46 protein-coding genes, 8 tRNA genes and 3 pseudogenes (1 of these 57 running past the window's edge) are annotated in these 57,671 nt (G+C 62.4%); 32 read left to right on the top strand and 25 right to left on the bottom strand.

The features are described from left to right. Positions 1–529: 529 nt before the first annotated feature. From KIH79_RS07110 to KIH79_RS07130, 6 genes are all read left to right on the top strand, one after another. Positions 530–1,633 (top strand): glycoside hydrolase family 43 protein, encoded by a 1,104-nt coding sequence (locus tag KIH79_RS07110; protein ID WP_219058787.1) that lies wholly within the window; start codon positions 530–532, stop codon positions 1,631–1,633. Positions 1,634–1,702: 69 nt separating this feature from the next. Continuing rightward, entirely contained in the window at positions 1,703–2,869 is a 1,167-nt protein-coding gene (locus KIH79_RS07115) for a glycoside hydrolase family 43 protein (RefSeq protein ID WP_219058788.1), read from the top strand. Positions 2,870–3,320: 451 nt separating this feature from the next. After that, a complete protein-coding gene (locus tag KIH79_RS12855; RefSeq protein WP_236023682.1) occupies positions 3,321–3,902 on the top strand; it encodes a hypothetical protein in 582 nt (193 codons plus the stop codon). A 75-nt stretch (positions 3,903–3,977) separates the two neighbouring features. Beyond that, the gene (locus KIH79_RS07120) at positions 3,978–5,546 is read left to right on the top strand and encodes a glycoside hydrolase family 31 protein (RefSeq protein ID WP_236023683.1); all 1,569 of its coding nucleotides are present in this window, start codon (positions 3,978–3,980) and stop codon (positions 5,544–5,546) included. Positions 5,547–5,632: 86 nt separating this feature from the next. Next, positions 5,633–6,694 carry a LacI family DNA-binding transcriptional regulator gene (locus tag KIH79_RS07125; protein ID WP_236023684.1) on the top strand — a complete coding sequence of 354 codons (1,062 nt, stop codon included), beginning with the start codon at positions 5,633–5,635 and terminating at the stop codon, positions 6,692–6,694. Between the two features lie 272 nt (positions 6,695–6,966). After that, a complete protein-coding gene (locus tag KIH79_RS07130; protein WP_219058821.1) occupies positions 6,967–9,408 on the top strand; it encodes a beta-L-arabinopyranosidase in 2,442 nt (813 codons plus the stop codon). Between the two features lie 647 nt (positions 9,409–10,055). Here the strand turns inward: KIH79_RS07130 and KIH79_RS07135 are convergent. From KIH79_RS07135 to KIH79_RS07165, 7 genes are all read right to left on the bottom strand, one after another. Beyond that, positions 10,056–11,015, bottom strand: coding sequence for an ADP-ribosylglycohydrolase family protein (locus KIH79_RS07135; protein ID WP_219058789.1), 960 nt, complete (start codon positions 11,013–11,015; stop codon positions 10,056–10,058). Positions 11,016–11,351: 336 nt separating this feature from the next. Beyond that, positions 11,352–11,425: transfer RNA gene (locus KIH79_RS07140), tRNA-Lys, on the bottom strand. A 266-nt stretch (positions 11,426–11,691) separates the two neighbouring features. Then, positions 11,692–11,763: transfer RNA gene (locus tag KIH79_RS07145), tRNA-Thr, on the bottom strand. 218 nt (positions 11,764–11,981) lie between these two features. Then, on the bottom strand, positions 11,982–15,308 hold the full coding sequence (locus KIH79_RS07150; RefSeq protein WP_219058790.1) for a DUF3427 domain-containing protein: 3,327 nt from the start codon (positions 15,306–15,308) through the stop codon (positions 11,982–11,984). Positions 15,309–15,491: 183 nt separating this feature from the next. Then, a complete protein-coding gene (locus tag KIH79_RS07155) occupies positions 15,492–15,914 on the bottom strand; it encodes a (deoxy)nucleoside triphosphate pyrophosphohydrolase (RefSeq protein ID WP_219058791.1) in 423 nt (140 codons plus the stop codon). 150 nt (positions 15,915–16,064) lie between these two features. Continuing rightward, entirely contained in the window at positions 16,065–16,424 is a 360-nt protein-coding gene (locus KIH79_RS07160; protein WP_219058792.1) for a DUF488 domain-containing protein, read from the bottom strand. A gap of 326 nt (positions 16,425–16,750) precedes the next feature. Beyond that, positions 16,751–17,110 (bottom strand): winged helix-turn-helix transcriptional regulator, encoded by a 360-nt coding sequence (locus KIH79_RS07165; protein ID WP_219058793.1) that lies wholly within the window; start codon positions 17,108–17,110, stop codon positions 16,751–16,753. 145 nt (positions 17,111–17,255) lie between these two features. Between KIH79_RS07165 and KIH79_RS07170 the strand changes: the two genes are divergently transcribed. Further along, entirely contained in the window at positions 17,256–17,900 is a 645-nt protein-coding gene (locus KIH79_RS07170) for an NAD(P)-dependent oxidoreductase (protein ID WP_219058794.1), read from the top strand. Positions 17,901–18,320: 420 nt separating this feature from the next. Here KIH79_RS07170 and KIH79_RS07175 read toward each other — a convergent pair whose 3' ends face one another. After that, positions 18,321–19,127, bottom strand: coding sequence for a hypothetical protein (locus tag KIH79_RS07175; protein WP_219058795.1), 807 nt, complete (start codon positions 19,125–19,127; stop codon positions 18,321–18,323). 438 nt (positions 19,128–19,565) lie between these two features. Here KIH79_RS07175 and KIH79_RS07180 point away from each other — a divergent pair, with 438 nt between their 5' ends. After that, the gene (locus KIH79_RS07180) at positions 19,566–20,303 is read left to right on the top strand and encodes a hypothetical protein (RefSeq protein ID WP_219058796.1); all 738 of its coding nucleotides are present in this window, start codon (positions 19,566–19,568) and stop codon (positions 20,301–20,303) included. Here KIH79_RS07180 and istB (KIH79_RS07185) read toward each other — a convergent pair. Then, on the bottom strand, positions 20,293–21,078 hold the full coding sequence (gene istB, locus KIH79_RS07185) for an IS21-like element helper ATPase IstB (protein WP_219058797.1): 786 nt from the start codon (positions 21,076–21,078) through the stop codon (positions 20,293–20,295). The two genes, KIH79_RS07180 and istB (KIH79_RS07185), sit on opposite strands and share 11 nt — an antisense overlap. 3 nt (positions 21,079–21,081) lie before the next feature. Beyond that, positions 21,082–22,564: pseudogene (istA, locus tag KIH79_RS07190) on the bottom strand (IS21 family transposase). A gap of 195 nt (positions 22,565–22,759) precedes the next feature. On the opposite strand from istA (KIH79_RS07190), the gene KIH79_RS07195 reads away from it, so the two are divergent. Beyond that, a complete protein-coding gene (locus KIH79_RS07195) occupies positions 22,760–23,476 on the top strand; it encodes a transposase (RefSeq protein WP_274607626.1) in 717 nt (238 codons plus the stop codon). 113 nt (positions 23,477–23,589) lie between these two features. Here KIH79_RS07195 and KIH79_RS07200 read toward each other — a convergent pair. Beyond that, positions 23,590–23,677 (bottom strand) — tRNA-Ser (locus tag KIH79_RS07200). 379 nt (positions 23,678–24,056) lie between these two features. Further along, positions 24,057–24,473: a glycerophosphodiester phosphodiesterase gene (locus KIH79_RS07205; protein ID WP_219058799.1), complete on the bottom strand. Its 417-nt coding sequence runs from the start codon at positions 24,471–24,473 to the stop codon at positions 24,057–24,059. A 576-nt stretch (positions 24,474–25,049) separates the two neighbouring features. On the opposite strand from KIH79_RS07205, the gene KIH79_RS07210 reads away from it, so the two are divergent. Beyond that, positions 25,050–25,694, top strand: a complete 645-nt coding sequence (locus tag KIH79_RS07210) for a hypothetical protein (RefSeq protein WP_219058800.1) — start codon at positions 25,050–25,052, stop codon at positions 25,692–25,694. 426 nt (positions 25,695–26,120) lie between these two features. Next, positions 26,121–27,740 (top strand): hypothetical protein, encoded by a 1,620-nt coding sequence (locus KIH79_RS07215; protein ID WP_219058801.1) that lies wholly within the window; start codon positions 26,121–26,123, stop codon positions 27,738–27,740. Positions 27,741–27,885: 145 nt separating this feature from the next. Here the strand turns inward: KIH79_RS07215 and rlmH (KIH79_RS07220) are convergent, their stop codons facing one another. From rlmH (KIH79_RS07220) to KIH79_RS07230, 3 genes are all read right to left on the bottom strand, one after another. Then, the gene (gene rlmH, locus KIH79_RS07220; RefSeq protein ID WP_219058802.1) at positions 27,886–28,365 is read right to left on the bottom strand and encodes a 23S rRNA (pseudouridine(1915)-N(3))-methyltransferase RlmH; all 480 of its coding nucleotides are present in this window, start codon (positions 28,363–28,365) and stop codon (positions 27,886–27,888) included. 12 nt (positions 28,366–28,377) lie between these two features. Then, positions 28,378–29,556 (bottom strand): UDP-galactopyranose mutase, encoded by a 1,179-nt coding sequence (gene glf, locus KIH79_RS07225; protein ID WP_219058803.1) that lies wholly within the window; start codon positions 29,554–29,556, stop codon positions 28,378–28,380. A gap of 217 nt (positions 29,557–29,773) precedes the next feature. Next, complete coding sequence (locus tag KIH79_RS07230) at positions 29,774–30,787, bottom strand: ribose-phosphate diphosphokinase (RefSeq protein ID WP_219058804.1); 1,014 nt, start codon at positions 30,785–30,787, stop codon at positions 29,774–29,776. A 199-nt stretch (positions 30,788–30,986) separates the two neighbouring features. Between KIH79_RS07230 and rpsF (KIH79_RS07235) the strand changes: the two genes are divergently transcribed. The 6 genes from rpsF (KIH79_RS07235) (at position 30,987) to KIH79_RS07260 (ending at position 34,292) form a co-directional block, all read left to right on the top strand. Continuing rightward, complete coding sequence (gene rpsF, locus KIH79_RS07235; RefSeq protein ID WP_033496384.1) at positions 30,987–31,283, top strand: 30S ribosomal protein S6; 297 nt, start codon at positions 30,987–30,989, stop codon at positions 31,281–31,283. A gap of 48 nt (positions 31,284–31,331) precedes the next feature. Further along, complete coding sequence (locus tag KIH79_RS07240) at positions 31,332–32,030, top strand: single-stranded DNA-binding protein (RefSeq protein WP_219058805.1); 699 nt, start codon at positions 31,332–31,334, stop codon at positions 32,028–32,030. A 95-nt stretch (positions 32,031–32,125) separates the two neighbouring features. Next, entirely contained in the window at positions 32,126–32,374 is a 249-nt protein-coding gene (gene rpsR / locus KIH79_RS07245) for a 30S ribosomal protein S18 (protein ID WP_219058806.1), read from the top strand. A gap of 18 nt (positions 32,375–32,392) precedes the next feature. Continuing rightward, positions 32,393–32,839: a 50S ribosomal protein L9 gene (gene rplI, locus KIH79_RS07250; RefSeq protein ID WP_219058807.1), complete on the top strand. Its 447-nt coding sequence runs from the start codon at positions 32,393–32,395 to the stop codon at positions 32,837–32,839. 462 nt (positions 32,840–33,301) lie between these two features. Then, a tRNA-Lys gene (locus KIH79_RS07255) sits at positions 33,302–33,375 on the top strand. Between the two features lie 554 nt (positions 33,376–33,929). Next, positions 33,930–34,292 carry an endonuclease domain-containing protein gene (locus KIH79_RS07260; protein ID WP_219058808.1) on the top strand — a complete coding sequence of 121 codons (363 nt, stop codon included), beginning with the start codon at positions 33,930–33,932 and terminating at the stop codon, positions 34,290–34,292. Positions 34,293–34,835: 543 nt separating this feature from the next. Here KIH79_RS07260 and KIH79_RS07265 read toward each other — a convergent pair. The 5 genes from KIH79_RS07265 to rpsF (KIH79_RS07285) form a co-directional block, all read right to left on the bottom strand. Further along, positions 34,836–34,909, bottom strand: a tRNA-Lys gene (locus KIH79_RS07265). Between the two features lie 462 nt (positions 34,910–35,371). Beyond that, positions 35,372–35,818, bottom strand: coding sequence for a 50S ribosomal protein L9 (rplI, locus tag KIH79_RS07270; protein WP_219058807.1), 447 nt, complete (start codon positions 35,816–35,818; stop codon positions 35,372–35,374). 18 nt (positions 35,819–35,836) lie between these two features. Then, on the bottom strand, positions 35,837–36,085 hold the full coding sequence (rpsR, locus tag KIH79_RS07275; protein ID WP_033496388.1) for a 30S ribosomal protein S18: 249 nt from the start codon (positions 36,083–36,085) through the stop codon (positions 35,837–35,839). A gap of 95 nt (positions 36,086–36,180) precedes the next feature. Further along, positions 36,181–36,879, bottom strand: coding sequence for a single-stranded DNA-binding protein (locus KIH79_RS07280; protein ID WP_219058809.1), 699 nt, complete (start codon positions 36,877–36,879; stop codon positions 36,181–36,183). 48 nt (positions 36,880–36,927) lie between these two features. Next, positions 36,928–37,224 carry a 30S ribosomal protein S6 gene (rpsF, locus tag KIH79_RS07285; RefSeq protein WP_033496384.1) on the bottom strand — a complete coding sequence of 99 codons (297 nt, stop codon included), beginning with the start codon at positions 37,222–37,224 and terminating at the stop codon, positions 36,928–36,930. Positions 37,225–37,423: 199 nt separating this feature from the next. Here rpsF (KIH79_RS07285) and KIH79_RS07290 point away from each other — a divergent pair, with 199 nt between their 5' ends. The 3 genes and pseudogenes from KIH79_RS07290 (at position 37,424) to rlmH (KIH79_RS07300) (ending at position 40,325) form a co-directional block, all read left to right on the top strand. Beyond that, a complete protein-coding gene (locus tag KIH79_RS07290; RefSeq protein ID WP_219058810.1) occupies positions 37,424–38,437 on the top strand; it encodes a ribose-phosphate diphosphokinase in 1,014 nt (337 codons plus the stop codon). Between the two features lie 217 nt (positions 38,438–38,654). Then, positions 38,655–39,833 (top strand): annotated as a pseudogene (gene glf, locus KIH79_RS07295) (UDP-galactopyranose mutase). A 12-nt stretch (positions 39,834–39,845) separates the two neighbouring features. Next, entirely contained in the window at positions 39,846–40,325 is a 480-nt protein-coding gene (rlmH, locus tag KIH79_RS07300) for a 23S rRNA (pseudouridine(1915)-N(3))-methyltransferase RlmH (RefSeq protein WP_219058802.1), read from the top strand. A gap of 145 nt (positions 40,326–40,470) precedes the next feature. Here rlmH (KIH79_RS07300) and KIH79_RS07305 read toward each other — a convergent pair whose 3' ends face one another. Beyond that, a complete protein-coding gene (locus KIH79_RS07305; RefSeq protein WP_219058801.1) occupies positions 40,471–42,090 on the bottom strand; it encodes a hypothetical protein in 1,620 nt (539 codons plus the stop codon). Positions 42,091–42,516: 426 nt separating this feature from the next. Continuing rightward, a complete protein-coding gene (locus KIH79_RS07310; protein ID WP_219058811.1) occupies positions 42,517–43,161 on the bottom strand; it encodes a hypothetical protein in 645 nt (214 codons plus the stop codon). 576 nt (positions 43,162–43,737) lie between these two features. Here KIH79_RS07310 and KIH79_RS07315 point away from each other — a divergent pair. Continuing rightward, positions 43,738–44,154, top strand: a complete 417-nt coding sequence (locus tag KIH79_RS07315; RefSeq protein WP_219058799.1) for a glycerophosphodiester phosphodiesterase — start codon at positions 43,738–43,740, stop codon at positions 44,152–44,154. 379 nt (positions 44,155–44,533) lie between these two features. Further along, positions 44,534–44,621, top strand: a tRNA-Ser gene (locus KIH79_RS07320). 113 nt (positions 44,622–44,734) lie between these two features. Here the strand turns inward: KIH79_RS07320 and KIH79_RS07325 are convergent. Beyond that, positions 44,735–45,538 carry an ISL3 family transposase gene (locus KIH79_RS07325; protein ID WP_274607627.1) on the bottom strand — a complete coding sequence of 268 codons (804 nt, stop codon included), beginning with the start codon at positions 45,536–45,538 and terminating at the stop codon, positions 44,735–44,737. A 108-nt stretch (positions 45,539–45,646) separates the two neighbouring features. Here KIH79_RS07325 and istA (KIH79_RS07330) point away from each other — a divergent pair. Both istA (KIH79_RS07330) and istB (KIH79_RS07335) read left to right on the top strand, forming a co-directional pair. Next, positions 45,647–47,129: pseudogene (gene istA, locus KIH79_RS07330) on the top strand (IS21 family transposase). 3 nt (positions 47,130–47,132) lie between these two features. After that, positions 47,133–47,918: an IS21-like element helper ATPase IstB gene (gene istB, locus KIH79_RS07335; protein WP_219058813.1), complete on the top strand. Its 786-nt coding sequence runs from the start codon at positions 47,133–47,135 to the stop codon at positions 47,916–47,918. Here istB (KIH79_RS07335) and KIH79_RS13220 read toward each other — a convergent pair. Next, positions 47,908–48,444 carry a hypothetical protein gene (locus tag KIH79_RS13220; protein WP_219058814.1) on the bottom strand — a complete coding sequence of 179 codons (537 nt, stop codon included), beginning with the start codon at positions 48,442–48,444 and terminating at the stop codon, positions 47,908–47,910. The two genes, istB (KIH79_RS07335) and KIH79_RS13220, sit on opposite strands and share 11 nt — an antisense overlap. Positions 48,445–49,083: 639 nt before the next feature. Here KIH79_RS13220 and KIH79_RS07345 point away from each other — a divergent pair. Beyond that, positions 49,084–49,890, top strand: coding sequence for a hypothetical protein (locus tag KIH79_RS07345; protein WP_219058795.1), 807 nt, complete (start codon positions 49,084–49,086; stop codon positions 49,888–49,890). Between the two features lie 420 nt (positions 49,891–50,310). Here the strand turns inward: KIH79_RS07345 and KIH79_RS07350 are convergent, their stop codons facing one another. Then, positions 50,311–50,955, bottom strand: a complete 645-nt coding sequence (locus KIH79_RS07350) for an NAD(P)-dependent oxidoreductase (protein WP_219058815.1) — start codon at positions 50,953–50,955, stop codon at positions 50,311–50,313. Positions 50,956–51,100: 145 nt separating this feature from the next. Here KIH79_RS07350 and KIH79_RS07355 point away from each other — a divergent pair, with 145 nt between their 5' ends. From KIH79_RS07355 to KIH79_RS07385, 7 genes are all read left to right on the top strand, one after another. Further along, entirely contained in the window at positions 51,101–51,460 is a 360-nt protein-coding gene (locus KIH79_RS07355) for a winged helix-turn-helix transcriptional regulator (protein ID WP_219058793.1), read from the top strand. A 326-nt stretch (positions 51,461–51,786) separates the two neighbouring features. Next, positions 51,787–52,146 carry a DUF488 domain-containing protein gene (locus KIH79_RS07360; RefSeq protein WP_219058816.1) on the top strand — a complete coding sequence of 120 codons (360 nt, stop codon included), beginning with the start codon at positions 51,787–51,789 and terminating at the stop codon, positions 52,144–52,146. A gap of 150 nt (positions 52,147–52,296) precedes the next feature. Further along, positions 52,297–52,719, top strand: coding sequence for a (deoxy)nucleoside triphosphate pyrophosphohydrolase (locus tag KIH79_RS07365; protein WP_219058791.1), 423 nt, complete (start codon positions 52,297–52,299; stop codon positions 52,717–52,719). A 183-nt stretch (positions 52,720–52,902) separates the two neighbouring features. After that, positions 52,903–56,229 (top strand): DUF3427 domain-containing protein, encoded by a 3,327-nt coding sequence (locus KIH79_RS07370; RefSeq protein ID WP_219058790.1) that lies wholly within the window; start codon positions 52,903–52,905, stop codon positions 56,227–56,229. 218 nt (positions 56,230–56,447) lie between these two features. After that, positions 56,448–56,519: transfer RNA gene (locus tag KIH79_RS07375), tRNA-Thr, on the top strand. Between the two features lie 266 nt (positions 56,520–56,785). Next, positions 56,786–56,859 (top strand) — tRNA-Lys (locus tag KIH79_RS07380). Positions 56,860–57,195: 336 nt separating this feature from the next. Beyond that, on the top strand, positions 57,196–57,671 hold the 5' portion of the coding sequence (locus tag KIH79_RS07385) for an ADP-ribosylglycohydrolase family protein (protein ID WP_219058789.1). It continues 484 nt past the right edge of the window; the window shows 476 of its 960 coding nt (coding positions 1–476); the start codon lies at positions 57,196–57,198; its stop codon lies beyond the right edge, outside the window.

Consider the following 57,671-nt stretch of genomic DNA (forward strand, 5'->3'; position numbering starts at 1 on the left):
ACCCGGCTTCGCCGGGAGCATTCAGCAATTAAGGACGGCCTGACGGCCGCGTTTTGCTGGCTCGCTGTCGCTCGCTCCTCGCCTAAAAACGCCTCCGGCGTTTTCTTCACGGCTCGGCCTAGCCGAGGGGGCCCGCAAGGCGTGTCAAGGCCGGTAGTTTCATGACCGTAGTCACGAAGGAAGCTGGCGGGAGTCTCGGCGCCATCGGCTGAGGGAGCTGTCACGCGAAGCGTGACTGAGGGAGCGTCGCGAGCGACAGCGAGCCAAACAACACCTCTCGCGCAGCGAGTCCGTGCTTACGGCCGCCGGTTGCCACAAGCCGACCGCAGAAAGCGTCGCGAGCCGCAAGGCGAGCCAACAACACAGCATCGTGCCAAGCGCGATGCCGCACAAATCCTTCGGGGATGGAACGTGAGGCGAGGAGGTTTCTCCTTCTCCTTCCCGCTTGCTCGCCAAGCGTTCCATCCCCGGTTTTTATATCTGCCATACTATTTGTATCGTTACATATAACGAAAGGAAGCAACGCATCATGGCTACTACCAAGCGCGTCCCGCAACCCCAGCCGCCGGCCGACCCGTACGGCTACCTGCTTGTCCATTTCATCGAGGATCCGGACGGCTACGCGGAGCGCATCTATCTTGACCTGTCCGACGGCGACAATCCGGAGGTCTGGCATGCGATCAACGTCGGCAAGCCAATCCCCGCGTCACCGCTCGGAACTACCTGCGGGAGCGACCCGTGGCTGACGCGCAAGGCGGAAACCGGTCGCGTGTACGTCATCGCCACCGACCTGCGCGTGTGCGATCCAAATGCGGACCAGTCGAAGCAGATCTGGACCGAGTGGTCGCATAATGTCAGCACGAATCGCATCATCGGGCATTCCGACGATCTGGTGCACTGGAGCGAGCCGCACGAGCTCAACGTCGCGCGCCGCCCCGACGGCACCGATGCGCAGCTCGGCATGGCGTGGGCGCCCGAGGCCCTGTGGGTGCCGGACTATTATCCGGAAGGCTCCGAGGCCGAGCACAACGGCAGCCGTGGCGCGTTCGTGCTGTACTGGTCGAGCAAGACGTTCGCCGACTCCGACACCGAACATGCGGATCCGAATTCCTACGACCGCATCATGTGGGGCGCGACAAGCGACTTCACGAACGACACGTATGAATACGGCGGCGTGTTCATCGACGCCGGCCATGCCACGATCGACACGACCATGCTCCAGCGCGAACTGCCGGACGGCGCGATCCGCACCTACCGCGCGACCAAGGACAACGGCCCGCACCCGGGCATCTGGGTCGATCGCACCGACGCGCCGTGCTGGTGGGAGCCGGGCGTGCTGTGGACGCCCGTCCAGTACGAGATCGGCAAGGACTGGACCGAGAACGGCGCGCCCGGCGGCGTGGAGGGCCCCGCGTTCTTCGCCTCGCACTCCGACGACCGCGTATACCTGTATGTGGACGTGATCCCGTCCATCGGCTATCGCCCGATGGTCACGACCGATCTCGACAAGGGTCTCGATTATCTGCGCTCCGACGGTTTCTATATGGCCCCGCACACCAAGCACGGCGGCGTCATGTCCCTGTCCCATGCCGAATATGATCGTCTGCGCGCGGCGGACGGCACGATCGGCTGAAAGGTGGTACGCTAGCGTACATCAACGTACGTTAGCGTTAACAATGCTGTGAACGGAAGGGTTGGTGGTATGTTGAGTGACCCGTATGAAGCCTATGTGTGGGCGTATTTCACCGGAGACCGCGGCGACAGCGAGAAAATCAGCCTCGCCGTCTCCAACGGCAACGACGCGCTGAGCTGGCATGCGCTCAACGGCGGCAAGCCGCTGTTCGCGTCGACGTCCGGCACGCACGGATTGCGCGACCCGTTCATCATGCGCTCGCACGAGGGCGACCGTTTTTTCATCATCGCCACCGACCTCAAGGTCGCGGCGCTCAAGGATGGTTTCGGCGACGCGCAGCGTATCGGCTCGCGCTATCTCGAAATCTGGGAATCGACCGATCTCGTGCCTTGTGGCGACCAGCGGCATGTGCTCGTCTCGCCGCCCGAGGCCGGCAATTCGTGGGCTCCCGAAGCGTACTGGGACGACAACATCGGCGCGTACGCGGTGTACTGGTCGTCGAATCTGTACGACGGCGCCGCCGCGAACGACCTGACACTGCGTGACCAGCTGACCTATGGCCGCATGATGATCGCGACGACCAAGGACTTCCGCACGTTCAGCGAACCGCAGGTGTGGATGGACGTACGCCGCGGCAACGGCCACGACGGACGCGGCCTGATCGACGCGACCGTCGCGCGCGACGGCGACTGGTGGTACCGCTTCGTCAAGGACGAGCGCACGATGACGGTCCGCGAGGAGCGCTCGCACGATCTGCTCGGCAAGGTGCGCGGCCTGCTGCCGGGGGAGATGTTCAGCTCGTTCGACTCGCTGTCCGCGTTGGACGACGGCGATCCTGCGGGCGACGGCAAGGCCGACGACGGAGCGTCGGACGGCGGCTGGGAGCTGGTGCGCGAGAACGTCGGCGTCGGCCTGCCGAACGGCGAGAAGGCGGAGGACGGTTCGCCCAAGCTGTTCACGCATGGCGAGGGCCCGTGCATCTTCCCGGCGAACCCGGATGACGTGAACGGCTACCGCTGGTTCCTGTTCATCGACCAGCCGAGCTATCACGACGGGCCGAACCACTACATCGGCTTCGCGACGCAGGATCTCGGCGATCCGGACGGCTGGGTGCCGGTCAGCGGCAAGCTGCGCGAAGGCCTGCCGGTCGGCCCGGACGGCGGCAAGCCCCGCCATGGCACGGTGATGCCGATCACCGCCGCCGAGCGTGATCGCCTGATCGCCGCGTTCGGCTGATTTCCGATGTCGTATCGGCATGATCGCGTGACCTTGGCGATGGTTCCCTCGCCTTGCTGTCCGCAATGTCACGCCGGAGAACCTTCTGGCGTGACATTGCGGACAGTTGGGCGGTTGTACTGGCACTGATGTCACGCGGGGAGGCTTCTACGCGTGACATCAAAGCCAGTTGGGGGAATGTGCTGGCCGCAAAGTCACGCTGGTCGCTGAGGCGGATTGCCTGGGCATTTACCCGGAGCCGGTGCGAGCGGGCTGTCTTCGGGCGGTAAAGTGCGGTAAAGATAGCGTCGTGCCATTATCTATGAGGATGGCGTGTCGGTTGATTGTAGCGCTATAATTATAGCGCTACAACACAGTGGTATGACTGTACGGAACGGATGCAAGACGCGGATGCGGTGCGGTTGCCGCCTTCGCGCCGAGCGATTCGTTCGCATTCACGCAAGGAGCGGACATGACCTTCTCGACACCATCAACCCTTTCCGCGGACGAGCAGCACGCGTTCGCGGCGCAGCTCGCCGGAGCCGCGGGCGACGCCTCCGGCAGCGTCAGCGTCGAAACCTCCAGCGCATCTCGCGCAACCGGCAGCATCGCCGAACAGGCCTTCCACGTCGCGGCCGACGGCACCGCCCTCGAATGGAACGGCGACGGCGAATACGTGCGCATCGACGCGTGGGGCGCCAACAGCGTGCGCGTACGCTCCCGCCTCATGCAGCGCGTCATCGACGCCGACTGGGCGCTCCTCGCGCCGCCGGCCGACGCGGCCAAGCCGCAGATCGTCATCGGCGAACTCGCGGCGGCCATCGTCAACGGCAACATCGCCGTCAAGCTCGAACTGACCGGCTGGCAGCACGACCAGCTGCGCCTTTCCTTCCTCAACGCGGCCACCGGCGCGACGCTCCTGCGCGAAACCGATGACGGCGGCGCGCTCCGACTTCGAGCCCGCGCCCACCACCCGCTCGAAGGTCGCGCCGCATCGCCCGGCGCCACGTTCGAGGTGTACGCCCGCGAACACCTCCACGGCATGGGCGAGTAGCAGCATCCAGTGTTTGGGCTCACGGGATCCACACTCGCCCCCTCGCCGCGCAACTCGCAGGGCATCGGGCCGCTTATGGTTTGCAGAGGCGGCTACGGTTTCCTGTGGCACAATCCGGCCGTCGTCCAGGTCACGTTCGGCGATAACCGCACCGAATGGCGCGCCGGCGTCGCCGACCAGATCGACTACTGGATCACCGCCGGCGACACCCCGGCGCAGATCGAAGCGCAGTACGCGGACGCGACCGGTCACGCGCCCGTCATGCCCGAATGGGGACTCGGCTTCTGGCAGTGCAAGCTGCGTTACTGGAACCAGGAGCAGCTGCTCGAAACCGCGCGCGAATTCAAGCGCCGCAACATTCCGATCGACCTGATCGTCATCGACTTCTTCCACTGGCCGCTCATGGGCGACTTCCGCTTCGACGAGGAATTCTGGCCCGACCCGAAGGCCATGGCCGACGAACTGCACAAGATGGGCATCAAGCTCATGGTGTCCGTCTGGCCGCAGATCGACCTCGAATCCGAAAACTACGACGAAATGCGCCGACGTAACCTGCTCGCCAAAACCCGTCAGGGCAAGGACGTGGGCATGTGGTGGCCGCGCGACAACCAGTTCCTCGACGCCACCAACCCCGACACGCGCGCCTTCGTGTGGGCGCTCGCCAAGAAGAACTACACCGATCTCGGCGTCGACGCGTTCTGGCTCGACGAGGCCGAACCCGAATGGGGCGGCGACTACGACTACGCGCACTACCTGTTCCACATCGGCCCGGTCGGTAAGATCGGCAACATCTACCCGCAGAAGTACAACCAGACGTTCTACGACGGCCAGCTCTCGATCGGCCGCAAGGACGACATCGTCAACCTCACGCGCGCCGCATGGGCCGGCTCGCAGCGCTACGGCTCGCTCGTGTGGAGCGGCGACGTGCACTCCACGTTCGACGACTTGAAGGCCCAGATCACCTGCGCGATCCACATGGGCGCCGCCGGCATCCCGTGGTTCACCACCGACATGGGCGGCTTCGCGGGCGGCGACCCGAGCAGCGAGGACTTCCGCGAACTGTACGTGCGCTGGTGCCAGTTCTCCGCGTTCAGCGCCGTCATGCGCAACCACGGCGACCGCATGCCCGCCACGCGCGTGCCCGGCAAACCCACGTTCGACCGCAAGGGCAACCCGATCGACCACATCACCACCGGCGCGGACAACGAGCCGTGGACGTACGGCGAGGACGTCGAGCGCATCATGGTCAAGTACATCAACCTGCGCGAGGCCATGCGCCCGTACACTCGCGAACTGTTCGCCGAAGCGCACGAATCCGGCCAGCCGCTCGTGCGCGGCCTGTTCTACGAGTTCCCCGGCGAGGAGGCGGCCGCGAACGTCGCCGACGAGTACCTGTTCGGCCCGGACATCCTCGTCGCGCCCGTCACCGAGCTCGGCGCGCGCTCGCGCAGCGTGTATCTGCCGGGCGCGGCCGATGCGTCCGATGCGGCCGACGGTGCGGACGGCGAGCCGACGACGTGGACGAACCTGCACACCGGCGAGACGTTTGCCGGCGGGCAGACGATCACCGTCGACGCGCCGCTCGACGTCGTCCCGGCGTTCGCGCGCAATGGCCGCGACCACGGACTGCAGGGGCTGATCTGACCGATTGCATCCGGGGTGTTGCAGGACCGGTCGGGCCGACTCGGGCCCGGCCGGGATACAATGAAGCCTTCGACGACGAAGGAGGCATGATGGTCACGCTTGACGACGTTGCGGCGCTCGCGGGGGTGTCGCGCATGACCGCGTCGAACGCGCTGCGGCGCAAGGCGATCGTAAGGCCGGAAACCGCGCGGCGCGTGCTCGACGCGGCGGAACGGCTCGGCTATCGGCCGAACGTCGCCGCGCAGCAGCTCAGCTCGGGCCGCACGCACGTCATCAGCGTTTCCCTGAGCGACTTCGACCTGATCTTCCCCGCGAAATTCGCCGCGGAACTGTCCGACCAAGCGGGCCGGCGCGGCTACCAGATCGTCGCGCAGCAGACGCGCTTCTCGTCGGACTACGAGCAGGCCATGCTGTCGAGCGCATCCATGCAGATCTGCGACGGCGCGATCGTATGCTGGCCGCGCAATGCGGCCGCCGACTTCGTCGGATTCTCGCGCAGGCATCCGCTCGTGATGCTCGACGCGTTCGAATTGGAGGGGCGGATCGACGGCGTGTTCACGCCCTGCATCGACGGCGCCGCCGAAGGCGTGCGTCACCTGGCCGGGCACGGCGCGCGGCGGATCGCCGTGATCGGCTCGTCCGCCGATCTGCTGGCCGACGACGTGCCGCCCAACTCGAGCAAGCTGCGACTGCTCGGCGCCGCGCGCGCGTTGCGCGAACTTGGGATGGCCGACGACGATCTGCATGATGTGGTGCTGCCGTGCAACTGGAACCGTGAGGCCGGATATGCCGCGATGTGCGGACTGCTGGCGGAACGCGGTTGGCAGGATGGTTGCGACGCGCTGGCAACGCTCGGATTCGACGCGGTATGCTGCGTGTGCGATCCGATCGCGATAGGCGTGCTCAAAGCGCTCACCGACGCCGGTGTGCGCGTGCCACAGGATGTGATGGTAATGGGATTCGACGCGGTCGCCGACGGCAGGTTCATGACGCCGGGACTGTCCAGCGTGCGCATCGATCCGGCGGAAATGGCCCGTGACTGTCTCGGACTGCTTTTGGAACGCGTTGACGGGACCGCTCCGGATGAGCCGCGCACGGTGACCGTGTCCCATGCCGTCGTCGCGCGCGGCAGCGGCGAACGCGCGTGACGTGCGTGGTACGGGCGCGCGGTGTGCGCGTCGGTGTGCGCGGGCTCACGTCTGAGTGCTGGATGATTCGCCGGTTCGCTGGCTTGACCGGCCTAAGCTGATGAGCGGTCGATCGATGAATCGGTTCAATCAACGGTGTTGTGACGGCACGGCAAGGAGATACTGCGATGAGCGATAAGGGTTTGGATGCGCATGGGAGCGGCGCGGCGGAGGCACGACGGTTGACGCCGGACGCCGATGGCCGATTCACGTGGGGCAACGGCGTGGTGACGATGGTGTTCGACGCCGGCGCCGACCATCCGGTGAGTCTGGGCGGACTGTCCGGACGCGGCATGGCCGTGGCCGGACCGCATGCCGGCGGTTGGACTGCGCAGCGCGACCCCCGGCCGATCGTGGAAGTGCTCGCGTCCGGCACCGGCTCGAACGACAATCGTCTCACGCTGGTGACCACCGTCGCGGGCTCGAAGCTGCGCTTCGCCGGGGCACGGGCGACCGGCCCGGCGTCCGTCGACGACGGCGCGCCGGTCGGCGGCACCGAGCCGTACCGATTGGAAATCACCCAGTTCGCGCCGTACGACCAGCTTCGTCCCGCAGGGCGCCCGCTGGACAGCGCCGATCCGGCCGCCGCGCGCCGGCTCGCCGAAGCTGCCGACCCGGCCGTCTCCGGCTCTGGTTCCGGCTCCGCGAATGCGACGAGCAATGGCCGCGCTGGCAATGACTACGCTGTCAATGCTCACGATTGCGGCGATTGCGCCGACACTCCGGCTCCCGCCGACGGCCTGACCGACGGCCTGACCGTCGTCTCCGTGTTCGAGGCGTTCCCCGGCCTGTCCGCCGTACGCGCCTATACGGTGCTGCGTTCGCCGAAGCCGTTGCCGGTCGAGGCGGTGTCGTCGCTGAGCCTCACGCTGCCGTTGGACGCGAACGGCGCAACCGTGGACTCGTCGCGCCTCTACTGGGGCGACAACGCGTGGGCGGTCGAAAACGACTGGCATTGCGCCCCATTGCGAGACACGGCCGTACGCGAACGCAATCAGCGCATCAATCCCGGCGAATCGAGCTCGCGATTCGCGCTGAGTTCGGCTTCGACATGGTCGACGGGCTCGCATCAGCCGGCGGGCATCGTCGAAGCGCTCGCGGACGGTTCCGCCGACGCAGCTTCAACGGCCGGTCGCGCTTCCGGATCGCCGGTGTTCTCCGTGATGTGGCAGATCGAGCACAACGGTGCTTGGGAGTGGGAAGTCGGCGAGAACGATCCCGGCCTGCACGTGACCGCATTCGGCCCGGAGTATCAGGATCACCAGTGGTTCACGTCGCTGGGCAAGGGCAACGATTTCACCAGCGTGCCCGTGCTGTTTGCGGTTGCGGCCGGAGACTGGCAGCACGCGGTGGGGGAGATGACGCTGCAGCGTCGCGCGTTGCGTCGTGCGAAGGCCGCCGAACTGGGACGTTTGCCTCAGTTCGAACGTTCGCAGGGATTGGTCGTATACAACGATTACATGAATACGCTGTTCGGCGACCCGCGGCTCGACAAGGAACTGCCGCTGATCGAAGGCGCGGCGAAGGCCGGCGCCGACGTGTTCTGCATCGACGCGGGCTGGTACGACAGCACCGACGGCGGCTGGTGGGATATGGTCGGCGAATGGGAGCCGTCCACGAACCGCTTTGGCAAGGCAGGCTTGGCCGGTGTGGCACGTGTGATTCGCGAGCACGGCATGGGGCTCGGCCTGTGGCTCGAGCCCGAGGTGATCGGCGTCAAGTCGCCGCTCGCCGCGAGCCTGCCCGACGACGCGTTCTTCACCCGTCACGGCGTGCGCGTGTGCGATTCGGGCCGTTACCTGCTTGACTTCCGTTCCCCGGCCGCGAGAGAACACGTCTCGCGCACCGTCGACCGGCTCGTCGATGAGTTCGGCGTGGAGTTCTTCAAGTTCGACTACAACACGATTCCCGGCACGGGCACGGACCATGACGCCGAATCAGTCGGCGGCGGCCTGCTCGACCACTGCCGCGCGTATCTGGACTGGCTGGACGACGTGCGCCGCAGGCATCCGGACGTGATGATCGAAAACTGCGGTTCGGGCGCGATGCGGGCGGATTGCGCGCAGCTGTCGCGGCTGGACCTGCAGTCGACGTCCGACCAGTGCGATCCTCTGATCTATGCAGCCATCGCCGCTGGCGCGGGACTCACGATCCTGCCGGAGCAGCAGGGCAACTGGGGGTACGCGCAGCAGGAGATGGACGACGAGACGGCCGTGCTCACGTTGGCGAGCGGCGTGCTCGGCCGCCTGTACCTGTCCGGATTCATCAACCGCATGAACGATACGAGGCTTGCGCTCGTGCGCGACGCGATCGCGCTACACCGTCGCGTGCTCGTCGAACAGGAGCGGCTCGTGCCGTGGTGGCCGGCCGGTCTGCCCGACTTCACCGGCGACTGGCTCACCGCCGGACTGCGCCCGGTCGATGGAGCCGATGCGTCAGCTGATGCGTCCGCCGACGTTGCGTACGTGACGGTCTGGCGCCGCGACGGGCTGCCGTACGTCGATCTGAACGTGCCGGCAGGCCGCACGGTCAAGCAGATCTTCCCCGCGCCGTCCGCGTTCGGCCACGCTCCGCAGGCACGGCCGTGGTCCGTCGAACGCGTTGACGAACAGACGGTCCGACTGATCGTATCCGACGACAGTCGTCCGTCCGCGCGCATCTTCGCCGTGCGGTGACGGACGCCGAACCGTCGTTCCTTCCTCTCCCGGCCGGTTGTCGGACATCGTTCGCTGCATACGGCCGAGGACATGCGGTCGAGGATTCTCAGAATATTTTCAGGAATCCCCGACCGTACGCTAGGAAACGGGTGGTTATATATCAATCAGCAGCCGAAAGGCCGCGACAACTAAAACCTTTCTTCTTCTCTCTCCTTTCTTCCTCTGAAAGCCCGGCCCCATCAGCCGGGCTTTCTGGGTTGTCGGACGGTTTCCGGCCCGAATCGCGGCGCGGCGGGCGATTCGGATCCGGCAAACGACTTCGGCCGGACTGTTCATCTTCATGCCGGAACGAGTTCATCTGCACTTGGCCGGGCGCACATCATCCGGAAACACGGGCGCAGTACACCGGAACATGACATGGATGGAAGTTGAGCAAAGGAACGATCATGAACACCAACAGCAACCATTACGACATGCACCACGCCGAGCCGCAGTACGCCAGCGATCGCCAGTACGACGCCTACATGTTCGCCGAATACGGCATCGAACGCTGATCCACCAGCATCCTTATGTGCGGAACGGGCGCATCGGCGTCCGTCCGAGGCCGACACGGCGGCAACGTTGCGCGCCTGCGGGGGCCGGGCCATCGTCGGTCCGCCCACGCATCATGAACGCGAACGCAGCGTGGGCAGGCTGTCGGCCGCTTTCGCGATCAGCGACTCCAACAGCGCGGTGTTGCGCATCTCATGCTCCCACGGATTGCCGTCATCGCCGTACATGAGTCCGGCCAAGCCGCCCGCGACGGCGGCGGTCGTATCCGTATCGCTGCCCAGATTCACGGCGGCCAGCACGCAACCGCGGTAGTCGTCCGTCGTGAGCAGGCACCACATCGCCGCCTGCAGCGTGTCGAGCACGAACCCGCCGGACGGAATCTCATCGCGCGAACGGTCGGACAGATCGTTCGGCAGGCCGGCCACGCGGCACAGTGCCGCGTCGGAACAATCGCGGCCATGCTGAATCAGCAGACGGGCGACGTGAACAAAACGCACGCACGCTTCGGTGCTGATCTCGTGCGCGTGCGTGACGGCGCTCGCGCGGCGAACGTCATCATCGGAACAATCGGTGAACGCCAGCGGCAGGATGCGCATCAGCGAGCCGTTGCCGTTGTCGCGCTCGCGTGTGCCTCCGCGGCCGCTCGCCAGTGCGCGACTGGTGGTGCCGCCCACGTCGAACACGGTGCCGTCCGGCGTGTATTCGCCGTGCGTGATCCATGCGCGGTACTTGGCGAGCATGTCCGCCGTGTCCACGCGGCCTTCGTGGTCGGCCAGCGAATCGAGCGTGGCGAGCATCATGGCCGTGTCGTCCGACCACGTGCCGGCCGGCTGATGGTGCGAACCGTAGCCGGTCATATTGGTGCAGGTGAACGTATCGCGCGGCGAAAACTCGTACGGCACGCCGAGCGCGTCGCCGACCGCCTGGCCGTAGACCGCCGCGTGCAGTTGGGCGGCGCTCGCGTGGGTGTGGTTGTTGGTGTTCGTGCCGTTGCCGGTGCCGATGGTGGCGTTGGGCTTGTTGGGTTCGTTGGGGTTGTTGAGGTCGTTGGGCTTGTTGGACAGTGTTGTCATTGTCTGGTCTCCTTCTCCGTTGAGTCTGTACGTCGGCTGTCTGCCGTCAATCGTAATAACCGGACAATTCGGTACCGCAGCGCGGCCAAGACGCGGCCAAGACGCGGGCGACAGTGGGCGACCAGTGGACGATGGTGAGCGATGGAGTGCGTTGCGTGGCGGTTTCCGCTCGCTGAGACCGTTCTCAGTGAGCGTTCTCTGCCACTCGGGATACTGCGTGGCGGTTTTCGCTCGCTGCGGGACCCGCCAGCGAGCGAATCCGCCACCCGAAAATCCGCCACCCGTCGGGGTCGCAAAACGAAAAAGGCCGGAACCTTTCGATTCCGGCCTTACCCGTGCCCCCGCAGGGATTCGAACCCTGGACACGCTGATTAAGAGTCAGCTGCTCTAACCAACTGAGCTACAGGGGCGTGGTTAGACGTCGCTTGCGCAACGAGTGACTAATATACACCATTCTGTCGCCAACGCAACTTTCGGCCGTGTCTGACGGAAATGGGGGGAGCTGAAACCTGCCAAAATACCGGCATTGGCGGTCGTTGCGCCGGCGTGTCTCCACGTTGCCTGCGCCCCTTGCCGACGTCGGCCCGTGCCGTCGGACGAATCTTCCTGCGCAGGGGAGAGAAGGGGAAGAACGCTAGGGGGATACGGGGATCAAGCGATGAAGAGGAAAAAAGAGAGCCCCGAGTGAGAATTGGACTCACGACCTCTTCCTTACCAAGGAAGTGCTCTACCACTGAGCTATCGGGGCGATGATGCGTTGCCCGCCGGGCAACTTGCACAACAATACACGTAATCGCGTATTACGCAAATCGACCCCTGCGCGTACTGCTGTATGCACGTTCCGACGTGGTCGCCGCCGTACCGTTTCCGTTGCTGTGCCCGCGGCGTGTCGCGATGCTGCCTGTCGTGTCATTCGCGGAATGATTCCTAGGCTCGGACATGGGGAGCGCGGAACCGATCTGCCGGTCAGCTGGTCAGATGGCGGTAAAGCTCCGGATCGAGCGGCTTTGCCAGACGCAACGTGGACAACGTCACCTTGACCGTGCCGTCGCCGGCTGCGTTCGGCTTGGTGGTGGGTGTCGGATGGTCGAACGCCGCGACATGACCGACGTAGTAGTACTTGCCGTCGGCCTCCTCCGCTTTGCGCATGACGAACAGCGGCACGAAGTGCGTGCGCTGCCAGTCGTCTGGTCCCAAACCGGCGCCAAGTCCGTCACGTACCCACTGGAATTCTGGTGAATCCGGCGTGCGGCCGTTCTTGCTGAAGTATTTCATCTCCTGCGCATTCAGGAATTCGTCCTCGTATTGGCTGGCCGCGTACTTCACGAAAATGGGCATCGTGTTGGTGCCCTTGTCCAGCAGATACCCGCCCACGTTCTGCGGTGTGTTCTCCTTCTTCCACCCGCACAGGCGCATGACGTCCGCCATCGAATACTTGCGTTCGTACAGAAACGCGCGGTCGAACGTGCGCTGGTTCGTTTGTGCCTCTCGGAACAGGTCGTGACAGTTGGCAAGACCGGTGCGCAGCGTGTCCGCAAAGAATATGCGGAACGTGCGATTCGACGAAAGCAGCGCAACGAACGCATCGCTGAGTCGATACGACGGTTCATCGTTGTCCGCGTCCGCGTCAACGTCGGCGCCGACACCGGTGCCGACCGTTTCGACAAGCGGCTGCTCGCCGAAACGTTTGCGGTTCGGCGTAGTGAAGTACGAATAATCAAGCACGCTGATCGCGGAGTCGAATTGAGTATCGGACAGATCGGTCTGCGGGAACTCGGATCGAATATCCTCGATCAGCGAACTGCGGCTCAGCGATGCAAATGGCGGTGCCCACGCCGCACCGGCCGCCGAAGCATCGTCGCCCGGCCGTTCGTCCGCAAACCGGCACAGGCGTTCGAGAATCACCAGTTCGTGCGGTCGAATTCCTGGCAACAGCAGTTCCGTTGCCATCTTGAGGATCGCATCCTCGACGTCGCTCACCGGCTCCAGCTGATCCGCGAACGACCGCTCCTTACGCTTGCCTCCGCCGAGACTGTTCTCACGCGAGCGCACGAAGTCAAGATAATTGTTGCGTTTTGCGGCCAGCGTGTATGGCAATGAGGGATCATACTCGTAGATGTCCATGAGCATCGGGATCCGCCCGAGCTCGTAGCGCACCTGACGGTACTGTTCGGACAGTTTCTTCATCTCGGACCAGTCGGCCGTATCCAGCGACTTCAATACGCGTTCTTTGGCGATCGGATCAAAACTGATCGACGACAGGCCGATCGACTTGCGTTGCAGGTTGCGTCGCGCACGATCGCGATCGCCGGTGTTGCCGTACAGGGCGACGGGAATCAGATAATTATTGGCGTAATTGCCGATGAAATCGATGACGACGACGCTGTCCTTGTGCGGAAACTTACGCAGTCCGCGGCCCAGCTGTTGCGTGAAGACGATGCTCGACTCAGTGCTGCGCAGCATCACGATCTGGTTGACCGCGGGAATATCGACGCCCTCGTTGAACAGATCGACGGTGAACAGATAGTCGAGTTCGCCATCCGTCAGCCGTCGCACGTACTCGTCACGCTGTTCCTGCGACACCGGTTTGCCGTCGGCATCCGTACTGGTCACGGCAGCAGTACGATAGCTGCGTTCCGCCTGTTGGTTGAACTGCCGGTTGAACAGACGCGACAGTTCGTGCGCCTCGTCCTGCCGGCTGCAGAACACCAGTCCGGTGACGGGCAGATTGAACTGGCCGTATTCCCGTAGTTTGTCGATGATGTAGCGCACGCGCTGTTCGGTGGCGAGTTGGCCGATCTCGTATGTGAGCTGCGCGGACTGTTCCGCATCGAGACCGTGCGCGACGTCAAGACGATGCACGGTCTGATTCGGATCGTCGTCAGACCCGAGGTATTCCGCAACGCCGTAGTAGTGGAACGGGCAGAGCATGTTCTCGTCCAGCGCCTTCTGCAGACGGATTTCATAGGCGATGTTGTGGCCGAACAGCTCGAAGATGTTGATGCCGTCGGTGCGTTCCGGGGTGGCGGTCATGCCGAGCATGAAATCGGCGTCTGCGAAGTGGTCGATGACGCGCTGATAACCTGCGGCGCCGGCATGATGGACCTCGTCGACCAGTATGTAATCGAATTCGTCGGATGCGAACTGCGCCAGCACTTCCGGCTGCCGCATGGTCTGCACGGTGGCGAACACGTACCTGCGATCCTGCTGTTTGCTGGTGCCCGAGTAGAGTCCCAGTTCCGATTCGTCGCAGTCGAGCACCTTCTGGTAGGACTTCATCGCCGCCTTGAGAATCATCTGCTGCTGGGCGATGTACAGCATGCGTTTCGGCCGGTATGCGCGCACGTCGAACGCGGACAGATAGGTTTTGCCGGTGCCTGTGGCAGACACGATGATCGCGCGATGCTCGCCCTGCTCGCGCAGTCGTTTCAGATTCGCCAAAGCCTCGCGCTGCATGGCGTTTGGTTGGATATCGCGGTCCTCAAGGGATTTCAGGATATTGCGGCGCGGCGGCGCATACTTCTTGAAGTCCTCCTCATATTGTTTGATCCACTCTTTGGTGAGCGGCACCGAATCGGCCACCTGAGAGTCGATTTCCTCATGGATCTGTCGGACCAGTTCGCCGTTGGCGAGGGACGACACCTTCAGGTTCCACTCACGCTGCGTGTTCAACGCGGCACCGGTGAGATTCGAGCTGCCGACGAACAGTTCGTAATACGGGGTGCCGTTGTGCATGCGACGGGAGAAAACATAGCCTTTGGGATGGAATGGTTGACCTTGGCCTTGCGATACTGCGGAGGAACCGTCATCGACGCCTTCCCACACGCGCACGTCCACGCCAGAGGTTTGCTGTAGATGCAGCAGCTCCCAGAAGGTCTGTGGATCGTTGAAGTGGTTCTTGGTGGAGGTGATCAGACGGCTGGTCTGTGATGCGGAAGCGACGGACGCATTGCCGGCTGTGGAACTGGAACCGGCCGCGGCGTTGGCATGATGGCTGCGGAAGTCTTCGAACAGGCTCAGGATCGCACCGGTCGAAACGAACGCGACGGAGATGTCGAAGGATTCGCTGTTCGCGAGCGCGTCGCTGATCTGGTCGTGCATGGTCAGGCCACCGGGACGATTGGAGATCAACGTCGGCTTATAGTCGTCGTCGGCGTTTTCGCGTGGTTCGATGAGTCCGGCGATGGCGCTTTCGAGGACCGAATACGTCGCGTCATCGTACGGTGTCTGTTGTGCGAGCGGAAGGCGGGATTGCCGGTTCGCGTTTGGGACGTTCTGGACTGTGTCTGCCATGATATTCCGCTCCTGACTATGAAATCTTGCGCTGCGCCCGTTGGCTCTTCGATGAGTTGCCCGGGACAGTATTGTTTCGATCTGGTGTGAAGGCTTAATGCTCTGCTCCCCCTGAAGGAGGAGCTGTCAGCAAAGCTGACTGAGGGGGATGACACACCCAACACATCAACTCCGACCAACCATTTAGCGCACCAGCAACTGCCGTTTCTTCGCGATAATGCCAACCGCTTCCCTATCGACCGGCGCCCAATCCAATCCCGGCATCTCGTCCGGTTCCAACCATCGGATATCCGTATGTTCGGTGAGCCGAGGCGTGCCGGAGATGAGATGGCAGATGAACGTCGTCAATCGCACCGTGCCGAAGTCATACGCGTATTCGCTGGTGCACACTTCGTCGGCCACATCGATTTCGCACAACAGCTCCTCTTCGATCTCGCGGTGCAACGCCTGCCGTGCGGTCTCATGCGGCTCGATTTTGCCGCCCGGGAACTCCCAATATCCGGCAAGCGACTTGCCCGGACCTCGCTGCGCGCACAGCACCGTCCCGTCGCGTACGATCGCCGCGCCAACGACATTGATGATTCTCGACTGTTCCGCTGCCTCCATGACTCACCAGGATACAACGCGGCAGTCGCGACCGCGAACGATGCGCGACGAACCGTCCTGCCAACTGCCCGATGACTGCGATCGCCACAGCATACGTCAAGTGTCGTGTCCGGTACAGGTTGCGCATGCCGCCGCCGAGCGGCCGGATGGTTATTCGCCGGTGCGGCCGACGACGTCGTTCATGTAGTCGCGCAGGATGACCGCATGGTTAATCAGCGGGTCCTTTGCAGCATACAGGAGCGTAACAGCCCCGCGGGCCATGATGATGTCGCGCAGCGCGCCGACGACCTCTGCGCTGGCGTCCAGTTCCGCCCGGTATTGTTCGTCGAACTCATCAAAGCGCGCCGGATCATGGCCGAACCACTTGCGCAATCCGGGCGACGGCGCGATGTCCTTCATCCACAGATCGAGGGCGGCGCGCTCCTTGCTCATGCCGCGCGGCCACAGCCTGTCCACCAGCACCCGGTAGCCGTCACCGGATTCCGGCTCGTCGTAGATGCGTTTCACCATGATGTTCACGCCACCATCATCGGACCATGAGACGGGCAAGTCAATGCGCTGCTCGACTTCGAGTTCGTCATTGCCGTGATGTGCGAAACGCGGCGGCCTTTCGCGTTCTTACGGCACCCTTACGACGCCCGCATTTTCGTTAGATGAAGTACGCGACACATCTTCTCAAGGCCGACATTACGGGCATCTCATGCATCTCATGCACCGGTGCCCGAGCCTTGCGACGACGCCTCAATGTAACGCAGAGAGACTAGACGATGAATACCGAAGCAACAAGCTTCTCTCATTTGTCACCGGCTCAGAGACGGATACGGTGCAGCAGCAAGTTAGGCCGCGAGCTTGGCCTTGTAGTCTTCGCCCCAGTCCCATAGGGCGTCGATGACGGTTTTGAGGCTGCGGCCGGTGTCGGTCAGCGAGTATTCGACGCGTGGCGGGACCTCCGGGTAGACCTCACGGTGCACCAGCCCGTCGGCCTCCATCTGCCGCAGGTTCGCGGTGAGCACCTTCTGCGAGATGCGCCCGATCGAGCGACGCAGCTCACTGAACCGCTTGGTGCCGGGCAACAGGTCGCGCAGGATGAGGATCTTCCATTTGTCGGAGATCAGCGTGAGCGTCGTTTCCACGGGACACACCGGGAGCGTGTTGATATCAACCATGAATCGGTCTCCTGAAATCGTTGGAATCATCCAATACTTCCTTTTTAGTAACTATAGCACTTTAAAGTACCTTCTTCCATTATGGGGAGTACTCCAATATTGTACTGTCTCAACGGCGGACAGTACGGACCGCCGATGAACAACAACGGAAAACAGCATCGATAAGGAGCACACCATGACCAAGCGCATCGCAGTCGTCGCCGCCAACGGCAAGGCCGGCCGTCTCATCACCAAGGAGTCCGTCGACCGCGGCCTCGACGTCACCGCCGTCGTGCGCGGCGAGAACAGGACCGTCGCCCCGCACACGCTGACCAAGGACCTGTTCGACCTGACTGACGCCGACCTCGCGGGATTCGACATCGTCGTCGACGCCTTCGGCGCGTGGACGCCGGACGCCCTGCCGCAGCATTCCACCTCGCTCAAGCACCTCGCAGACATCCTCTCCGGCACAGACACACGCCTGATCGTCGTCGGCGGTGCCGGCAGCCTGTACCTTGACCCGGACCATACGCTGCAGCTGAGCCAGGCCGACACCTTCCCGGAGTCGTTCCTGCCCCTCGCCAATGCGATGGGCGCGGCCCTCTCCGAATTGCGTGAGCGCGCTGACGTCAAGTGGACATACGTCTCCCCGGCCGCCGACTTCCAGGCGGACGGCCCGCGAACGGGCGAATACGCGCTCGCCGGCGAGGAATTCACCACGAACGGAACAACCGGTAAGAGCGAGATCAGCTACGCCGACTACGCCATCGCCATCATCGACGAAGCCGTTGCGACGCCGTCCGAGGCGCACGTCAACGAACGCATCTCCGTGCGCTGGTAGTCATGATAGTCGCGACAACTACCGTCCCGGGCAAGTCCCGGCCGCGATCCAGCAGCGATCCAGTGCCCCATAGGCGTCCGCTTTCCTCAGGAATGGCCTCCGCCATATCCGCAAGCGGACGCTTCCGCCCCCACGCGCGTCCGCTTGCGTCCAGTATCCTCATGTCCTAGCAGAAAACGGACACTTCCAACGTTCCTCAGGAACCGAAGCCTGCACTCCGGGACTGTTTTCGGCAACAAAAAAGGGTTTTCGGATCGCTCCGAAAACCCTGATGGCGGAGGCTACGAGAACTCCAACCTCCAATACAGCTCAGGCTTACTGCTGATTGTGGTTTGCGGATCTCGTATCTTCGCTTTACCCCCTCCGTTACCATGTTCATAACGATTCCAAACGTATCGTAACGGCGTTGCTGATACCAGTCTACAGCCAATCCGGCCGGGCTTCCAACACGTTGGATAGCTCCTCATCGGTGTTGTCCTGCATCCATTGAGCGCCTGACGTGCTGATGGATCGGGTGATGTTCATCATGTCTTCATACCGGGCCTGAACATTGACGCGGATCAGGCTGTCCCAGTGGCAGACGCGGTTCCTTAAAGATGCCATGACCGTTAGCTTGGAACCAATGTAGCCGCGTGAGGACATGCCATTACGTTGACGTTTGGAGGGCATGTTTGGGAATGCGTTATGAAGGATCTCGGCCCACAGTGCGGCGCAATGCTCGTCGGCTTCTCGCATACTGTTCCATGATTGTCTTTTCTCGCTATCCGTGGGGGGAGTGCGACTGATGCTGGCGGGGTTGCCGATCATGTTGCGCCACGTGCCGAGCATCATATGGGCGATGACATCATCATGATTGATTTGTTCGCGACTCTTATGGGCTTTGAGATTCGTGGCAGCGCGGCCTCTCCAACTTTTGGCCCGCAGGAAAGAGCATAGCGGTTCGGGCACGTCCTGATCGGGATTGTCGTCCAGCCAATCTCCGGGAAGGCCTTGATGCTGCCACCACTGCCGAATTGATTCGTCCAATGCGTTGCGTAGGAGCACCTCGGTGATGCTGATGGGCTTGAGCAGAGCTTGCTCAAGCCTCAGCTGCCAGCGGTATGCCTCCAGTGTTTTAGCTGCATCCTGATCCTTGGGCTGGAAAGCAGCGAGTCTGGCAGTGCCTAGTAGTCGGCAGACCTCTTCCTCGACCGTCCGCTGCGTCGTTTCATGTTCAGCGTTGTCCATGCAAATATGATAACTTGGTAGACAAGACGGTGGAAACGCCGCGATACATAGACGAAGCCCCAGCCATTAGGCCGGGGCTTCGTTGGTCCTGTGGTCGGGGCCGTGAGGTTGATACCTCCGGATTCGGGCTTGTCAGGTGGAATGCTCATACTTAAGATTGCCTATATGTGCCTGAGGATCGCGGAAAGTAAGGTGAGGTACGGGGCAGTGTGGCTTCTCGGTTCAATTTTGGTGTCAATGGGATTTCCCAAGAGAAACTGAACGAATACCGCAACTACGATATTTTCGGCAAGGTGATGCATGAGACTTTTCCCACCTACGGATGAACAGGTAACCATGATATGGGATCTGTTCCAGAAGACCAAGATCCTTGTTTATGTTGAGGATTACGGCTCTTCGCATTTTGGTGTGTAAGGGCCGTGCGGTTTGATTCGGTGTGTGATTGAGAAAGTGAATGAAACCGCGCGGCTTGGTATTGAGTCTAGCGCGTTCGATGGTCGGGTCTTGCTTGGCTTGGACAGGTTGGGGTTGAATCCCGTCTCGCAGAGGCACGTGGCGTCGGGCTCGCGGGCGGGCGTGTGGCTGATCGGCTGCGAGCCGGCGGACGAGACCGCGCGATACTGCCGTGATTGCGGTGCCATGGGCCGCGTGCGTTCCTCGTGGCGGCGCCGGTTCGCGCATACTCCCGTCGGCCGGCACGCCGTGCATTTGATGGTGCGGGTCAGACGCTATGAGTGCGTGGCGTGCGCGTGCTCGTGGACGGACGACCTGACCCGCATAGCCGACGAGGGACGACGGTTGACGGACGCGGCGGTGTGGTGGGCCGCCGCCGAGGTCGTGCTCAAATCGAAGAGCGTGCTCGCATGCGCCCGTGACCTGCACTGCTCGTGGGGTGCGTTGAACCGGGCCGTATTGGAGAAAGGCATGGACGTGCTGGTCGCCGATCCGCGCCGGTTGGACGGCGTGGAATCGATCGGCGGGGACGAGCACGTATGGCGGCACATCCTCACGGGCAGCCGGTACGTGACCGTCTTCGTGGACCTCGCTCCCCTGAGTGTGTTTTGTGACCTTGGGCTGGGCCGTTTTGTCGTTTCTTTTGGTCCGTTTGAGCGGTTGGTTTTAGGCCGTTTGAGCGTTGGCCGGTCCTGTCGCTGGTTGTTGTGGTTTATTGCATGAGGGCGTGGGTTTTGCGCCAGGATTCGCCCTCGAATCTGATCATCCTGCCGTGGTGGACGGTGCGGTCGATGATCGCGGCGGCCATGTTGGGGTCGCCGAAGATCCTGCCCCAACCACTGAACTCGATGTTGGTGGTGTAGATGATGCTCTGGGTCTCGTATGCGTTGGTGACGACCTGGAGCAGGAGCGGGCTGCCTTCCTCGTCGATGGGCACGTAGCCGAGTTCGTCGATGATGAGCAGCTGTGTCCGGGCGATCAGCGTGACTTCCCTGTCGAGCCGGTCGTCGGCTTGGGACCGGAGGAGTCGCATGACCAGGCTCGCGTCCGGATAGTAGCGCACTGGTATGCGCTTGCGGCACGCGTTCCTGCCGAGCGCGATGGCGAGGTGGGTCTTGCCGGTGCCGGGAGGCCCGAACAGGACGAGGTCCTCGTGCCGGTCGATGAAGTCGAGGCTTTCGATCTGTTGCCTGCCGTAGTCGACCGGGAAGCGTATCGGGGTCCAGTCGTACCCGTCGAGTTCCTTATCAGCAGGGAATCCGGCCTGTTTGAGGAGTCGGGAGCGTTTGGATCGTTCCCGGGAGTCGAGTTCGGCCCTCATCCATTCCTCCATGAACTCCATCTGGCTTGGCGTGGCCTGGGCGAGCTGGTCGGCGAGGATCTGGCGGGTCAGGGGCAGTCGGCGTGCGAGGTTCATGATCGTTTCGATCTTCTCGCCGGTGGACGCGCGGCGGCGTTTCGTGTCGGGCATGACGATGGGCGGCCGATGCGACGTCATGGCTTACGCCTCCTTCCTTTTGCGCGTCTCGCGTGGTTTCATGAACACGTCGTATCCGGTCAGATCTGGCGCGGTCTGCTCGTACGGCTTCTCGCCGGCGGCGATGCGCCGGGCCATGGTGGCCAGGCTGGCCTCGTCGAGCGGGTGTCCCCGTTCGATCAGATGCTCGCCGGCCTTGACGGCCGATTCGAACCCGCACGCGTCGCTGGTCCTGGAAATGAGACGGAACGCGTTCCGTCTCTCCCCGGCGTCCATGTGGTCGATCGCGAGACGGAGCTTGTCGGGAAAATCACTGCGGATGGTGGAATCGTCCCACGCGCGGGTCTTGCGTCCCAGTGCGGGCAGGAGCGTGGCGGGGTTGCGGATCGTGGCGGGCGAGTCCCCGTACACGCGCGGCAGGCTCGCGCAGGTGCGCCCGTCCTGGGTACGGATCGCCGCGGTCGAACGCGCGCAGTCCCACGTCCAACGTCCAGCCACGCCACGAGGGGCCGGCGAGGTAATAGTTGCCGTCGACCTGCACGCGCCCGTCCCTGTCGGCCTTCCGGACCTCCCAACGAACCGCGTCGTAGGGTTTGGCGGGCAAGGGCTGCATATCCGTCTTCTCCTCGGCGAACAGTTCCCCGATCGGCCTGCCCTTGCGGTAATGCGCCGTCCTGGCCATCGCGTCGCACCGCTCCAGCATGTACCGGGTCAACTGCGCGTACGACTCCGCGGTCAACAAGGGCACCATGATGTTGCGGCGCAGGAACCCGACCGCGTTCTCCACGCTGCCCTTCTCATTGCCCGAATTCGGGTTGCAGAACCGCGTCTCCAACCGGTAATGCGCTATGAACAACTCGAACACCTTGACAACGCTGACCCGGTCCCACGCGACCCTGTGGCCCGCGCCGGTGGCATTATCGAGCACCAGCGTCAGCGGGACCGCGCCCGCGTGCTCGAACACCATGCGCAAACCAGCACACACGCATTCCGCGTTCTCGCCGGGCAGGGCCACGCAATAGCGCATGTTCGAATACGGGAACGTGACGACCAGGCAATGCACGTCGACACGGTCCCCGCCGATCACGGCCTGAGACAAACCGAAATCGACCTGAGCCTCGCCCGGACGCCATTCGAGCTCCACAAACCCGTCCTCCGCCAGCCGGTGCTCCTCGCGCCAATGCTTCACATAGCGTTGCACCGGCGAGTACGAACCCTGATAGCCCTTCTCCGAGACAAGCCGGTCGTACACGCGTTGGGCGGTATGCCGCTGCTTGCGCGGCATGAACCGGTCCGCCTCCAACCATTCGTCCACCGTCGCCTTGAACGGGTCGAGCTTCGACGGTCTCGAGACGGGATGCTCCGGCTCGGGCGAGCAATCCTCCTCCCGGGCGTATTTCGCGACCGTGTCACGAGCCACGCCCACCTCTTTCGCGATGCTTCTCCATGACGCGCCACGCGCGTCAAGCACCCTGATACGTTGTTGTACGGACACCGGTACCGTCATTCCTTTCCTTTCCCGAGAAACCGAACGGTTTGCTTTCAACTCGGGAAACTAGTCCAGGCAGGACGGGCCGGTGTTCGCTTCTCACCACACGCTGAAGTGGACTAAAACCTGCCGCTCAAACGGAAACATTCCACACGCTCAACCGGCCCATTTCCTATTAAACAGACACCCCAGAGGGCGGGCCGGCCGGCCCGTCTGCTCGACATGGTCGAGGGCAGAAGCGAGAAGGCGTTCTCCCGATGGTTGGATCAACGCCCGCAATCATTCCGCGACCAAGTCAAGGAAATCGCGATGGACGCTTTCGCCGGATACAAGAAAGCCGCCGCGCGCCATGTGCCCCACGCCGTGGAGATCCTCGACCCGTTCCCCATCGTCAAACTCGCCGGCGACAAGCTCACCGCCGTGCGCTGCCGGCTCCAACGCGAGGCCACGGGACGACGCGGCACCGGAACGGACCCGCTCTACAAGGGCAGGAGAATCCTATTGAAAACCGCCGGCCTGAGAACCGACAGGCAACAAGCCCGGGACGACCTGCTGCCCGCCCACCCCGCCAACCCGCCGCTCGCCCTCGCGCACGGCGCCTACCAGAAGATCATCGACTGCTACGCGCGGGAAGACCGCGGGAAAGGCCGGGGCATGATGGCCGAACTCATCGAATCCCTCGCCGTCAAAGGCGCGGCGCCGGGACGCCCCGAACTCGCCACGCTCGGCCGCACCCGCAAACGACGCATGAGCGACATCCTCGCGTTCTTCGACCACCCCCAAGGGGCGAACGGGCACGCCGAGGCCATCAACGGCCGACTCGAAACCCTCAGAGGCATCGCCCTCGGCTTCCGCAACCTCGACAACTACATCACCAGAAGCCTACTCCACACCGGCGGATTCAAACACGCCATCCAAACCCACCTCTAACCACCACCCCTACACACCAAAATGCGAAGAGCCCGAAAACAAGCCAAGATCATTGAAATTCCGCCGTTTTTGGCATGAAAAAAAGGGTTTTCAGATCTCTCTGAAAACCCTGATGGCGGAGGATACGAGATTCGAACTCGTGAGGCTGTTACACCAACACGCTTTCCAAGCGTGCGCCATAGACCACTAGGCGAATCCTCCATTCGTGTTACCTCCGCGCGAATGCATCAGCACACAATCAATAGATATTAGCATGTTTTCCGGATATGCCAAATCGGAGTGTGGTGGAGGATACGAGATTCGAACTCGTGAGGGAAGATGCCGAGACGTGTTGTCCTACGATCTTCCCAGTATTTCCAACGATTTTGAGATTTCCGCAACGATGGCCGCGCGACGTGCCGAAAGGCGGTGCCTTCGGCGTGTCGCGATTGTTGCCGCGGTGTGATGATGCTTGCCGGGCGGGTGCGGTGTCGGCAAGCGTATGCCTTGTATGTGCGTGCGTCCGGCGTGTCGCGACTGACGGCGTCGCCTGCGGGCTTGCCGACCGTGCCTGATGATGTTGTTTGGCGGCTCGGTCGAATCAGTAGTTGTTGGAGCCGGGGCCCTCGAAGCGGACGGTGAAGCCGTGTTCGTAGTGCAGGAACATGTTGGCGCCGTAGCGGTCCACGTCGCGGTGGGTGAAGAGCATGCGGATGGCGAACGCGACCTGCACGTCCTCCGGCAGGCTCTTGAATGCCTTGTGCGCATCCCAGTTCGGCGCGGCGATGGCCTGATCCGGCACATAGGCGTAACCGTAGCCGTCCTCGTTCACGTAGCCCATGAACGGCAGATCCCAGGCGTTGTGGTCGGTGAGCGCCTGCTTGAAGTCCTCGACGGCGGCCAGCGCCTTGTCGCTGATACCGAAGCTCTTGGCGACCTTGTTGGCTTCGGCGGTCTTGGTGGCCGGGTCTTCTCCGAACAGTGTGGTCTTGACGATAATGGTCTTGTCCTGTGCCATGATTGGTCCTTTTGCAAGCATGATGAATGTGGGCTGAAGCGAACATGAACGTGTTATTACTAACATGTGAATCGTTCGTCGTGTTTGATTATTTGTTGTCGTTGCTGCCGACATGATTTACGCTACCACTGATCTCATGTGCGGAAAACCGTTGGAATGTGCGCTTTATTTGGAGCGCGAACGATGTCGTTGGCGTTCATGATATATAGATTGTGATGTTTGGACAATGTTCGCTGATTACAAAAGAGAACATGAGTCATGTTCGTTTTGGTGGTGCATACGGCGTGTCGTTTGGGGCGATTGGACGTGATGCCGATTGCGCATGCGTGTGCGGCGCGGACGTGATGTTGACTGTCGGTGGGCCGCCGGTGGGACTGACTGCGGACGGTGGGATTGACTCGGTGGGGAAACCCGCCGGTGCGGGTGGTGAATGCGTGCCGCCAATGACGGCAACTCGCGGCAAACGTAACGTTATAGTGGGGGAGTTGCGTATATGGCCGCATATTGCGGCCGTGCCCACGCCTCGTGCGATACGCTCGGTGGAGTTGTAACGAGTAGCGATGTGAGGGAGTCGGCATGTCGGATGTGCGCCGTTATCAGGGTGACTGTCCCGAATCCGACGGCATGCTGCCGACTGCCATGATCCAGCTCGCGGACTTTCCCGACGATGATCCGGCGCTGTCGATGCATTTCGTCGGCGAACGGATTCCCGATAAGGACGCTTCGCCCGAGCCGGCCGACACCGAACGCTCGTCCGACTCGATTCCCACCATGCCGGTGGATCCGGCCGATCTCGTCACCGCCGAACGCGCGGCGGTGTCCCAGCGCGTCCCCGATTCCTCTTCCCGGATGTCGCCGCCGATGGCCACGCCGTCCGCGGTCGTGTCGCTGTCGGACGAAGCCGAGGAACAGGTCGAGGAGACGGTGCCGCTTAAGCCCCTGTCTGACACCGGCGTCGCGTCCGCTCCGGTTCCGCCGCCCCCCAGCTTCTTTCCGAGCAATACCACGGGTCGTATGCGGCCGATTACCGTGCCGTTGCGGCCTCAATCGCGCGTCGTCTCGGGCTCGTCGTCGTTCCGGCCGGCATCGTCCGCCCGGTCCGGTGCGGAGTCCGGAGCGGTGTCTGGCGTCGAGAGGACGAACCGGGACGCCGGTGCGGCGTCGGGAACGCCGCGCGTCTGCTATTCGTCGCAGTACCGGGTGCTGCATCCGGCGGACTGACCTGTCCGACGGCCGGTGCGTCCGGCATATCCGGCGGGCCGATGCGGACTGCATCTGCTGATCTGTACTGATCTGTCCACATAGAGAGATGTGGCATATGATTGCCAACGATTGCATTGCAGTATGTAATCAACGCTCAAAAGGCAACCATCACAATAATAATCATGACGCAAACGTATGCACAAAAGTGCGCGTATGTCAGTCATACGAGGCATATATCGCGGCGCACTGTCGAGCATCGTCGGCGGCGACGCGACATGGCACGGCCGCGACGAACAGTCATCCGATCATCCGACCGTCAATCTCATCGACGGCCCTTCCACCAGCCATCAATCATCGCCATCCACCAATCATCACCACCGTCAATCATCAACCACAGATCACCCAGAGAGATTCGAGAGATCAGCGCAGTAGTAAGGGGACACCATGGACGAAACGCATGCCATGGACGTCATTGATTTTCTGCAGTCGGCATATCGGCTCAAGCGGCGGTTCGCCATGCTGGTAAACCGCCGGATAGGCTGCGGCGCATTGCCGGCAACCAGCGCAACCAGCGCAACCGGCGCAATCAAGCCGGCCGAACCGCCGGACACCCGCCTGATGTCGGCCGCATCGGGCCGTCTCATCGGCGCGCCGGCGGACAAACGACTGTTCATCCTGTCCGGCATGGTCTACGGCGGTTCCGCATGGTCGGCCATGTTCTGCGCGGCGGCGTCCACCATGGAAGAGTCCCTTGCCAACGAATGCAATGCGTTTCTGCTGGACAGCGTCGCCACCGTCGACGAACTCGGACTGGACGCATGGCTCCGATCAATGGTCGACGACGCGCGCCAAGCCGTATTCACCGGAGTGCCGTCCTGCCGCATGCCGCTGCTGATCCGTTCGATGGGCGACGCCAAGCTCGTCCGCCAAAGCCGTGTCCGCGGCAGCATCCCATACGGCGACCGCAAGCTGCAGGGCGAGGCCATGCTCGAACACTGCGACCAGACATACCGTCTCGCCGCGCACAGTCTGCTGCAATGGGGTGGCGGCGCCCCACTGAACAACGATGTCGCATTCGCGCTGCTCGTCCGGCCCAACATCGGCGCGGCGCTGTTGCGCGAGCATCGGTCGCTGCGCGTCGGCGGCGCGATGCGCGACGTTCCGGTGCGGCGCATCGCCCGGTATCTGACTTGCCTGAACGCTCAGGCCGACCGTCAATACGCGTGGATGCGCGCCAAAAGACGCTCATTCGGCCTTCTGCCGTCGGACGTCGCCGTGCTCGACCGCCGAGCTGTCGGCTCCGGCAGGACATCGACGCCGATGTTGGAATCGGACCGGCGCTATCTGTTCGACGCGCGGCACGTGATCGCCGCATACCGCAATCTGTGGGACTCTCCGATGGGGCGGGCACTGCCCGTCGGGATGGCGAAGGCCCTGCATGCTTCCCACGACGGCAGCGCGAAACGCGACCGTGCGGGACGCGACATCGCAGGACGCGACTTCGCAGACGGCGGTCGCGCCGTAAGTTTTCGCATCGGCGGTTCCGCACAGAGCGCGGCCGTGCCGGACTTCGTGGAGACGATGCTGGCGTCGATTGGTTGCGGCGCGGATCCGCCCGACGAAAGCCTGTGGCGCAACCCGATTCACCTGCGATTGACCGCGGAATCGCTGCTGGGAGCCGCGTCGGCGGCCGATCTGACGGACGGGTTCTCCGCACGCGACCGTGATCGTTTCGAATACGGCGTCGCATGCCTCGAACGAATCGCCGCGATCGTGCGCGACGAAGGACTCGCGACGGTGCCGACGCGGCTGGCCCCGTCGATTTGCCCGCATTTCGGCGAGCTGAAACGGCTGCCGATGAGCGAGCGCGACCGACGTCTGCGTTCGCACGCGCGCGTCGAATCGGACATGGCCGCCGTCATGCTGGCGCGTCTGTCCAATCCGAACGTCGCGCGGCAGGCGGGAGCCGCGCTGATCCGCGGCGATCTGACCGCGTACGGCACCATCGTCGGTGCTTGGCGCGAACGGTTGCGCGAACAGACGCGCTGCGTCGCCTTCGCGTGATCCGGGACCGTGCTGCACGATCGCACGTCACGGCCGCTCGTCGTGACCGTAACGTGCAAACGTTCGCCGCGGCGACGAGACAACGAACGGCCGTGCGCTGCGGCCGTACCGTACGATCGTTCCCGCGGCGACGAGCGCAGTCCGGCTACTTGTGGTACGGCTCGTGCGCGTTGATCTTGAACGCGCGGTAGATTTGCTCGAGCAGAATCACGCGCATGAGCTGATGCGGGAACGTCATTTTCGAAAAGCTGAGCTTGTAGTCGGCGCGGCGCAGGATCGCGTCGTCGAGCCCGATCGACCCGCCGATCACCAGCTGGATATGGCTCACGCCACGCAATCCCAGCTGGCTGATCTCATTCGCAAGCCCCTCCGACGAAAGCATCTTGCCATCGATCGCAAGCGCAATCACATAAGCGCCGTCGCGCAGATGCTTGGCGATGCGCTCGCCCTCCCTGGCCTTGATCTGCCGCTCGACGCCCTCGCTGGCATGCTCGGGGGTCTTTTCGTCGGCGACCTCGATGATGTCGAGCCTGCAATAGCGGCCGAGCCGCTTGCTGTATTCGGCGATGGCGTCGCGCAGGTACGATTCCTTGACCTTGCCGACGGCGATGATGTCGATCTGCATGCGACGGCCCGGCTACTTCGCGATGAGCGGCAGCACCTGCTCGTCGAACGCGGTGAGCGCGGTGTCGATCACGTTGTGCATGTCGTAGTACTTGTACGTGCCCAGACGACCGCCGAACACGACCTTCGGCTCGGCCGCGGCCTTCTCGGCGTACTTCGCGTACAGCGCCTTGTCCTCGTCGGTGTTGATCGGGTAGTACGGCTCGTCGCCGCGCTCGGCGAAGCGCGAGTACTCCTCCCACACCACGGTTTTCTCGTGGTTCTGCGAGTCGTAGCGCTCCGGGTTGAAGTTCTTGAACTCGATCGCGCGGGTGTACGGCACGTCCGCGTCGGAGTAGTTCATCACCGGGCAGCCGAAGTGGTCGTCCTCGTCGTAGCGCACTTCCTTGAAGTCGACCGTGCGCCACTTGAGGTCGCCCAGCTCGTAGTCGAAGTAGCGGTCGACCGGGCCGGTGTACACGACCGGCACGCCCGCGGCGAGCAGCGCCTTCTTGTTGTACGGCTGCGACTCGTCGAAGAAGTCGGTCTTCAGCGACACCGTGATGCGCGGGTCGTCGATCATGCGCTGCATCCACGCGGTGTAGCCGTCCTTCGGCAGGCCCTCCCACGTGTCCTTGAAATAGCGGTTGTCGTAGTTGAAGCGCACCGGCAGGCGCTTGATGATGTCGGCCGGCAGGTCGGCCGGGTCGGTCTGCCACTGCTTGCCGGTGTAGTTCTTGATGAACGCCTCGTACAGCGGACGGCCGATCAGCTGGATGCCCTTGTCGTTGAGGTTCTGCGGATCGGTGCCGGCCAGCTCGCCCGCCTGCTCCTCGATGAGCTTGCGTGCCTCGTCCGGCGTGTAGGACGCGCCGAAGAACTGGTTGATCGTGCCGAGGTTGATCGGCAGCGGGTAGACCACGCCGTCGTGTGTCGCGTACACGCGGTGCACGTAGTTCGTGAACGCGGGGAGGCGGTGGGCGTAGTCCAACACGCGCTTGTTGGACGTGTGGGACAGGTGCGCGCCGTACTTGTGGATCTCCGCGCCCGTCTCCTCGTCGGAGTACGAGTACGCGTTGCCGCCGATGGGGTCGCGCACGTCGATGATGTGCACGCGCGCGCCGGCGCGTTCGACCGCCTGCTGCGCCACGGTCAGGCCGAACAGGCCCGCGCCCACGATCACCAGATCGGGATACTGCACATTTTCCGCCATACCTCACAACCTTCCATACCGGATGTTCGTTTCTTTCGCAGTCTATCGCGTGGGGGCTATCGGGCGGCTATCGGACTATCGTGCGTACGTGCGTACGGGCGTACCGCGCAGAAACGACGCGTGGCGGTTTTCGCTTGCTGACAGGACGTCAGCGAGCGAAAACCGCCACGCGGTATGAGAGGGTATGAGAGATGATCTTGCTGTATGCGGGAGTGCGTCACGCGTAGATGTTGCGCGGGCGCATGTCGGCCGGCAGACCTTCGAGCAGATGCGTGACCGAGCGCGATTCGAACACGGAGCGGATGCCCGCGGCCAGCAGCGGCGCGACGGACAGCACGGTCATGTTCGGCAGTCGCTTCGCGTCCGGCACCGGCACGGTGTTCGTCACGATGATCTCGCGCGCGCCGCAGTCGCGCAGTCGTTCCGTCGCCGGACCCGACAGCAGGCCGTGCGTGGCGACGGGCGTCACTGACGGGGCGCCGGCGTTGCGCAGCGGGCGAACCGCCTCGCAGATCGTGCCGGCGGTGTCGATCATGTCGTCGACGACGACGCGGTCGCGTCCCTTGACGTCGCCGATGATGCCGTGCGCGGTCGCATGGTTCGGACGCGTCGTGTCGCGCGTCTTGTGAATGAACGCGAGCGGCAGGTTGCCGAGCTTCGCGGCCCACTGCTCGGACACCTTGATGCGGCCGGCGTCGGGAGAGACGATCGTCGCGTGCTCCATCGGCACGTTGTTGCGCACGTAGTCGAGCAGCACCGGCATGGCGGTCAGGTGATCGACCGGGCCGTTGAAGAAGCCCTGCTCCTGCGCGGCGTGCAGGTCGATCGTCATCATGCGGTCGGCGCCGGCCGCGCGGAACAGATCGAAGATCAGGCGGGCGGTGATGGGTTCGCGGCCGAGATGCTTCTTGTCCTGACGCGAATAGCCGAGGAACGGCGCGACCACGGTGATGGAGCGGGCCGACGCGCGCTTCATCGCGTCGATCATGATCAGCTGTTCCATAATCCACTTGTTGATCGGCTCGGTATGGCACTGCAGAATGAACGCGTCCGCGCCGCGCACCGGTTCGGTGTAGCGAATGTACATCTCGCCGTTCGCGAAGTCGTAGGCCGTGGTCTCCAGCACTTCCGTTCCCAGGCATTTCGCGACCTCGTCCGCCAGTTCGGGGTATGCGCGTCCCGTGACCAACGCGAGCCGCTTATCCGGTGTGCCTTCGAGAATCGCCGACATGATCCGCCTTCCAGTTACTCCAACGGGTAAATTTAAGCCACATTCCAATATAACAATGCGTATGGAGCCGACACCCCGCGCTCGGGTCGCTGTCTGAACGTGGGGATACTCTGTACAGGTTGCCCGCAGACGCGGGCGGCGCGTATACACACTCCTGCCGCGGAACGTCCGTGGCCGAATAGTCCGAAGGAGGTGGGTGATGTCTGCGCATAAGTACGAACTGATGTTCATTGCCGATCCCGAGCTGGATGAGCGCGGTCTGAAGAAGCTGACCGAGCAGTATCTGGAACTCGTCACCAAGGAAGGTGGTTCCGTTGAGAACACCGATATTTGGGGACGCCGCAAGCTCGCTTACGAGATCGCCGGCAAGACCGAAGGCAACTACGTCGTGGTGAACTACACCTGCGAGCCGGCCGTCAGCGACGAGCTCGACCGTGTGCTGAACCTCAACGAATCCGTGATCCGTACGAAGATCCTTCGTAAGGACGCCAAGTAAGCTTTCCCTCAGCGTCATCGCTGAATCGCAAAGTAAGAAGGTAACGTCATGGCAGGCGAAACGATTATCACCGTGGTCGGCAACCTCACCGCCGACCCCGAGCTGCGTACCATCGGCTCCGGCGCGAACGTCGCGAGCTTCACGATCGCCTCGACGCCGCGCACCTGGAACCGCCAGACCAACCAGTTCGAGGATGGCCAGGCGCTGTTCATGCGCTGCTCCGCATGGCGTGATCTGGCCGATCACTGCGCCCAGACCCTTTCCAAGGGCATGCGCGTGATCGCTCAGGGCCGTTTGCAGCAGCGTTCCTATCAGGCGCAGGACGGCTCCACCCGCACCGTGGTGGAGATGCAGGTCGACGAGATCGGCCCGTCGCTGCGCTACGCCACCGCCCAGGTGAACCGCATCTCGAGCGGTCAGGGCGGATTCGCCGGCCGAGGCCAGGGCGGATTCGGCGGACAGAACGCCGGCAACAACGGTTTCGGCGGCAACGGCGGCTACTCCGGCGGCGCCGGATACGCCGGCGGCAATGCCGGCTATCAGGGTGGTGCAGGCTACTCCGGCGGCGCGTCCGCCATGCAGCAGCCCGCGGCCGCCCATCAGGCCCAGCCTCAGCCCCAGCAGCCGGCGGCCGATCCGTGGGGATCCTCCGACTCCTCGAACGGCGGTTTTTCGTCGTTCGGCGGCAGCTCCGACTTCGGTGGCTCCACCGATTTCGGCGGATCCTCCGACGAGCCCGAGTTCTGATCCGGGCCTTCCGGATCCCGCGCGCCAGCTGCCGCAAGGCGTCTGCGCTTACCGCTTACCAAGCGAACAACAACACAGTTTTTAAGGAGAACATCATGTCACGCAAGAGGCCGCAACCGCCGGTCAAGCCGTTCAAGAAGAAGCCGAACCCGCTGAAGGCTGCCAAGATCACCACGATCGACTACAAGGACGTTGCGCTGCTGCGCAAGTTCATCTCCGATCGCGGCAAGATCCGCTCCAGTCGCAGCACCGGCGTCACCGTCCAGGAGCAGCGCGAGATCTCGAAGGCGATCAAGAACGCCCGCGAGATGGCCCTGCTGCCGTACGCCACTTCCGGCCGCTGATTGAGGAGGTAAAGGAACATGGCTGATACCAAGGTTATTCTTACCGCTACCGTTGCCAACCTCGGTCACTCCGGTGACGTCGTCGAGGTCAAGGCCGGCTACGCCCGCAACTACCTGTTCCCGCAGGGCCTCGCCTTCGCGTGGACCAAGGGCGCTGCCGCTCAGGTCGAAGCGATGAAGCGCGCTCGTCTGGCCAAGGCCGTCGCCACCCGCGAAGAGGCCGTCGCCGCCAAGGAGCTCATCGAGGGCACCACCGTCGAGATCGCCGCCAAGGTTTCTGAGTCCGGCAAGCTCTTCGGTGGCATCTCCGCCGACAAGATCGCGATCGCCCTGTCCGACAAGGCCGCCGTCAACCCGAAGAACATCGAGGTTGAGCCGATCAAGACCACCGGCGACTTCCCGGCCAAGGTTGTCCTGCACCCGGAGATCACCGCGTCCTTCTTCGTGAAGGTCGTCGCCGAGTGACCCCGTTCCGGCGGACCCGTTCCGCCGGAATCATCCAGACTCCATAAAGTCTGAGCTTAAGCATTGCCCCGTCGAGCGGTTCGCCGCCCGGCGGGGCTTTTCCGTATTGCATGCGTGCTCCGATCGTCACTAATCGTCACTATGTACGCGCGATCGCGTGATGCGCGCGAACATAATGACGATAAGGCGGTCTGAACCGTCACTATGTACGCGGCATTCGTTCGATCACGCGAACATAATGACGTTGCTTCCGACTGCCGGTATCGCGCACAGCCGTAAGTGTGATGAAAATGTGAATATGCAGATCCCGTGTGGTGAGGAGTGTGGCGCGCGTGCGGGGAGTTGTCTAAAGATGGTTTTGAAAACCCTTGAAAACAAAGGCGACACGCCGTAAGTTGCGCTTGGTCTGAGATCGTGTATATTTGTCACTCGTTGCAAGGAACACTTCAACATCTAACCAATGCCCCTGTAGCTCAGTTGGTTAGAGCAGCTGACTCTTAATCAGCGTGTCCAGGGTTCGAATCCCTGCGGGGGCACAGACAAAAGCCGGAATCGAAAGGTTCCGGCCTTTTTCGTTTTGCGACCCCGACGATGGCAAACGTGGTGGTTTCGGCCGCAGAACAGGGGTTAAAGGGCTCTTCGCGTTTTGATGTGTACGGGCGTTGCCCCGGTGGTGTTGGAATCACGCTGTCGCGTGATGCTGTGTTGCCGTGGGATTGCGCGGCAGCGCAATCCCAGCATTGCGCTCACGCGCGATGAAACCGGCATTGCGCTCACGCGCAATACTGTTCCCAGCGGCGGCCCAGCCACCGCGCCGGCAAGTGTCCAACGCACTGCGATGCTGGCGGAGCCTCGGCCCCCTCGGATAGGCCGAGCCGTTAAGAAAACAGTCCAGTGGACTGTTTTTAGGCGAGGAGCGAGCGATAGCGAGCCAGTAAACAGCCAGCCGTAAGGCTGTCCGTAATTGCAGGTCGCTGTCAGCCGCAGGCTGACTGGGGGAGCGTCGCGGCGCTTATGCGCCGCCAACAAGCACAGCATCGCGCGACAGCGCGATTCCGATACCACACGCGCAACCCGCTGCACTCAACCCATGAGGGAATACGACAAGGCCAACATGCCCATAGCCAAGCAACTGCGCAGGAACATGACCCCATGGGAGAGAAAACTCTGGTACCGGTTCCTAAGCGCTTACACCCTGCGCGGGCAGCGGCAGACCCCGATCGGCCGGTACATCGTCGACTTCTACTGCGCGAAGGCCAAGCTTGTGGTCGAACTTGACGGTGGTGGACACTACACGTTGGAACAACAAGCGAGAGATGCCAAACGTACCAAGGATCTGGAGGCTGCAAGCCTGCTGGTGGTGAGGTTTGCGAACAACCAGGTGGATCGCATGTTCAATGAGGTGTGCATGGAGATCGACCGGGTGGTGGCAGCAAGAATTGCCATGCGATAAGAGGGTGTTGCGGCTCTGGTATTGGAATCGCGCTATCGCGCGATGCCGTGTTGTTGGCGGCACTGGCGTGCCGCGACGCTCCCCCAGTCAGCCTGCGGCTGACAGCGACCTGCAATTACGGACAGCCTTACGGCTGGCTGTTTACTGGCTCGCTATCGCTCGCTCCTCGCCTAAAAACAGTCCACTGGACTGTTTTCTTAACGGCTCGGCCTATCCGAGGGGGCCGAGGCTCCGCCAGCATCGCAGTGCGTTGGACACTTGCCGGCGCGGTGGCTGGGCCGCCGCTGGGAACAGTATTGCGCGTGAGCGCAAAGCCGGTTTCATCGCGCGTGAGCGAAATGCTGGGATTGCGCGTCCGCGACACACAACGGCAACACAGCCTCACGCGACAGCGTGATTGCAACACCACCCGGGCAACGCGCGTAAACATCAAAACGCGAAGCGCCCTTTAACCCCTGGGCTGCGGCCGAAACCACCACGTTTGCCATCGTCGGGGTCGCAGAACGAAACAGGCCGGAACCTTTCGATTCCGGCTTTTGTCTGTGCCCCCGCAGGGATTCGAACCCTGGACACGCTGATTAAGAGTCAGCTGCTCTAACCAACTGAGCTACAGGGGCATTGGTTAGATGTTGAAGTGTTCCTTGCAACGAGTGACAAATATACACGATCTCAGACCAAGCGCAACTTACGGCGTGTCGCCTTTGTTTTCAAGGGTTTTCAAAACCATCTTTAGACAACTCCCCGCACGCGCGCCACACTCCTCACCACACGGGATCTGCATATTCACATTTTCATCACACTTACGGCTGTGCGCGATACCGGCAGTCGGAAGCAACGTCATTATGTTCGCGTGATCGAACGAATGCCGCGTACATAGTGACGGTTCAGACCGCCTTATCGTCATTATGTTCGCGCGCATCACGCGATCGCGCGTACATAGTGACGATTAGTGACGATCGGAGCACGCATGCAATACGGAAAAGCCCCGCCGGGCGGCGAACCGCTCGACGGGGCAATGCTTAAGCTCAGACTTTATGGAGTCTGGATGATTCCGGCGGAACGGGTCCGCCGGAACGGGGTCACTCGGCGACGACCTTCACGAAGAAGGACGCGGTGATCTCCGGGTGCAGGACAACCTTGGCCGGGAAGTCGCCGGTGGTCTTGATCGGCTCAACCTCGATGTTCTTCGGGTTGACGGCGGCCTTGTCGGACAGGGCGATCGCGATCTTGTCGGCGGAGATGCCACCGAAGAGCTTGCCGGACTCAGAAACCTTGGCGGCGATCTCGACGGTGGTGCCCTCGATGAGCTCCTTGGCGGCGACGGCCTCTTCGCGGGTGGCGACGGCCTTGGCCAGACGAGCGCGCTTCATCGCTTCGACCTGAGCGGCAGCGCCCTTGGTCCACGCGAAGGCGAGGCCCTGCGGGAACAGGTAGTTGCGGGCGTAGCCGGCCTTGACCTCGACGACGTCACCGGAGTGACCGAGGTTGGCAACGGTAGCGGTAAGAATAACCTTGGTATCAGCCATGTTCCTTTACCTCCTCAATCAGCGGCCGGAAGTGGCGTACGGCAGCAGGGCCATCTCGCGGGCGTTCTTGATCGCCTTCGAGATCTCGCGCTGCTCCTGGACGGTGACGCCGGTGATGCGACGGGAGCGGATCTTGCCGCGATCGGAGATGAACTTGCGCAGCAGCGCAACGTCCTTGTAGTCGATCGTGGTGATCTTGGCAGCCTTCAGCGGGTTCGGCTTCTTCTTGAACGGCTTGACCGGCGGTTGCGGCCTCTTGCGTGACATGATGTTCTCCTTAAAAACTGTGTTGTTGTTCGCTTGGTAAGCGGTAAGCGCAGACGCCTTGCGGCAGCTGGCGCGCGGGATCCGGAAGGCCCGGATCAGAACTCGGGCTCGTCGGAGGATCCGCCGAAATCGGTGGAGCCACCGAAGTCGGAGCTGCCGCCGAACGACGAAAAACCGCCGTTCGAGGAGTCGGAGGATCCCCACGGATCGGCCGCCGGCTGCTGGGGCTGAGGCTGGGCCTGATGGGCGGCCGCGGGCTGCTGCATGGCGGACGCGCCGCCGGAGTAGCCTGCACCACCCTGATAGCCGGCATTGCCGCCGGCGTATCCGGCGCCGCCGGAGTAGCCGCCGTTGCCGCCGAAACCGTTGTTGCCGGCGTTCTGTCCGCCGAATCCGCCCTGGCCTCGGCCGGCGAATCCGCCCTGACCGCTCGAGATGCGGTTCACCTGGGCGGTGGCGTAGCGCAGCGACGGGCCGATCTCGTCGACCTGCATCTCCACCACGGTGCGGGTGGAGCCGTCCTGCGCCTGATAGGAACGCTGCTGCAAACGGCCCTGAGCGATCACGCGCATGCCCTTGGAAAGGGTCTGGGCGCAGTGATCGGCCAGATCACGCCATGCGGGGCAGCGCATGAACAGCGCCTGGCCATCCTCGAACTGGTTGGTCTGGCGGTGCCAGGTGCGCGGCGTCGAGGCGATCGGGAAGCTCGCGACGTTCGCGCCGGAGCCGATGGTACGCAGCTCGGGGTCGGCGGTGAGGTTGCCGACCACGGTGATAATCGTTTCGACTGCCATGACGTTACCTTCTTACTTTGCGATTCAGCGATGACGCTGAGGGAAAGCTTACTTGGCGTCCTTACGAAGGATCTTCGTACGGATCACGGATTCGTTGAGGTTCAGCACACGGTCGAGCTCGTCGCTGACGGCCGGCTCGCAGGTGTAGTTCACCACGACGTAGTTGCCTTCGGTCTTGCCGGCGATCTCGTAAGCGAGCTTGCGGCGTCCCCAAATATCGGTGTTCTCAACGGAACCACCTTCCTTGGTGACGAGTTCCAGATACTGCTCGGTCAGCTTCTTCAGACCGCGCTCATCCAGCTCGGGATCGGCAATGAACATCAGTTCGTACTTATGCGCAGACATCACCCACCTCCTTCGGACTATTCGGCCACGGACGTTCCGCGGCAGGAGTGTGTATACGCGCCGCCCGCGTCTGCGGGCAACCTGTACAGAGTATCCCCACGTTCAGACAGCGACCCGAGCGCGGGGTGTCGGCTCCATACGCATTGTTATATTGGAATGTGGCTTAAATTTACCCGTTGGAGTAACTGGAAGGCGGATCATGTCGGCGATTCTCGAAGGCACACCGGATAAGCGGCTCGCGTTGGTCACGGGACGCGCATACCCCGAACTGGCGGACGAGGTCGCGAAATGCCTGGGAACGGAAGTGCTGGAGACCACGGCCTACGACTTCGCGAACGGCGAGATGTACATTCGCTACACCGAACCGGTGCGCGGCGCGGACGCGTTCATTCTGCAGTGCCATACCGAGCCGATCAACAAGTGGATTATGGAACAGCTGATCATGATCGACGCGATGAAGCGCGCGTCGGCCCGCTCCATCACCGTGGTCGCGCCGTTCCTCGGCTATTCGCGTCAGGACAAGAAGCATCTCGGCCGCGAACCCATCACCGCCCGCCTGATCTTCGATCTGTTCCGCGCGGCCGGCGCCGACCGCATGATGACGATCGACCTGCACGCCGCGCAGGAGCAGGGCTTCTTCAACGGCCCGGTCGATCACCTGACCGCCATGCCGGTGCTGCTCGACTACGTGCGCAACAACGTGCCGATGGAGCACGCGACGATCGTCTCTCCCGACGCCGGCCGCATCAAGGTGTCCGAGCAGTGGGCCGCGAAGCTCGGCAACCTGCCGCTCGCGTTCATTCACAAGACGCGCGACACGACGCGTCCGAACCATGCGACCGCGCACGGCATCATCGGCGACGTCAAGGGACGCGACTGCGTCGTCGTCGACGACATGATCGACACCGCCGGCACGATCTGCGAGGCGGTGCGCACGCTGCGCAACGCCGGCGCCGCGTCAGTGACGCTCGTCGCGACGCACGGCCTGCTGTCGGGTCCGGCGACGGAACGACTGCGCGACTGCGGCGCGCGCGAGATCATCGTGACGAACACCGTGCCGGTGCCGGACGCGAAGCGACTGCCGAACATGACCGTGCTGTCCGTCGCGCCGCTGCTGGCCGCGGGCATCCGCTCCGTGTTCGAATCGCGCTCGGTCACGCATCTGCTCGAAGGTCTGCCGGCCGACATGCGCCCGCGCAACATCTACGCGTGACGCACTCCCGCATACAGCAAGATCATCTCTCATACCCTCTCATACCGCGTGGCGGTTTTCGCTCGCTGACGTCCTGTCAGCAAGCGAAAACCGCCACGCGTCGTTTCTGCGCGGTACGCCCGTACGCACGTACGCACGATAGTCCGATAGCCGCCCGATAGCCCCCACGCGATAGACTGCGAAAGAAACGAACATCCGGTATGGAAGGTTGTGAGGTATGGCGGAAAATGTGCAGTATCCGGATCTGGTGATCGTGGGCGCGGGCCTGTTCGGCCTGACCGTGGCGCAGCAGGCGGTCGAACGCGCCGGCGCGCGCGTGCACATCATCGACGTGCGCGACCACATCGGCGGCAACGCGTACTCGTACTTCGACGAGGAGACGGGCGCGGAGATCCACAAGTACGGCGCGCACCTGTTCCACACGTCCAACAAGCGCGTGTGGGACTACGTCAACCGCTTCACCGAGTTCACGAACTACGTGCACCGCGTGTACGCGACACACGACGGCGTGGTCTACCCGCTGCCGATCAACCTCGGCACGATCAACCAGTTCTTCGGCGCGTCCTACACGCCGGACGAGGCACGCAAGCTCATCGAGGAGCAGGCGGGCGAGCTGGCCGGCACCGATCCGCAGAACCTCAACGACAAGGGCATCCAGCTGATCGGCCGTCCGCTGTACGAGGCGTTCATCAAGAACTACACCGGCAAGCAGTGGCAGACCGACCCGGCCGACCTGCCGGCCGACATCATCAAGCGCCTGCCGGTGCGCTTCAACTACGACAACCGCTATTTCAAGGACACGTGGGAGGGCCTGCCGAAGGACGGCTACACCGCGTGGATGCAGCGCATGATCGACGACCCGCGCATCACGGTGTCGCTGAAGACCGACTTCTTCGACGAGTCGCAGCCGTAAAACAAGAAGGCGCGCCTCGCCGCGGGCGTGCCGGTCGTGTACACCGGCCCGGTCGACCGCTACTTCGACTACGAGCTGGGCGACCTCAAGTGGCGCACGGTCGACTTCAAGGAAGTGCGCTACGACGAGGACGACCACTTCGGCTGCCCGGTGATGAACTACTCCGACGCGGACGTGCCGTACACCCGCGCGATCGAGTTCAAGAACTTCAACCCGGAGCGCTACGNCTCGCAGAACCACGAGAAAACCGTGGTGTGGGAGGAGTACTCGCGCTTCGCCGAGCGCGGCGACGAGCCGTACTACCCGATCAACACCGACGAGGACAAGGCGCTGTACGCGAAGTACGCCGAGAAGGCCGCGGCCGAGCCGAAGGTCGTGTTCGGCGGTCGTCTGGGCACGTACAAGTACTACGACATGCACAACGTGATCGACACCGCGCTCACCGCGTTCGACGAGCAGGTGCTGCCGCTCATCGCGAAGTAGCCGGGCCGTCGCATGCAGATCGACATCATCGCCGTCGGCAAGGTCAAGGAATCGTACCTGCGCGACGCCATCGCCGAATACAGCAAGCGGCTCGGCCGCTATTGCAGGCTCGACATCATCGAGGTCGCCGACGAAAAGACCCCCGAGCATGCCAGCGAGGGCGTCGAGCGGCAGATCAAGGCCAGGGAGGGCGAGCGCATCGCCAAGCATCTGCGCGACGGCGCTTATGTGATTGCGCTTGCGATCGATGGCAAGATGCTTTCGTCGGAGGGGCTTGCGAATGAGATCAGCCAGCTGGGATTGCGTGGCGTGAGCCATATCCAGCTGGTGATCGGCGGGTCGATCGGGCTCGACGACGCGATCCTGCGCCGCGCCGACTACAAGCTCAGCTTTTCGAAAATGACGTTCCCGCATCAGCTCATGCGCGTGATTCTGCTCGAGCAAATCTACCGCGCGTTCAAGATCAACGCGCACGAGCCGTACCACAAGTAGCCGGACTGCGCTCGTCGCCGCGGGAACGATCGTACGGTACGGCCGCAGCGCACGGCCGTTCGTTGTCTCGTCGCCGCGGCGAACGTTTGCACGTTACGGTCACGACGAGCGGCCGTGACGTGCGATCGTGCAGCACGGTCCCGGATCACGCGAAGGCGACGCAGCGCGTCTGTTCGCGCAACCGTTCGCGCCAAGCACCGACGATGGTGCCGTACGCGGTCAGATCGCCGCGGATCAGCGCGGCTCCCGCCTGCCGCGCGACGTTCGGATTGGACAGACGCGCCAGCATGACGGCGGCCATGTCCGATTCGACGCGCGCGTGCGAACGCAGACGTCGGTCGCGCTCGCTCATCGGCAGCCGTTTCAGCTCGCCGAAATGCGGGCAAATCGACGGGGCCAGCCGCGTCGGCACCGTCGCGAGTCCTTCGTCGCGCACGATCGCGGCGATTCGTTCGAGGCATGCGACGCCGTATTCGAAACGATCACGGTCGCGTGCGGAGAACCCGTCCGTCAGATCGGCCGCCGACGCGGCTCCCAGCAGCGATTCCGCGGTCAATCGCAGGTGAATCGGGTTGCGCCACAGGCTTTCGTCGGGCGGATCCGCGCCGCAACCAATCGACGCCAGCATCGTCTCCACGAAGTCCGGCACGGCCGCGCTCTGTGCGGAACCGCCGATGCGAAAACTTACGGCGCGACCGCCGTCTGCGAAGTCGCGTCCTGCGATGTCGCGTCCCGCACGGTCGCGTTTCGCGCTGCCGTCGTGGGAAGCATGCAGGGCCTTCGCCATCCCGACGGGCAGTGCCCGCCCCATCGGAGAGTCCCACAGATTGCGGTATGCGGCGATCACGTGCCGCGCGTCGAACAGATAGCGCCGGTCCGATTCCAACATCGGCGTCGATGTCCTGCCGGAGCCGACAGCTCGGCGGTCGAGCACGGCGACGTCCGACGGCAGAAGGCCGAATGAGCGTCTTTTGGCGCGCATCCACGCGTATTGACGGTCGGCCTGAGCGTTCAGGCAAGTCAGATACCGGGCGATGCGCCGCACCGGAACGTCGCGCATCGCGCCGCCGACGCGCAGCGACCGATGCTCGCGCAACAGCGCCGCGCCGATGTTGGGCCGGACGAGCAGCGCGAATGCGACATCGTTGTTCAGTGGGGCGCCGCCACCCCATTGCAGCAGACTGTGCGCGGCGAGACGGTATGTCTGGTCGCAGTGTTCGAGCATGGCCTCGCCCTGCAGCTTGCGGTCGCCGTATGGGATGCTGCCGCGGACACGGCTTTGGCGGACGAGCTTGGCGTCGCCCATCGAACGGATCAGCAGCGGCATGCGGCAGGACGGCACTCCGGTGAATACGGCTTGGCGCGCGTCGTCGACCATTGATCGGAGCCATGCGTCCAGTCCGAGTTCGTCGACGGTGGCGACGCTGTCCAGCAGAAACGCATTGCATTCGTTGGCAAGGGACTCTTCCATGGTGGACGCCGCCGCGCAGAACATGGCCGACCATGCGGAACCGCCGTAGACCATGCCGGACAGGATGAACAGTCGTTTGTCCGCCGGCGCGCCGATGAGACGGCCCGATGCGGCCGACATCAGGCGGGTGTCCGGCGGTTCGGCCGGCTTGATTGCGCCGGTTGCGCTGGTTGCGCTGGTTGCCGGCAATGCGCCGCAGCCTATCCGGCGGTTTACCAGCATGGCGAACCGCCGCTTGAGCCGATATGCCGACTGCAGAAAATCAATGACGTCCATGGCATGCGTTTCGTCCATGGTGTCCCCTTACTACTGCGCTGATCTCTCGAATCTCTCTGGGTGATCTGTGGTTGATGATTGACGGTGGTGATGATTGGTGGATGGCGATGATTGATGGCTGGTGGAAGGGCCGTCGATGAGATTGACGGTCGGATGATCGGATGACTGTTCGTCGCGGCCGTGCCATGTCGCGTCGCCGCCGACGATGCTCGACAGTGCGCCGCGATATATGCCTCGTATGACTGACATACGCGCACTTTTGTGCATACGTTTGCGTCATGATTATTATTGTGATGGTTGCCTTTTGAGCGTTGATTACATACTGCAATGCAATCGTTGGCAATCATATGCCACATCTCTCTATGTGGACAGATCAGTACAGATCAGCAGATGCAGTCCGCATCGAACCGACGGATATCCCCGACGACCCGGCCGTAGTTCAGGTCAGCCCGCCGGATGCATCCCCCCGTACTGCGACGCATCGCAGACGCGCGGCGTTTCCGACGCCGCATCGGCGTCCCGGTTCGTCCTCTCGACGCCAGACACCGCTCCGTACTCCGCACCGGACCGGGCGGACGATGCCGGCCGGAACGACGACGAGCCCGAGACGACGCGCGATTGAGGCCGCAACGGCACGGTAATCGGCCGCATACGACCCGTGGTATTGCTCGGAAAGAAGCTGGGGGGCGGCGGAACCGGAGCGGACGCGACGCCGGTGTCAGACAGGGGCTTAAGCGGCACCGTCTCCTCGACCTGTTCCTCGGCTTCGTCCGACAGCGACACGACCGCGGACGGCGTGGCCATCGGCGGCGACATCCGGGAAGAGGAATCGGGGACGCGCTGGGACACCGCCGCGCGTTCGGCGGTGACGAGATCGGCCGGATCCACCGGCATGGTGGGAATCGAGTCGGACGAGCGTTCGGTGTCGGCCGGCTCGGGCGAAGCGTCCTTATCGGGAATCCGTTCGCCGACGAAATGCATCGACAGCGCCGGATCATCGTCGGGAAAGTCCGCGAGCTGGATCATGGCAGTCGGCAGCATGCCGTCGGATTCGGGACAGTCACCCTGATAACGGCGCACATCCGACATGCCGACTCCCTCACATCGCTACTCGTTACAACTCCACCGAGCGTATCGCACGAGGCGTGGGCACGGCCGCAATATGCGGCCATATACGCAACTCCCCCACTATAACGTTACGTTTGCCGCGAGTTGCCGTCATTGGCGGCACGCATTCACCACCCGCACCGGCGGGTTTCCCCACCGAGTCAATCCCACCGTCCGCAGTCAGTCCCACCGGCGGCCCACCGACAGTCAACATCACGTCCGCGCCGCACACGCATGCGCAATCGGCATCACGTCCAATCGCCCCAAACGACACGCCGTATGCACCACCAAAACGAACATGACTCATGTTCTCTTTTGTAATCAGCGAACATTGTCCAAACATCACAATCTATATATCATGAACGCCAACGACATCGTTCGCGCTCCAAATAAAGCGCACATTCCAACGGTTTTCCGCACATGAGATCAGTGGTAGCGTAAATCATGTCGGCAGCAACGACAACAAATAATCAAACACGACGAACGATTCACATGTTAGTAATAACACGTTCATGTTCGCTTCAGCCCACATTCATCATGCTTGCAAAAGGACCAATCATGGCACAGGACAAGACCATTATCGTCAAGACCACACTGTTCGGAGAAGACCCGGCCACCAAGACCGCCGAAGCCAACAAGGTCGCCAAGAGCTTCGGTATCAGCGACAAGGCGCTGGCCGCCGTCGAGGACTTCAAGCAGGCGCTCACCGACCACAACGCCTGGGATCTGCCGTTCATGGGCTACGTGAACGAGGACGGCTACGGTTACGCCTATGTGCCGGATCAGGCCATCGCCGCGCCGAACTGGGATGCGCACAAGGCATTCAAGAGCCTGCCGGAGGACGTGCAGGTCGCGTTCGCCATCCGCATGCTCTTCACCCACCGCGACGTGGACCGCTACGGCGCCAACATGTTCCTGCACTACGAACACGGCTTCACCGTCCGCTTCGAGGGCCCCGGCTCCAACAACTACTGATTCGACCGAGCCGCCAAACAACATCATCAGGCACGGTCGGCAAGCCCGCAGGCGACGCCGTCAGTCGCGACACGCCGGACGCACGCACATACAAGGCATACGCTTGCCGACACCGCACCCGCCCGGCAAGCATCATCACACCGCGGCAACAATCGCGACACGCCGAAGGCACCGCCTTTCGGCACGTCGCGCGGCCATCGTTGCGGAAATCTCAAAATCGTTGGAAATACTGGGAAGATCGTAGGACAACACGTCTCGGCATCTTCCCTCACGAGTTCGAATCTCGTATCCTCCACCACACTCCGATTTGGCATATCCGGAAAACATGCTAATATCTATTGATTGTGTGCTGATGCATTCGCGCGGAGGTAACACGAATGGAGGATTCGCCTAGTGGTCTATGGCGCACGCTTGGAAAGCGTGTTGGTGTAACAGCCTCACGAGTTCGAATCTCGTATCCTCCGCCATCAGGGTTTTCAGAGAGATCTGAAAACCCTTTTTTTCATGCCAAAAACGGCGGAATTTCAATGATCTTGGCTTGTTTTCGGGCTCTTCGCATTTTGGTGTGTAGGGGTGGTGGTTAGAGGTGGGTTTGGATGGCGTGTTTGAATCCGCCGGTGTGGAGTAGGCTTCTGGTGATGTAGTTGTCGAGGTTGCGGAAGCCGAGGGCGATGCCTCTGAGGGTTTCGAGTCGGCCGTTGATGGCCTCGGTGGGCCCGTTCGCCCCGTGGGGGTGGTCGAAGAACGCGAGGATGTCGCTCATGCGTCGTTTGAGGGTGCGGCCGAGCGTGGCGAGTTCGGGGCATCCCGGCGCCGCGCCTTTGACGGCGAGGGATTCGATGAGTTCGGCCATCATGCCCCGGCCTTTCCTGCGGTCTTCCCGCGCGTAGCAGTCGATGATCTTCTGGTAGGCGCCGTGCGCGAGGGCGAGCGGCTGGTTGGCGGGGTCGGCGAGCAGCAGGTCGACCCGGGCTTGTTGCCTGTCGGTTCTCAGGCCGGCGGTTTTCAATAGGATTCTCCTGCCCTTGTAGAGCGGGTCCGTTCCGGTGCCGCGTCGTCCCGTGGCTTCGCGTTTGAGCATGCAGCGCATGGCGGTGGGCTTGTAGCCGGCGAGTTTGACGATGTGGAACGGGTCGAGGATCTCCACGGCGTGGGGCACCTGGCGCGCGGCGGCTTTCTTGTATCCGGCGAACGCGTCCATCGCGATTTCCTTGACTTGGTCGCGGAATGATTGCGGGCGTTGCTCCAACCATCGGGAGAACGCCTTCTCGCTTCTGCCCGCGACCATGTCGAGCAGGCGGGCCGGCCGGCCCTCCCTCCTGTGTGTCTGTTCAATAGGAAGTGGGCCGGTTGAGCGTGTGGAATGTTTCCGTTTGAGCGGCAGGTTTTAGTCCACTTCAGCGTGTGGTGAGAAGCGAACACCGGCCCGTCCTGCCTGGACTAGTTTCCCGAGTTGAAAGCAAACCGTTCGGTTTCTCGGGAAAGGAAAGGAATGACGGTACCGGTGTCCGTACAACAACGTATCAGGGTGCTTGACGCGCGTGGCGCGTCATGGAGAAGCATCGCGAAAGAGGTGGGCGTGGCTCGTGACACGGTCGCGAAATACGCCCGGGAGGAGGATTGCTCGCCCGAGCCGGAGCATCCCGTCTCGAGACCGTCGAAGCTCGACCCGTTCAAGGCGACGGTGGACGAATGGTTGGAGGCGGACCGGTTCATGCCGCGCAAGCAGCGGCATACCGCCCAACGCGTGTACGACCGGCTGGTCGCGGAGAGGGGCTATCAGGGTTCGTACTCTCCGTTGCAACGCTATGTGAAGCATTGGCGCGAGGAGCACCGGCTGGCGGAGGACGGGTTTGTGGAGATCGAATGCCGTCCGGGCGAGGCTCAGGTCGATTTCGGTTTGTCTCAGGCCGTGATCGGCGGGGACCGTGTCGACGTGCATTGCCTGGTCGTCACGTTCCCGTATTCGAACATGCGCTATTGCGTGGCCCTGCCCGGCGAGAACGCGGAATGCGTGTGTGCTGGTTTGCGCATGGTGTTCGAGCACGCGGGCGCGGTCCCGCTGACGCTGGTGCTCGATAATGCCACCGGCGCGGGCCACAGGGTCGCGTGGGACCGGGTCAGCGTTGTCAAGGTGTTCGAGTTGTTCATAGCGCATTACCGGTTGGAGACGCGGTTCTGCAACCCGAATTCGGGCAATGAGAAGGGCAGCGTGGAGAACGCGGTCGGGTTCCTGCGCCGCAACATCATGGTGCCCTTGTTGACCGCGGAGTCGTACGCGCAGTTGACCCGGTACATGCTGGAGCGGTGCGACGCGATGGCCAGGACGGCGCATTACCGCAAGGGCAGGCCGATCGGGGAACTGTTCGCCGAGGAGAAGACGGATATGCAGCCCTTGCCCGCCAAACCCTACGACGCGGTTCGTTGGGAGGTCCGGAAGGCCGACAGGGACGGGCGCGTGCAGGTCGACGGCAACTATTACCTCGCCGGCCCCTCGTGGCGTGGCTGGACGTTGGACGTGGGACTGCGCGCGTTCGACCGCGGCGATCCGTACCCAGGACGGGCGCACCTGCGCGAGCCTGCCGCGCGTGTACGGGGACTCGCCCGCCACGATCCGCAACCCCGCCACGCTCCTGCCCGCACTGGGACGCAAGACCCGCGCGTGGGACGATTCCACCATCCGCAGTGATTTTCCCGACAAGCTCCGTCTCGCGATCGACCACATGGACGCCGGGGAGAGACGGAACGCGTTCCGTCTCATTTCCAGGACCAGCGACGCGTGCGGGTTCGAATCGGCCGTCAAGGCCGGCGAGCATCTGATCGAACGGGGACACCCGCTCGACGAGGCCAGCCTGGCCACCATGGCCCGGCGCATCGCCGCCGGCGAGAAGCCGTACGAGCAGACCGCGCCAGATCTGACCGGATACGACGTGTTCATGAAACCACGCGAGACGCGCAAAAGGAAGGAGGCGTAAGCCATGACGTCGCATCGGCCGCCCATCGTCATGCCCGACACGAAACGCCGCCGCGCGTCCACCGGCGAGAAGATCGAAACGATCATGAACCTCGCACGCCGACTGCCCCTGACCCGCCAGATCCTCGCCGACCAGCTCGCCCAGGCCACGCCAAGCCAGATGGAGTTCATGGAGGAATGGATGAGGGCCGAACTCGACTCCCGGGAACGATCCAAACGCTCCCGACTCCTCAAACAGGCCGGATTCCCTGCTGATAAGGAACTCGACGGGTACGACTGGACCCCGATACGCTTCCCGGTCGACTACGGCAGGCAACAGATCGAAAGCCTCGACTTCATCGACCGGCACGAGGACCTCGTCCTGTTCGGGCCTCCCGGCACCGGCAAGACCCACCTCGCCATCGCGCTCGGCAGGAACGCGTGCCGCAAGAGCATACCAGTGCGCTACTATACGGCCGCGAGCCTGGTCATGCGACTCCTCCGGTCCCAAGCCGACGACCGGCTCGACAGGGAACTCACGCTGATCGGCCGGACACCGCTGCTCATCATCGACGAACTCGGCTACGTGCCCATCGACGAGGAAGGCAGCCGGCTCCTGTTCCAGGTCGTCACCAACGCATACGAGACCCAGAGCATCATCTACACCACCAACATCGAGTTCAGTGGATGGGGCAGGATCTTCGGCGACCCCAACATGGCCGCCGCGATCATCGACCGCACCGTCCACCACGGCAGGATGATCAGATTCGAGGGCGAATCCTGGCGCAAAACCCACGCCCTCATGCAATAAACCACAACAACCAGCGACAGGACCGGCCAACGCTCAAACGGCCTAAAACCAACCGCTCAAACGGACCAAAAGAAACGCCAAAACGGCCCACCCCAACTTGACAAAACACACTCCTGGGAGTGAGGTCCACGATGACGGTCACGTACCGGCTGCCCGTGCGGGGGTGCCGCCATCCGTGCTCGTCCACGCCGTCCGATGCCACGCCGTCCAGCCGGCGCGGATCGGCGACCAGCACGTCCATGCCTTTCTCCAATACGGCCCGGTTCAACGCACCCCACGAGCAGTGCAGGTCACGGGCGCATGCGAGCACGCTCTTCGATTTGAGCACGACCTCGGCGGCGGCCCACCACCCCGCCGCGTCCGTCAACCGTCGTCCCTCGTCGGCTATGCGGGTCAGGTCGTCCGTCCACGAGCACGCGCACGCCACGCACTCATAGCGTCTGACCCGCACCATCAAATGCACGGCGTGCCGGCCGACGGGAGTATGCGCGAACCGGCGCCGCCACGAGGAACGAAAGCGGCCCATGGAAACGCAATGACGGCATCATGGCGCGGTCTCGTCCGCCGGCTGGGAGCCGCGCAGCCACACGCCCGCCCGCGAGCCCGACGCCACTGGCCTCTGAGAGACGGGATTCAACCCCAACCTGTCCAAGCCAAGCAAGACCCGACCATCGAACGAGCTAGACTCAATACCAAGGCGCGCGGTTTCATTCACTTTCTCAATCACACACCGAATCAAACCGCACGGCCCTTACACACCAAAATGCGAAGAGCCGTAATCCTCAACATAAACAAGGATCTTGGTCTTCTGGAACAGATCCCATATCATGGTTACCTGTTCATCCGTAGGTGGGAAAAGTCTCATGCATCACCTTGCCGAAAATATCGTAGTTGCGGTATTCGTTCAGTTTCTCTTGGGAAATCCCATTGACACCAAAATTGAACCGAGAAGCCACACTGCCCCGTACCTCACCTTACTTTCCGCGACCCTCCGGCACATCTAGGCAATCTTCAGTATGAGCATTCCACCTGACAAGCCCGAATCCGGATGTATCAACCTCACGGCCCCGACCACAGGACCAACGAAGCCCCGGCCTAATGGCTGGGGCTTCGTCTATGTATCGCGGCGTTTCCACCGTCTTGTCTACCAAGTTATCATATTTGCATGGACAACGCTGAACATGAAACGACGCAGCGGACGGTCGAGGAAGAGGTCTGCCGACTACTAGGCACTGCCAGACTCGCTGCTTTCCAGCCCAAGGATCAGGATGCAGCTAAAACACTGGAGGCATACCGCTGGCAGCTGAGGCTTGAGCAAGCTCTGCTCAAGCCCATCAGCATCACCGAGGTGCTCCTACGCAACGCATTGGACGAATCAATTCGGCAGTGGTGGCAGCATCAAGGCCTTCCCGGAGATTGGCTGGACGACAATCCCGATCAGGACGTGCCCGAACCGCTATGCTCTTTCCTGCGGGCCAAAAGTTGGAGAGGCCGCGCTGCCACGAATCTCAAAGCCCATAAGAGTCGCGAACAAATCAATCATGATGATGTCATCGCCCATATGATGCTCGGCACGTGGCGCAACATGATCGGCAACCCCGCCAGCATCAGTCGCACTCCCCCCACGGATAGCGAGAAAAGACAATCATGGAACAGTATGCGAGAAGCCGACGAGCATTGCGCCGCACTGTGGGCCGAGATCCTTCATAACGCATTCCCAAACATGCCCTCCAAACGTCAACGTAATGGCATGTCCTCACGCGGCTACATTGGTTCCAAGCTAACGGTCATGGCATCTTTAAGGAACCGCGTCTGCCACTGGGACAGCCTGATCCGCGTCAATGTTCAGGCCCGGTATGAAGACATGATGAACATCACCCGATCCATCAGCACGTCAGGCGCTCAATGGATGCAGGACAACACCGATGAGGAGCTATCCAACGTGTTGGAAGCCCGGCCGGATTGGCTGTAGACTGGTATCAGCAACGCCGTTACGATACGTTTGGAATCGTTATGAACATGGTAACGGAGGGGGTAAAGCGAAGATACGAGATCCGCAAACCACAATCAGCAGTAAGCCTGAGCTGTATTGGAGGTTGGAGTTCTCGTAGCCTCCGCCATCAGGGTTTTCGGAGCGATCCGAAAACCCTTTTTTGTTGCCGAAAACAGTCCCGGAGTGCAGGCTTCGGTTCCTGAGGAACGTTGGAAGTGTCCGTTTTCTGCTAGGACATGAGGATACTGGACGCAAGCGGACGCGCGTGGGGGCGGAAGCGTCCGCTTGCGGATATGGCGGAGGCCATTCCTGAGGAAAGCGGACGCCTATGGGGCACTGGATCGCTGCTGGATCGCGGCCGGGACTTGCCCGGGACGGTAGTTGTCGCGACTATCATGACTACCAGCGCACGGAGATGCGTTCGTTGACGTGCGCCTCGGACGGCGTCGCAACGGCTTCGTCGATGATGGCGATGGCGTAGTCGGCGTAGCTGATCTCGCTCTTACCGGTTGTTCCGTTCGTGGTGAATTCCTCGCCGGCGAGCGCGTATTCGCCCGTTCGCGGGCCGTCCGCCTGGAAGTCGGCGGCCGGGGAGACGTATGTCCACTTGACGTCAGCGCGCTCACGCAATTCGGAGAGGGCCGCGCCCATCGCATTGGCGAGGGGCAGGAACGACTCCGGGAAGGTGTCGGCCTGGCTCAGCTGCAGCGTATGGTCCGGGTCAAGGTACAGGCTGCCGGCACCGCCGACGACGATCAGGCGTGTGTCTGTGCCGGAGAGGATGTCTGCGAGGTGCTTGAGCGAGGTGGAATGCTGCGGCAGGGCGTCCGGCGTCCACGCGCCGAAGACGTCGACGCCGAGGTCGAATCCCGCGAGGGCGGCGTCAGGCAGGTCGAACAGGTCCTTGGTCCGCGTGTGCGGGGCGACGGTCCTGTTCTCGCCGCGCCCGACGGCGGTGCGGTCGAGGCCGCGGTCGACGGCCTCCTTGGTGATGAGACGGCCGGCCTTGCCGTTGGCGGCGACGACTGCGATGCGCTTGGTCATGGTGTGCTCCTTATCGATGCTGTTTTCCGTTGTTGTTCATCGGCGGTCCGTACTGTCCGCCGTTGAGACAGTACAATATTGGAGTACTCCCCATAATGGAAGAAGGTACTTTAAAGTGCTATAGTTACTAAAAAGGAAGTATTGGATGATTCCAACGATTTCAGGAGACCGATTCATGGTTGATATCAACACGCTCCCGGTGTGTCCCGTGGAAACGACGCTCACGCTGATCTCCGACAAATGGAAGATCCTCATCCTGCGCGACCTGTTGCCCGGCACCAAGCGGTTCAGTGAGCTGCGTCGCTCGATCGGGCGCATCTCGCAGAAGGTGCTCACCGCGAACCTGCGGCAGATGGAGGCCGACGGGCTGGTGCACCGTGAGGTCTACCCGGAGGTCCCGCCACGCGTCGAATACTCGCTGACCGACACCGGCCGCAGCCTCAAAACCGTCATCGACGCCCTATGGGACTGGGGCGAAGACTACAAGGCCAAGCTCGCGGCCTAACTTGCTGCTGCACCGTATCCGTCTCTGAGCCGGTGACAAATGAGAGAAGCTTGTTGCTTCGGTATTCATCGTCTAGTCTCTCTGCGTTACATTGAGGCGTCGTCGCAAGGCTCGGGCACCGGTGCATGAGATGCATGAGATGCCCGTAATGTCGGCCTTGAGAAGATGTGTCGCGTACTTCATCTAACGAAAATGCGGGCGTCGTAAGGGTGCCGTAAGAACGCGAAAGGCCGCCGCGTTTCGCACATCACGGCAATGACGAACTCGAAGTCGAGCAGCGCATTGACTTGCCCGTCTCATGGTCCGATGATGGTGGCGTGAACATCATGGTGAAACGCATCTACGACGAGCCGGAATCCGGTGACGGCTACCGGGTGCTGGTGGACAGGCTGTGGCCGCGCGGCATGAGCAAGGAGCGCGCCGCCCTCGATCTGTGGATGAAGGACATCGCGCCGTCGCCCGGATTGCGCAAGTGGTTCGGCCATGATCCGGCGCGCTTTGATGAGTTCGACGAACAATACCGGGCGGAACTGGACGCCAGCGCAGAGGTCGTCGGCGCGCTGCGCGACATCATCATGGCCCGCGGGGCTGTTACGCTCCTGTATGCTGCAACGGACCCGCTGCTTGACAATGCCGTCGTCCGGCGCGACTGCATGATCAACGTCGTCGGCCGCACCGGCGCATAACCATCCGGCCGCTCGGCGGCGGCATGCGGAACCTGTACCGGACACGACACTTGTCGTATGGTGTGGCGATCGCAGTCATCGGGCAGTTGGCAGGACGGTTCGTCGCGCATCGTTCGCGGTCGCGACTGCCGCGTTGTATCCTGGTGAGTCATGGAGGCAGCGGAACAGTCGAGAATCATCAATGTCGTTGGCGCGGCGATCGTACGCGACGGGACGGTGCTGTGCGCGCAGCGAGGTCCGGGCAAGTCGCTTGCCGGATATTGGGAGTTCCCGGGCGGCAAAATCGAGCCGCATGAGACCGCACGGCAGGCGTTGCACCGCGAGATCGAAGAGGAGCTGTTGTGCGAAATCGATGTGGCCGACGAAGTGTGCACCAGCGAATACGCGTATGACTTCGGCACGGTGCGATTGACGACGTTCATCTGCCATCTCATCTCCGGCACGCCTCGGCTCACCGAACATACGGATATCCGATGGTTGGAACCGGACGAGATGCCGGGATTGGATTGGGCGCCGGTCGATAGGGAAGCGGTTGGCATTATCGCGAAGAAACGGCAGTTGCTGGTGCGCTAAATGGTTGGTCGGAGTTGATGTGTTGGGTGTGTCATCCCCCTCAGTCAGCTTTGCTGACAGCTCCTCCTTCAGGGGGAGCAGAGCATTAAGCCTTCACACCAGATCGAAACAATACTGTCCCGGGCAACTCATCGAAGAGCCAACGGGCGCAGCGCAAGATTTCATAGTCAGGAGCGGAATATCATGGCAGACACAGTCCAGAACGTCCCAAACGCGAACCGGCAATCCCGCCTTCCGCTCGCACAACAGACACCGTACGATGACGCGACGTATTCGGTCCTCGAAAGCGCCATCGCCGGACTCATCGAACCACGCGAAAACGCCGACGACGACTATAAGCCGACGTTGATCTCCAATCGTCCCGGTGGCCTGACCATGCACGACCAGATCAGCGACGCGCTCGCGAACAGCGAATCCTTCGACATCTCCGTCGCGTTCGTTTCGACCGGTGCGATCCTGAGCCTGTTCGAAGACTTCCGCAGCCATCATGCCAACGCCGCGGCCGGTTCCAGTTCCACAGCCGGCAATGCGTCCGTCGCTTCCGCATCACAGACCAGCCGTCTGATCACCTCCACCAAGAACCACTTCAACGATCCACAGACCTTCTGGGAGCTGCTGCATCTACAGCAAACCTCTGGCGTGGACGTGCGCGTGTGGGAAGGCGTCGATGACGGTTCCTCCGCAGTATCGCAAGGCCAAGGTCAACCATTCCATCCCAAAGGCTATGTTTTCTCCCGTCGCATGCACAACGGCACCCCGTATTACGAACTGTTCGTCGGCAGCTCGAATCTCACCGGTGCCGCGTTGAACACGCAGCGTGAGTGGAACCTGAAGGTGTCGTCCCTCGCCAACGGCGAACTGGTCCGACAGATCCATGAGGAAATCGACTCTCAGGTGGCCGATTCGGTGCCGCTCACCAAAGAGTGGATCAAACAATATGAGGAGGACTTCAAGAAGTATGCGCCGCCGCGCCGCAATATCCTGAAATCCCTTGAGGACCGCGATATCCAACCAAACGCCATGCAGCGCGAGGCTTTGGCGAATCTGAAACGACTGCGCGAGCAGGGCGAGCATCGCGCGATCATCGTGTCTGCCACAGGCACCGGCAAAACCTATCTGTCCGCGTTCGACGTGCGCGCATACCGGCCGAAACGCATGCTGTACATCGCCCAGCAGCAGATGATTCTCAAGGCGGCGATGAAGTCCTACCAGAAGGTGCTCGACTGCGACGAATCGGAACTGGGACTCTACTCGGGCACCAGCAAACAGCAGGATCGCAGGTACGTGTTCGCCACCGTGCAGACCATGCGGCAGCCGGAAGTGCTGGCGCAGTTCGCATCCGACGAATTCGATTACATACTGGTCGACGAGGTCCATCATGCCGGCGCCGCAGGTTATCAGCGCGTCATCGACCACTTCGCAGACGCCGATTTCATGCTCGGCATGACCGCCACCCCGGAACGCACCGACGGCATCAACATCTTCGAGCTGTTCGGCCACAACATCGCCTATGAAATCCGTCTGCAGAAGGCGCTGGACGAGAACATGCTCTGCCCGTTCCACTACTACGGCGTTGCGGAATACCTCGGGTCTGACGACGATCCGAATCAGACCGTGCATCGTCTTGACGTCGCGCACGGTCTCGATGCGGAACAGTCCGCGCAGCTCACATACGAGATCGGCCAACTCGCCACCGAACAGCGCGTGCGCTACATCATCGACAAACTACGGGAATACGGCCAGTTCAATCTGCCCGTCACCGGACTGGTGTTCTGCAGCCGGCAGGACGAGGCGCACGAACTGTCGCGTCTGTTCAACCGGCAGTTCAACCAACAGGCGGAACGCAGCTATCGTACTGCTGCCGTGACCAGTACGGATGCCGACGGCAAGCCGGTGTCGCAGGAACAGCGTGACGAGTACGTGCGACGGCTGACGGATGGCGAACTCGACTATCTGTTCACCGTCGATCTGTTCAACGAGGGCGTCGATATTCCCGCGGTCAACCAGATCGTGATGCTGCGCAGCACTGAGTCGAGCATCGTCTTCACGCAACAGCTGGGCCGCGGACTGCGTAAGTTTCCGCACAAGGACAGCGTCGTCGTCATCGATTTCATCGGCAATTACGCCAATAATTATCTGATTCCCGTCGCCCTGTACGGCAACACCGGCGATCGCGATCGTGCGCGACGCAACCTGCAACGCAAGTCGATCGGCCTGTCGTCGATCAGTTTTGATCCGATCGCCAAAGAACGCGTATTGAAGTCGCTGGATACGGCCGACTGGTCCGAGATGAAGAAACTGTCCGAACAGTACCGTCAGGTGCGCTACGAGCTCGGGCGGATCCCGATGCTCATGGACATCTACGAGTATGATCCCTCATTGCCATACACGCTGGCCGCAAAACGCAACAATTATCTTGACTTCGTGCGCTCGCGTGAGAACAGTCTCGGCGGAGGCAAGCGTAAGGAGCGGTCGTTCGCGGATCAGCTGGAGCCGGTGAGCGACGTCGAGGATGCGATCCTCAAGATGGCAACGGAACTGCTGTTGCCAGGAATTCGACCGCACGAACTGGTGATTCTCGAACGCCTGTGCCGGTTTGCGGACGAACGGCCGGGCGACGATGCTTCGGCGGCCGGTGCGGCGTGGGCACCGCCATTTGCATCGCTGAGCCGCAGTTCGCTGATCGAGGATATTCGATCCGAGTTCCCGCAGACCGATCTGTCCGATACTCAATTCGACTCCGCGATCAGCGTGCTTGATTATTCGTACTTCACTACGCCGAACCGCAAACGTTTCGGCGAGCAGCCGCTTGTCGAAACGGTCGGCACCGGTGTCGGCGCCGACGTTGACGCGGACGCGGACAACGATGAACCGTCGTATCGACTCAGCGATGCGTTCGTTGCGCTGCTTTCGTCGAATCGCACGTTCCGCATATTCTTTGCGGACACGCTGCGCACCGGTCTTGCCAACTGTCACGACCTGTTCCGAGAGGCACAAACGAACCAGCGCACGTTCGACCGCGCGTTTCTGTACGAACGCAAGTATTCGATGGCGGACGTCATGCGCCTGTGCGGGTGGAAGAAGGAGAACACACCGCAGAACGTGGGCGGGTATCTGCTGGACAAGGGCACCAACACGATGCCCATTTTCGTGAAGTACGCGGCCAGCCAATACGAGGACGAATTCCTGAATGCGCAGGAGATGAAATACTTCAGCAAGAACGGCCGCACGCCGGATTCACCAGAATTCCAGTGGGTACGTGACGGACTTGGCGCCGGTTTGGGACCAGACGACTGGCAGCGCACGCACTTCGTGCCGCTGTTCGTCATGCGCAAAGCGGAGGAGGCCGACGGCAAGTACTACTACGTCGGTCATGTCGCGGCGTTCGACCATCCGACACCCACCACCAAGCCGAACGCAGCCGGCGACGGCACGGTCAAGGTGACGTTGTCCACGTTGCGTCTGGCAAAGCCGCTCGATCCGGAGCTTTACCGCCATCTGACCAGCTGACCGGCAGATCGGTTCCGCGCTCCCCATGTCCGAGCCTAGGAATCATTCCGCGAATGACACGACAGGCAGCATCGCGACACGCCGCGGGCACAGCAACGGAAACGGTACGGCGGCGACCACGTCGGAACGTGCATACAGCAGTACGCGCAGGGGTCGATTTGCGTAATACGCGATTACGTGTATTGTTGTGCAAGTTGCCCGGCGGGCAACGCATCATCGCCCCGATAGCTCAGTGGTAGAGCACTTCCTTGGTAAGGAAGAGGTCGTGAGTCCAATTCTCACTCGGGGCTCTCTTTTTTCCTCTTCATCGCTTGATCCCCGTATCCCCCTAGCGTTCTTCCCCTTCTCTCCCCTGCGCAGGAAGATTCGTCCGACGGAACGGGCCGACGTCGGCAAGGGGCGCAGGCAACGTGGAGACACGCCGGCGCAACGACCGCCAATGCCGGTATTTTGGCAGGTTTCAGCTCCCCCCATTTCCGTCAGACACGGCCGAAAGTTGCGTTGGCGACAGAATGGTGTATATTAGTCACTCGTTGCGCAAGCGACGTCTAACCACGCCCCTGTAGCTCAGTTGGTTAGAGCAGCTGACTCTTAATCAGCGTGTCCAGGGTTCGAATCCCTGCGGGGGCACGGGTAAGGCCGGAATCGAAAGGTTCCGGCCTTTTTCGTTTTGCGACCCCGACGGGTGGCGGATTTTCGGGTGGCGGATTCGCTCGCTGGCGGGTCCCGCAGCGAGCGAAAACCGCCACGCAGTATCCCGAGTGGCAGAGAACGCTCACTGAGAACGGTCTCAGCGAGCGGAAACCGCCACGCAACGCACTCCATCGCTCACCATCGTCCACTGGTCGCCCACTGTCGCCCGCGTCTTGGCCGCGTCTTGGCCGCGCTGCGGTACCGAATTGTCCGGTTATTACGATTGACGGCAGACAGCCGACGTACAGACTCAACGGAGAAGGAGACCAGACAATGACAACACTGTCCAACAAGCCCAACGACCTCAACAACCCCAACGAACCCAACAAGCCCAACGCCACCATCGGCACCGGCAACGGCACGAACACCAACAACCACACCCACGCGAGCGCCGCCCAACTGCACGCGGCGGTCTACGGCCAGGCGGTCGGCGACGCGCTCGGCGTGCCGTACGAGTTTTCGCCGCGCGATACGTTCACCTGCACCAATATGACCGGCTACGGTTCGCACCATCAGCCGGCCGGCACGTGGTCGGACGACACGGCCATGATGCTCGCCACGCTCGATTCGCTGGCCGACCACGAAGGCCGCGTGGACACGGCGGACATGCTCGCCAAGTACCGCGCATGGATCACGCACGGCGAATACACGCCGGACGGCACCGTGTTCGACGTGGGCGGCACCACCAGTCGCGCACTGGCGAGCGGCCGCGGAGGCACACGCGAGCGCGACAACGGCAACGGCTCGCT

The organism is Bifidobacterium miconis (genome assembly GCF_019331735.1).
GTDB lineage: Bacteria > Actinomycetota > Actinomycetes > Actinomycetales > Bifidobacteriaceae > Bifidobacterium > Bifidobacterium miconis.

Excerpts from the sequence above, each read along its gene's own strand:
- KIH79_RS07110 (WP_219058787.1), top strand. The coding sequence starts at position 530 with ATGGCTACTACCAAGCGCGTCCCGCAACCCCAGCCGCCGGCCGACCCG.
- KIH79_RS07115 (WP_219058788.1), top strand. The coding sequence starts at position 1,703 with ATGTTGAGTGACCCGTATGAAGCCTATGTGTGGGCGTATTTCACCGGA.
- KIH79_RS12855 (WP_236023682.1), top strand. The coding sequence starts at position 3,321 with ATGACCTTCTCGACACCATCAACCCTTTCCGCGGACGAGCAGCACGCG.
- KIH79_RS07120 (WP_236023683.1), top strand. The coding sequence starts at position 3,978 with ATGGTTTGCAGAGGCGGCTACGGTTTCCTGTGGCACAATCCGGCCGTC.
- KIH79_RS07125 (WP_236023684.1), top strand. The coding sequence starts at position 5,633 with ATGATGGTCACGCTTGACGACGTTGCGGCGCTCGCGGGGGTGTCGCGC.
- KIH79_RS07130 (WP_219058821.1), top strand. The coding sequence starts at position 6,967 with ATGGTGTTCGACGCCGGCGCCGACCATCCGGTGAGTCTGGGCGGACTG.
- KIH79_RS07135 (WP_219058789.1), bottom strand. The coding sequence starts at position 11,015 with ATGACAACACTGTCCAACAAGCCCAACGACCTCAACAACCCCAACGAA.
- KIH79_RS07150 (WP_219058790.1), bottom strand. The coding sequence starts at position 15,308 with ATGGCAGACACAGTCCAGAACGTCCCAAACGCGAACCGGCAATCCCGC.
- KIH79_RS07155 (WP_219058791.1), bottom strand. The coding sequence starts at position 15,914 with ATGGAGGCAGCGGAACAGTCGAGAATCATCAATGTCGTTGGCGCGGCG.
- KIH79_RS07160 (WP_219058792.1), bottom strand. The coding sequence starts at position 16,424 with ATGGTGAAACGCATCTACGACGAGCCGGAATCCGGTGACGGCTACCGG.
- KIH79_RS07165 (WP_219058793.1), bottom strand. The coding sequence starts at position 17,110 with ATGATTCCAACGATTTCAGGAGACCGATTCATGGTTGATATCAACACG.
- KIH79_RS07170 (WP_219058794.1), top strand. The coding sequence starts at position 17,256 with ATGACCAAGCGCATCGCAGTCGTCGCCGCCAACGGCAAGGCCGGCCGT.
- KIH79_RS07175 (WP_219058795.1), bottom strand. The coding sequence starts at position 19,127 with ATGGACAACGCTGAACATGAAACGACGCAGCGGACGGTCGAGGAAGAG.
- istB (WP_219058797.1), bottom strand. The coding sequence starts at position 21,078 with ATGACGTCGCATCGGCCGCCCATCGTCATGCCCGACACGAAACGCCGC.
- KIH79_RS07205 (WP_219058799.1), bottom strand. The coding sequence starts at position 24,473 with ATGGCACAGGACAAGACCATTATCGTCAAGACCACACTGTTCGGAGAA.
- KIH79_RS07210 (WP_219058800.1), top strand. The coding sequence starts at position 25,050 with ATGTCGGATGTGCGCCGTTATCAGGGTGACTGTCCCGAATCCGACGGC.
- KIH79_RS07215 (WP_219058801.1), top strand. The coding sequence starts at position 26,121 with ATGGACGAAACGCATGCCATGGACGTCATTGATTTTCTGCAGTCGGCA.
- rlmH (WP_219058802.1), bottom strand. The coding sequence starts at position 28,365 with ATGCAGATCGACATCATCGCCGTCGGCAAGGTCAAGGAATCGTACCTG.
- glf (WP_219058803.1), bottom strand. The coding sequence starts at position 29,556 with ATGGCGGAAAATGTGCAGTATCCCGATCTGGTGATCGTGGGCGCGGGC.
- KIH79_RS07230 (WP_219058804.1), bottom strand. The coding sequence starts at position 30,787 with ATGTCGGCGATTCTCGAAGGCACACCGGATAAGCGGCTCGCGTTGGTC.
- rpsF (WP_033496384.1), top strand. The coding sequence starts at position 30,987 with ATGTCTGCGCATAAGTACGAACTGATGTTCATTGCCGATCCCGAGCTG.
- KIH79_RS07240 (WP_219058805.1), top strand. The coding sequence starts at position 31,332 with ATGGCAGGCGAAACGATTATCACCGTGGTCGGCAACCTCACCGCCGAC.
- rpsR (WP_219058806.1), top strand. The coding sequence starts at position 32,126 with ATGTCACGCAAGAGGCCGCAACCGCCGGTCAAGCCGTTCAAGAAGAAG.
- rplI (WP_219058807.1), top strand. The coding sequence starts at position 32,393 with ATGGCTGATACCAAGGTTATTCTTACCGCTACCGTTGCCAACCTCGGT.
- KIH79_RS07260 (WP_219058808.1), top strand. The coding sequence starts at position 33,930 with ATGAGGGAATACGACAAGGCCAACATGCCCATAGCCAAGCAACTGCGC.
- rplI (WP_219058807.1), bottom strand. The coding sequence starts at position 35,818 with ATGGCTGATACCAAGGTTATTCTTACCGCTACCGTTGCCAACCTCGGT.
- rpsR (WP_033496388.1), bottom strand. The coding sequence starts at position 36,085 with ATGTCACGCAAGAGGCCGCAACCGCCGGTCAAGCCGTTCAAGAAGAAG.
- KIH79_RS07280 (WP_219058809.1), bottom strand. The coding sequence starts at position 36,879 with ATGGCAGTCGAAACGATTATCACCGTGGTCGGCAACCTCACCGCCGAC.
- rpsF (WP_033496384.1), bottom strand. The coding sequence starts at position 37,224 with ATGTCTGCGCATAAGTACGAACTGATGTTCATTGCCGATCCCGAGCTG.
- KIH79_RS07290 (WP_219058810.1), top strand. The coding sequence starts at position 37,424 with ATGTCGGCGATTCTCGAAGGCACACCGGATAAGCGGCTCGCGTTGGTC.
- rlmH (WP_219058802.1), top strand. The coding sequence starts at position 39,846 with ATGCAGATCGACATCATCGCCGTCGGCAAGGTCAAGGAATCGTACCTG.
- KIH79_RS07305 (WP_219058801.1), bottom strand. The coding sequence starts at position 42,090 with ATGGACGAAACGCATGCCATGGACGTCATTGATTTTCTGCAGTCGGCA.
- KIH79_RS07310 (WP_219058811.1), bottom strand. The coding sequence starts at position 43,161 with ATGTCGGATGTGCGCCGTTATCAGGGTGACTGTCCCGAATCCGACGGC.
- KIH79_RS07315 (WP_219058799.1), top strand. The coding sequence starts at position 43,738 with ATGGCACAGGACAAGACCATTATCGTCAAGACCACACTGTTCGGAGAA.
- istB (WP_219058813.1), top strand. The coding sequence starts at position 47,133 with ATGACGTCGCATCGGCCGCCCATCGTCATGCCCGACACGAAACGCCGC.
- KIH79_RS13220 (WP_219058814.1), bottom strand. The coding sequence starts at position 48,444 with ATGGGCCGCTTTCGTTCCTCGTGGCGGCGCCGGTTCGCGCATACTCCC.
- KIH79_RS07345 (WP_219058795.1), top strand. The coding sequence starts at position 49,084 with ATGGACAACGCTGAACATGAAACGACGCAGCGGACGGTCGAGGAAGAG.
- KIH79_RS07350 (WP_219058815.1), bottom strand. The coding sequence starts at position 50,955 with ATGACCAAGCGCATCGCAGTCGTCGCCGCCAACGGCAAGGCCGGCCGT.
- KIH79_RS07355 (WP_219058793.1), top strand. The coding sequence starts at position 51,101 with ATGATTCCAACGATTTCAGGAGACCGATTCATGGTTGATATCAACACG.
- KIH79_RS07360 (WP_219058816.1), top strand. The coding sequence starts at position 51,787 with ATGGTGAAACGCATCTACGACGAGCCGGAATCCGGTGACGGCTACCGG.
- KIH79_RS07365 (WP_219058791.1), top strand. The coding sequence starts at position 52,297 with ATGGAGGCAGCGGAACAGTCGAGAATCATCAATGTCGTTGGCGCGGCG.
- KIH79_RS07370 (WP_219058790.1), top strand. The coding sequence starts at position 52,903 with ATGGCAGACACAGTCCAGAACGTCCCAAACGCGAACCGGCAATCCCGC.